General features: G+C 64.8%; 57 protein-coding genes and 1 pseudogene (1 of these 58 only partly in view). 34 read left to right on the top strand and 24 right to left on the bottom strand.

What is annotated here, in order from left to right:
- The 5 genes from V2I30_RS00895 to fsa form a co-directional block, all read right to left on the bottom strand.
- Positions 1-480, bottom strand: the 5' portion of a protein-coding gene (locus tag V2I30_RS00895) for a nitroreductase (RefSeq protein WP_330660177.1). It extends 183 nt beyond the left edge of the window; 480 of the gene's 663 nt are visible here — the first part of the coding sequence; its start codon is at positions 478-480; its stop codon lies beyond the left edge, outside the window.
- Positions 477-776, bottom strand: a complete 300-nt coding sequence (locus V2I30_RS00890) for a type II toxin-antitoxin system RelE/ParE family toxin (protein WP_330660176.1) — start codon at positions 774-776, stop codon at positions 477-479. The genes V2I30_RS00895 and V2I30_RS00890 overlap by 4 nt, the downstream gene beginning before the upstream one ends.
- On the bottom strand, positions 773-1030 hold the full coding sequence (locus V2I30_RS00885) for a ribbon-helix-helix domain-containing protein (protein WP_442896884.1): 258 nt from the start codon (positions 1028-1030) through the stop codon (positions 773-775). The genes V2I30_RS00890 and V2I30_RS00885 overlap by 4 nt, the downstream gene beginning before the upstream one ends.
- Positions 1031-1119: 89 nt before the next feature.
- Positions 1120-2973, bottom strand: a complete 1854-nt coding sequence (cobT, locus tag V2I30_RS00880; RefSeq protein WP_330660175.1) for a cobaltochelatase subunit CobT — start codon at positions 2971-2973, stop codon at positions 1120-1122.
- A gap of 27 nt (positions 2974-3000) precedes the next feature.
- Complete coding sequence (fsa, locus tag V2I30_RS00875; RefSeq protein ID WP_330660174.1) at positions 3001-3654, bottom strand: fructose-6-phosphate aldolase; 654 nt, start codon at positions 3652-3654, stop codon at positions 3001-3003.
- Positions 3655-3704: 50 nt separating this feature from the next.
- Here fsa and V2I30_RS00870 point away from each other — a divergent pair, with 50 nt between their 5' ends.
- Together V2I30_RS00870 and V2I30_RS00865 are read left to right on the top strand one after the other, a co-directional pair.
- Positions 3705-4364: a DUF2490 domain-containing protein gene (locus V2I30_RS00870; protein WP_330660173.1), complete on the top strand. Its 660-nt coding sequence runs from the start codon at positions 3705-3707 to the stop codon at positions 4362-4364.
- A gap of 79 nt (positions 4365-4443) precedes the next feature.
- On the top strand, positions 4444-5109 hold the full coding sequence (locus V2I30_RS00865; protein ID WP_330660172.1) for a DUF2490 domain-containing protein: 666 nt from the start codon (positions 4444-4446) through the stop codon (positions 5107-5109).
- A gap of 43 nt (positions 5110-5152) precedes the next feature.
- Here the strand turns inward: V2I30_RS00865 and V2I30_RS00860 are convergent, their stop codons facing one another.
- Positions 5153-5863 carry a DUF4197 domain-containing protein gene (locus tag V2I30_RS00860; protein WP_330660171.1) on the bottom strand — a complete coding sequence of 237 codons (711 nt, stop codon included), beginning with the start codon at positions 5861-5863 and terminating at the stop codon, positions 5153-5155.
- 60 nt (positions 5864-5923) lie between these two features.
- Here V2I30_RS00860 and V2I30_RS00855 point away from each other — a divergent pair, with 60 nt between their 5' ends.
- The 4 genes from V2I30_RS00855 to V2I30_RS00840 are packed head-to-tail and all read left to right on the top strand — an operon-like array spanning position 5924 to position 11144.
- Positions 5924-8101 (top strand): primosomal protein N', encoded by a 2178-nt coding sequence (locus V2I30_RS00855; protein ID WP_330660170.1) that lies wholly within the window; start codon positions 5924-5926, stop codon positions 8099-8101.
- A gap of 33 nt (positions 8102-8134) precedes the next feature.
- Complete coding sequence (locus tag V2I30_RS00850; protein ID WP_330660169.1) at positions 8135-9700, top strand: cryptochrome/photolyase family protein; 1566 nt, start codon at positions 8135-8137, stop codon at positions 9698-9700.
- Positions 9701-9714: 14 nt separating this feature from the next.
- A complete protein-coding gene (locus V2I30_RS00845; RefSeq protein ID WP_330660168.1) occupies positions 9715-10347 on the top strand; it encodes a glutathione S-transferase family protein in 633 nt (210 codons plus the stop codon).
- A gap of 8 nt (positions 10348-10355) precedes the next feature.
- Entirely contained in the window at positions 10356-11144 is a 789-nt protein-coding gene (locus V2I30_RS00840; protein ID WP_330660167.1) for an SDR family NAD(P)-dependent oxidoreductase, read from the top strand.
- Between the two features lie 263 nt (positions 11145-11407).
- Here V2I30_RS00840 and V2I30_RS00835 read toward each other — a convergent pair whose 3' ends face one another.
- Positions 11408-12484 (bottom strand): bifunctional transcriptional activator/DNA repair enzyme AdaA, encoded by a 1077-nt coding sequence (locus V2I30_RS00835; protein WP_330660166.1) that lies wholly within the window; start codon positions 12482-12484, stop codon positions 11408-11410.
- An 83-nt stretch (positions 12485-12567) separates the two neighbouring features.
- Between V2I30_RS00835 and V2I30_RS00830 the strand changes: the two genes are divergently transcribed.
- A complete protein-coding gene (locus V2I30_RS00830) occupies positions 12568-14187 on the top strand; it encodes a S1 family peptidase (protein WP_330660210.1) in 1620 nt (539 codons plus the stop codon).
- Positions 14188-14218: 31 nt separating this feature from the next.
- Here the strand turns inward: V2I30_RS00830 and V2I30_RS00825 are convergent, their stop codons facing one another.
- Complete coding sequence (locus V2I30_RS00825) at positions 14219-15040, bottom strand: TauD/TfdA dioxygenase family protein (RefSeq protein ID WP_330660165.1); 822 nt, start codon at positions 15038-15040, stop codon at positions 14219-14221.
- A gap of 234 nt (positions 15041-15274) precedes the next feature.
- Between V2I30_RS00825 and V2I30_RS00820 the strand changes: the two genes are divergently transcribed.
- The 10 genes from V2I30_RS00820 to V2I30_RS00775 all read left to right on the top strand — a co-directional run bounded on the left by V2I30_RS00820 (position 15275) and on the right by V2I30_RS00775 (position 25273).
- On the top strand, positions 15275-15829 hold the full coding sequence (locus V2I30_RS00820; RefSeq protein ID WP_330660164.1) for a F0F1 ATP synthase subunit delta: 555 nt from the start codon (positions 15275-15277) through the stop codon (positions 15827-15829).
- A 29-nt stretch (positions 15830-15858) separates the two neighbouring features.
- Positions 15859-17388 (top strand): F0F1 ATP synthase subunit alpha, encoded by a 1530-nt coding sequence (gene atpA / locus V2I30_RS00815; protein ID WP_330660163.1) that lies wholly within the window; start codon positions 15859-15861, stop codon positions 17386-17388.
- A 13-nt stretch (positions 17389-17401) separates the two neighbouring features.
- Positions 17402-18286, top strand: a complete 885-nt coding sequence (locus V2I30_RS00810; RefSeq protein ID WP_330660162.1) for a F0F1 ATP synthase subunit gamma — start codon at positions 17402-17404, stop codon at positions 18284-18286.
- The gene (locus V2I30_RS00805) at positions 18283-18699 is read left to right on the top strand and encodes a hypothetical protein (protein ID WP_330660161.1); all 417 of its coding nucleotides are present in this window, start codon (positions 18283-18285) and stop codon (positions 18697-18699) included. Before V2I30_RS00810 ends, V2I30_RS00805 begins: the two co-directional genes overlap by 4 nt.
- Before the next feature lie 60 nt (positions 18700-18759).
- Positions 18760-20232, top strand: coding sequence for a F0F1 ATP synthase subunit beta (atpD, locus tag V2I30_RS00800; protein WP_330660160.1), 1473 nt, complete (start codon positions 18760-18762; stop codon positions 20230-20232).
- A complete protein-coding gene (locus tag V2I30_RS00795) occupies positions 20232-20513 on the top strand; it encodes a hypothetical protein (protein ID WP_330660159.1) in 282 nt (93 codons plus the stop codon). Before atpD ends, V2I30_RS00795 begins: the two co-directional genes overlap by 1 nt.
- Before the next feature lie 9 nt (positions 20514-20522).
- Positions 20523-20780, top strand: a complete 258-nt coding sequence (locus V2I30_RS00790) for an ATP synthase F1 subunit epsilon (protein ID WP_330660158.1) — start codon at positions 20523-20525, stop codon at positions 20778-20780.
- A gap of 73 nt (positions 20781-20853) precedes the next feature.
- Positions 20854-22542, top strand: a complete 1689-nt coding sequence (locus V2I30_RS00785) for a mechanosensitive ion channel family protein (RefSeq protein ID WP_330660157.1) — start codon at positions 20854-20856, stop codon at positions 22540-22542.
- Between the two features lie 90 nt (positions 22543-22632).
- Positions 22633-24768: a prolyl oligopeptidase family serine peptidase gene (locus V2I30_RS00780; protein ID WP_330660156.1), complete on the top strand. Its 2136-nt coding sequence runs from the start codon at positions 22633-22635 to the stop codon at positions 24766-24768.
- A gap of 226 nt (positions 24769-24994) precedes the next feature.
- Positions 24995-25273, top strand: coding sequence for a DUF1153 domain-containing protein (locus V2I30_RS00775; protein WP_330660155.1), 279 nt, complete (start codon positions 24995-24997; stop codon positions 25271-25273).
- A 96-nt stretch (positions 25274-25369) separates the two neighbouring features.
- Here the strand turns inward: V2I30_RS00775 and V2I30_RS00770 are convergent, their stop codons facing one another.
- From V2I30_RS00770 to glmU, 3 genes are all read right to left on the bottom strand, one after another.
- Positions 25370-26023, bottom strand: coding sequence for an SOUL family heme-binding protein (locus tag V2I30_RS00770; protein ID WP_330660154.1), 654 nt, complete (start codon positions 26021-26023; stop codon positions 25370-25372).
- A gap of 91 nt (positions 26024-26114) precedes the next feature.
- Entirely contained in the window at positions 26115-26411 is a 297-nt protein-coding gene (locus V2I30_RS00765; RefSeq protein ID WP_330660153.1) for an HNH endonuclease, read from the bottom strand.
- Positions 26408-27769, bottom strand: a complete 1362-nt coding sequence (gene glmU, locus V2I30_RS00760; RefSeq protein ID WP_330660152.1) for a bifunctional UDP-N-acetylglucosamine diphosphorylase/glucosamine-1-phosphate N-acetyltransferase GlmU — start codon at positions 27767-27769, stop codon at positions 26408-26410. Before glmU ends, V2I30_RS00765 begins: the two co-directional genes overlap by 4 nt.
- Positions 27770-27885: 116 nt before the next feature.
- On the opposite strand from glmU, the gene V2I30_RS00755 reads away from it, so the two are divergent.
- Positions 27886-28569 (top strand): HAD-IA family hydrolase, encoded by a 684-nt coding sequence (locus V2I30_RS00755; protein WP_330660151.1) that lies wholly within the window; start codon positions 27886-27888, stop codon positions 28567-28569.
- On the opposite strand, the gene V2I30_RS00750 is transcribed toward V2I30_RS00755, so the two are convergent.
- Complete coding sequence (locus V2I30_RS00750) at positions 28527-29006, bottom strand: VOC family protein (protein WP_330660150.1); 480 nt, start codon at positions 29004-29006, stop codon at positions 28527-28529. The two genes, V2I30_RS00755 and V2I30_RS00750, sit on opposite strands and share 43 nt — an antisense overlap.
- 205 nt (positions 29007-29211) lie before the next feature.
- Here V2I30_RS00750 and V2I30_RS00745 point away from each other — a divergent pair, with 205 nt between their 5' ends.
- Positions 29212-30141 carry an SDR family NAD(P)-dependent oxidoreductase gene (locus V2I30_RS00745; protein WP_330660149.1) on the top strand — a complete coding sequence of 310 codons (930 nt, stop codon included), beginning with the start codon at positions 29212-29214 and terminating at the stop codon, positions 30139-30141.
- A 43-nt stretch (positions 30142-30184) separates the two neighbouring features.
- On the opposite strand, the gene V2I30_RS00740 is transcribed toward V2I30_RS00745, so the two are convergent.
- The 4 genes from V2I30_RS00740 to V2I30_RS00725 form a co-directional block, all read right to left on the bottom strand.
- Positions 30185-30550 (bottom strand): DUF2794 domain-containing protein, encoded by a 366-nt coding sequence (locus V2I30_RS00740; RefSeq protein WP_330660148.1) that lies wholly within the window; start codon positions 30548-30550, stop codon positions 30185-30187.
- Positions 30547-31275, bottom strand: a complete 729-nt coding sequence (epsC, locus tag V2I30_RS00735) for a serine O-acetyltransferase EpsC (protein ID WP_330660147.1) — start codon at positions 31273-31275, stop codon at positions 30547-30549. Before epsC ends, V2I30_RS00740 begins: the two co-directional genes overlap by 4 nt.
- A 62-nt stretch (positions 31276-31337) precedes the next feature.
- The gene (locus tag V2I30_RS00730) at positions 31338-31979 is read right to left on the bottom strand and encodes an HdaA/DnaA family protein (protein ID WP_330660146.1); all 642 of its coding nucleotides are present in this window, start codon (positions 31977-31979) and stop codon (positions 31338-31340) included.
- A 23-nt stretch (positions 31980-32002) separates the two neighbouring features.
- On the bottom strand, positions 32003-33253 hold the full coding sequence (locus V2I30_RS00725; RefSeq protein ID WP_330660145.1) for a heavy-metal-associated domain-containing protein: 1251 nt from the start codon (positions 33251-33253) through the stop codon (positions 32003-32005).
- 121 nt (positions 33254-33374) lie between these two features.
- Between V2I30_RS00725 and purM the strand changes: the two genes are divergently transcribed.
- From purM to V2I30_RS00710, 3 genes are read left to right on the top strand one after another with little or no spacing between them, the layout of a single operon-like run.
- The gene (gene purM, locus V2I30_RS00720; RefSeq protein WP_330660144.1) at positions 33375-34472 is read left to right on the top strand and encodes a phosphoribosylformylglycinamidine cyclo-ligase; all 1098 of its coding nucleotides are present in this window, start codon (positions 33375-33377) and stop codon (positions 34470-34472) included.
- Positions 34465-35448 (top strand): phosphoribosylglycinamide formyltransferase, encoded by a 984-nt coding sequence (gene purN, locus V2I30_RS00715; RefSeq protein WP_330660143.1) that lies wholly within the window; start codon positions 34465-34467, stop codon positions 35446-35448. The genes purM and purN overlap by 8 nt, the downstream gene beginning before the upstream one ends.
- On the top strand, positions 35448-36656 hold the full coding sequence (locus tag V2I30_RS00710; RefSeq protein ID WP_330660142.1) for a sulfotransferase: 1209 nt from the start codon (positions 35448-35450) through the stop codon (positions 36654-36656). Before purN ends, V2I30_RS00710 begins: the two co-directional genes overlap by 1 nt.
- 58 nt (positions 36657-36714) lie before the next feature.
- Here the strand turns inward: V2I30_RS00710 and ndk are convergent, their stop codons facing one another.
- The 5 genes from ndk to V2I30_RS00685 all read right to left on the bottom strand — a co-directional run bounded on the left by ndk (position 36715) and on the right by V2I30_RS00685 (position 39937).
- Positions 36715-37137, bottom strand: a complete 423-nt coding sequence (ndk, locus tag V2I30_RS00705; protein WP_330660141.1) for a nucleoside-diphosphate kinase — start codon at positions 37135-37137, stop codon at positions 36715-36717.
- Between the two features lie 137 nt (positions 37138-37274).
- Positions 37275-37784: a hypothetical protein gene (locus tag V2I30_RS00700; protein ID WP_330660140.1), complete on the bottom strand. Its 510-nt coding sequence runs from the start codon at positions 37782-37784 to the stop codon at positions 37275-37277.
- Positions 37785-37855: 71 nt separating this feature from the next.
- Entirely contained in the window at positions 37856-38290 is a 435-nt protein-coding gene (locus V2I30_RS00695; protein ID WP_330660139.1) for a DNA polymerase III subunit chi, read from the bottom strand.
- A gap of 22 nt (positions 38291-38312) precedes the next feature.
- Positions 38313-38456: a DUF2256 domain-containing protein gene (locus tag V2I30_RS00690; protein ID WP_330660138.1), complete on the bottom strand. Its 144-nt coding sequence runs from the start codon at positions 38454-38456 to the stop codon at positions 38313-38315.
- A 17-nt stretch (positions 38457-38473) separates the two neighbouring features.
- Positions 38474-39937 (bottom strand): leucyl aminopeptidase, encoded by a 1464-nt coding sequence (locus V2I30_RS00685; protein WP_330660137.1) that lies wholly within the window; start codon positions 39935-39937, stop codon positions 38474-38476.
- 143 nt (positions 39938-40080) lie between these two features.
- On the opposite strand from V2I30_RS00685, the gene V2I30_RS00680 reads away from it, so the two are divergent.
- The 8 genes and pseudogenes from V2I30_RS00680 to V2I30_RS00645 all read left to right on the top strand — a co-directional run bounded on the left by V2I30_RS00680 (position 40081) and on the right by V2I30_RS00645 (position 47676).
- Entirely contained in the window at positions 40081-42423 is a 2343-nt protein-coding gene (locus V2I30_RS00680) for an LPS-assembly protein LptD (RefSeq protein WP_330660136.1), read from the top strand.
- A gap of 214 nt (positions 42424-42637) precedes the next feature.
- On the top strand, positions 42638-44038 hold the full coding sequence (locus V2I30_RS00675) for a peptidylprolyl isomerase (protein WP_330660135.1): 1401 nt from the start codon (positions 42638-42640) through the stop codon (positions 44036-44038).
- Entirely contained in the window at positions 44035-45051 is a 1017-nt protein-coding gene (pdxA, locus tag V2I30_RS00670) for a 4-hydroxythreonine-4-phosphate dehydrogenase PdxA (RefSeq protein ID WP_330660134.1), read from the top strand. Before V2I30_RS00675 ends, pdxA begins: the two co-directional genes overlap by 4 nt.
- Positions 45044-45871 (top strand): 16S rRNA (adenine(1518)-N(6)/adenine(1519)-N(6))-dimethyltransferase RsmA, encoded by an 828-nt coding sequence (gene rsmA, locus V2I30_RS00665; protein ID WP_330660133.1) that lies wholly within the window; start codon positions 45044-45046, stop codon positions 45869-45871. The genes pdxA and rsmA overlap by 8 nt, the downstream gene beginning before the upstream one ends.
- A 142-nt stretch (positions 45872-46013) precedes the next feature.
- Positions 46014-46547, top strand: coding sequence for a hypothetical protein (locus V2I30_RS00660; protein WP_330660132.1), 534 nt, complete (start codon positions 46014-46016; stop codon positions 46545-46547).
- A gap of 26 nt (positions 46548-46573) precedes the next feature.
- Positions 46574-46894, top strand: coding sequence for a PRC-barrel domain-containing protein (locus V2I30_RS00655; RefSeq protein ID WP_330660131.1), 321 nt, complete (start codon positions 46574-46576; stop codon positions 46892-46894).
- 95 nt (positions 46895-46989) lie between these two features.
- Positions 46990-47181: pseudogene (locus V2I30_RS00650) on the top strand (16S rRNA (adenine(1518)-N(6)/adenine(1519)-N(6))-dimethyltransferase); the annotation flags it as partial.
- 108 nt (positions 47182-47289) lie between these two features.
- A complete protein-coding gene (locus tag V2I30_RS00645; RefSeq protein ID WP_330660130.1) occupies positions 47290-47676 on the top strand; it encodes a PilZ domain-containing protein in 387 nt (128 codons plus the stop codon).
- 8 nt (positions 47677-47684) lie between these two features.
- On the opposite strand, the gene V2I30_RS00640 is transcribed toward V2I30_RS00645, so the two are convergent.
- The gene (locus tag V2I30_RS00640; protein WP_330660129.1) at positions 47685-49781 is read right to left on the bottom strand and encodes a malate synthase G; all 2097 of its coding nucleotides are present in this window, start codon (positions 49779-49781) and stop codon (positions 47685-47687) included.
- Between the two features lie 151 nt (positions 49782-49932).
- Between V2I30_RS00640 and V2I30_RS00635 the strand changes: the two genes are divergently transcribed.
- From V2I30_RS00635 to V2I30_RS00620, 4 genes are all read left to right on the top strand, one after another.
- A complete protein-coding gene (locus V2I30_RS00635) occupies positions 49933-51162 on the top strand; it encodes a hydrolase (RefSeq protein WP_330660128.1) in 1230 nt (409 codons plus the stop codon).
- On the top strand, positions 51159-52175 hold the full coding sequence (locus V2I30_RS00630; RefSeq protein ID WP_330660127.1) for an arginine N-succinyltransferase: 1017 nt from the start codon (positions 51159-51161) through the stop codon (positions 52173-52175). Before V2I30_RS00635 ends, V2I30_RS00630 begins: the two co-directional genes overlap by 4 nt.
- 136 nt (positions 52176-52311) lie before the next feature.
- On the top strand, positions 52312-53562 hold the full coding sequence (locus V2I30_RS00625) for an N-succinylarginine dihydrolase (protein ID WP_330660126.1): 1251 nt from the start codon (positions 52312-52314) through the stop codon (positions 53560-53562).
- A gap of 128 nt (positions 53563-53690) precedes the next feature.
- Positions 53691-53972 carry a hypothetical protein gene (locus tag V2I30_RS00620; RefSeq protein ID WP_330660125.1) on the top strand — a complete coding sequence of 94 codons (282 nt, stop codon included), beginning with the start codon at positions 53691-53693 and terminating at the stop codon, positions 53970-53972.
- A gap of 66 nt (positions 53973-54038) precedes the next feature.
- Here the strand turns inward: V2I30_RS00620 and V2I30_RS00615 are convergent, their stop codons facing one another.
- Positions 54039-54317, bottom strand: a complete 279-nt coding sequence (locus V2I30_RS00615; protein WP_330660124.1) for a hypothetical protein — start codon at positions 54315-54317, stop codon at positions 54039-54041.
- A gap of 144 nt (positions 54318-54461) precedes the next feature.
- Positions 54462-55172, bottom strand: a complete 711-nt coding sequence (locus V2I30_RS00610) for a hypothetical protein (RefSeq protein WP_330660123.1) — start codon at positions 55170-55172, stop codon at positions 54462-54464.
- Positions 55173-55446 lie beyond the last annotated feature (274 nt).

The raw sequence follows: 55446 nt of genomic DNA, 5'->3' as shown, positions 1-55446 counted from the left end.
ACAGCTGTCGAGCCCCTCCTCGCGCAATAACAGCGCGACAGTCTGCAGCCACATGCCCGTGTCCGACCATTGCGGCTCGAGCATGAATTTGGGGAAATAGCACAGCAGCAGCGCGGGCGCATCGAAACTGGTCTTGTTGCGCAGCATCGCCTGCGTGCGCCCCGGCCCATCGTCGCGTTCGATCCCGAGCGCGCCGAACATGCCTTTCGAAACGCCGTGCAAGCGCTCCTTGTAGTGCTCGTGCTCGCCCGGCGCCTCCCAGCTATATTCGAGCTGCTGCATCGGCTTGTCCGAGATTTGCGCCTGAAAATCGGCGAGCGGTTTGCCGGTGAGGATCGTCGCTTCCCACGGCTGGTAATTGCATCCCGAAGGCGCCCAGCGCGCGGTGTCCATGACGCGCCGCAGGGTTTCGAGTTCGACCGGCTTGTCGAGAAATTCGCGCACGGAGCGGCGGGTTTTGACGGCTTCGGTTACGTTCATTCTTTGGATTCCGATAACAGTGCGATCATGTTTCTACGGCCACTTGCGACGCGCAGTATGAGTATATTCACATCATCGTGTTCGAAAATAATAAGATAATTACGGAAATTCGCTGCTCGAACATTCCTACCCCACTCGCTTCGCAACCGGAACCTTCGCGGGTTCTCCGCGATCCCTTCAATGAATTCCCTCAGACGATCAACGAATAGTCGCGCCTGCTCGGTATCATCCTCAGCGATATAAGCGCCGATCTCACCTATGTCGGCAAGGGCATCTTGCGTGTAATCGATGTTCAAGCGGCTTGCCCACGCGCCTTCCGTTTCACGCTATTGTCGATACGACGATGGGCTTCGGCAAATACCTCGTCGGCGGAGTAGTGCCTGCCCGATCGCGCTTTATCCAGAATGGCGCGCATGCGGGCGTTTTCGGCCTGGCGCCGTTCCTCTTCCCCGCTCCAGTCGCGCAAGGCTTCGCGTACGACTTCGCTGGTGGTGGCGTAATCTCCGCGATCGACCGCGGCGCGCAGCTTGGCCGCCATTTCGGCGGGCATCGTGACAGTAACACGCTCAAGTTTTGCCATGCCGGGCAATTATCACACAAAGTATGATCTGAGCAACGTGCAGTCGGCAGAGCGTTGCATCAGCGCCGCCGCGCGCCCTTCTCGTCCTCGAACAACTCCGCAAGCTGCTCCATGATCGTGCCGCCCAATTGCTCGACGTCCATGATCGTCACCGCTCGCCTGTAGTACCGCGTCACGTCGTGCCCGATGCCGATGGCGACCAGCTGTACCGGCGAGACATTCTCGATCCAATCGATCACGCCGCGTAGGTGCGCTTCAAGATAGCCTGCCGAATTCACGCTGAGCGTCGAATCGTCCACCGGCGCGCCGTCGGAGATCACCATCAGGATGCGCCGTTCTTCGGGGCGGTAGACCAGGCGCGAATGCGCCCAAAGAAGCGCTTCGCCGTCGATGTTCTCCTTGAGCAGGCCCTCGCGCATCATCAGGCCGAGATTGCGGCGCGCGCGGCGCCAGGGTTCGTCGGCCTGCTTGTAGATGATGTGCCTGAGATCGTTAAGGCGGCCGGGGCCGCCCCCTTGCGGCCCTTGCGGCTTGCCGTCGGCGAGCCAGGCCTCGCGGCTCTGACCGCCCTTCCAGGCGCGGGTGGTGAAACCGAGTATTTCGGTCTTGACCCCGCAGCGCTCGAGCGTGCGCGCAAGAATGTCGGCGCTGATCGCGGCGATCGAGATCGGTCGCCCGCGCATCGAGCCTGAATTGTCGATCAGCAGGGTGACGATCGTGTCCTTGAAGTCGATGTCGCGCTCGACCTTGTAGCTGAGCGCGGTGCCCGGCGAGACGATGACGCGGCTGAGACGCGCTGCGTCGAGCACGCCCTCTTCCTGATCGAAATCCCAGCTGCGGTTCTGCTGCGCCATCAGGCGGCGCTGCAGCCGGTTGGCGAGGCGTGTGACCACGCCCTGAAGGCCGGTCAGCTGGCTGTCGAGATAGGCGCGCAGGCGGTCTAGCTCTTCGGCGTCGCACAATTCGCCCGCCTCGATCTCCTCGTCGAAGCGGGTGGTGAAGGCGGTGTAGTCGAGGCCGTCGGGAATGTCGGCCTGCGGGCGATTGGGGCGCACGGGCGCATCGGTCGCCTCGCCCTCCTCGCCCGGCTCGCCTTCCTCCATGGCGTCGTCCGCCGACATGTCGCTGTCGGAATCGCCCTCGGCATCGCCTTCAGCCATCTCGCCGGCAAGTTCGGCGCTTTGCGGGTCCGCATCGCCCTCGTCCTGGTCGTCGCCGCTCTGATCGTCTTCGGCCTCGTCCTCGTCCTCACCGTCCTCCTCGTCGGTGTCCTCGGGCGCCTCTTCGGGCCGGGTGAGGTCGAGATCGCGCAGCATGTCGAGGGCGAGCTTCTGGAACGCTTCCTGGTCGCCCAAAAGGTCGCTGAGCTCACCGATTGAGCCGCCGACCGCCTCCTCGATCGACTGGCGCACCATGCTGACGCCGGCGGCAGCGCGCTCGGGCACCGCCTCGCCGGTCAGCGCCTCGCGCAGCATCAGCGCGAGCGCGGTTTCGAGCGGGACTTCGTCCGCCTTTTGCGCGCGCGCGATCGGATCGGAGGCGGTGCGCATTTCGGTCGCGCCAGAGAGGTTCGCGCGGATGCCGCCGAAGCGGTTGGCCCCGAGCGCCTCGTAGCGGACCTGCTCGATCGCGTCGTAGCAGGCGCGCGCGACCGGTTCGGGCGGCGCGCCGCTGGCATGGAGGCCGGCGTCGTGATGGCGCAGCTTCAGCGCGAAACTGTCGGCAAAACCGCGCGCTTCGGCGACCTGTTCGCCGGGCAAATCGCGGCCCGGCAGCGGCACGCGGAAGCGATTTCCGGATGCGCCCGGAACGTCCGCGCTCCACGCGACCTCGACCTCACCGTCGCGCGCAAGGGCGCGGGCAGCGCCGGTCAGCGCCTGCTTGAAGATGTCGAGAGGAGATTGGTCGGCCATTTATGTCCCGATTGCGCGCTCGCCCCGTCAGATAATGCTTTGCCCGGTCGCTTCCCAGTCCTTCAGGAAGCCTTCGATCCCCGCATCCGTCAGGACGTGCTTGAACAGGCCGTGGATCACCTTGGGCGGCGCGGTCATCACGTCGGCGCCGATCCGCGCAGCTTCGAGCACATGGGTGGTATGACGCACGCTCGCCACCAGGATTTCGGTCTCGAAGGCGTAATTGTCGTAGATCAAGCGGATATCGGTGATGAGGTCCATGCCGTCGAAACCGTTGTCGTCATGCCGACCGACGAAGGGCGAGACGAAGGTCGCACCCGCCTTTGCCGCGAGCAACGCCTGATTGGCGGAGAAACACAGCGTCACGTTGACCATCGTCCCGTCGCCCGTCAGCGCCTTGCAGGTCTTGAGACCGTCCACCGTCAATGGCACCTTGATGCAGACATTGTCGGCGATACGGCGCAGCTTTTCCGCCTCCTTCATCATCGTCTCGTGATCGAGCGCCACCACCTCCGCCGACACCGGACCATCGACGATGCCGCAGATTTCCTTCGTCACCTCCACGAAGTCGCGGCCCGACTTGTGGATCAGCGACGGATTGGTGGTCACCCCGTCGAGCAGCCCGGTCGCGGCGAGGTCGCGGATCGGCTCGATCTCGGCGGTGTCGACAAAGAATTTCATGCTGTCGGCCTTTCGGTGATAGACGCGCGCGCCATGGCGGAACGAAGCTCATGAAAGCGCTGGCGATGCGATTGGCCGGTGTGATTGCCTGTGTCGGCGCAGCTTGGCAACCATGCGCAGGCCATGCGGCGGAGGAAGATACGCAATTGTGGGTCTATGCGATCGCGCAGACGGATGTGAGCGAGGATTGGCGGCTGACGGCCGATGCCTCGCAGCGCTGGCGCGAGAATGCGCGCGGCGGCGATCAATACACCTTGCGCGCAACGCTCGACACCGAGGCGGCGGAGGGCGTGCGGGTTGGCGGCGGGCTTGGCATATTCGAGACCGAGTTCGGCGAGACCGAGTTACGGCCCCATCAGCAGGCGGAGTTCAATACCGGTCGCTGGTCCGCGCGGACCCGGATCGAGCAACGCTTCTTCGATGGTGCGGACCGGATGGAGCTGCGCCTGCGCCAACGCATCCGCTTCACACAGCCGCTCGGGCCACGATGGCAGGCGAGCGCGGATGGCGAATATTTCCACCTCGCACAGCGGCGGGATCGCGGATCGCAAGCCGCGCGCGACCAGTGGCGCGGCCGCGTCATGCTGGCCCGCGACTTTGACGCAGGCTGGAGCGCCAGCGCCGCCTATCTCGTCATCTACAATCCGCACCCCGTCCGGCGCGACAGCGTCAATCACGTCCCGCAGGTGATCGTCACCCGCAGTTTCTGAGGGAACCCGAAACGCGCTTCCCGGTTGAGACATCCACAACGCGGTGACATTATATCATCGCGCTCGGAGAGATTTCGCTATGCGCCGCTTTTCCATTCTTCTCGCCGCGATGGGCGCCGGCCTAGCCGCGCCCGCCTCGGCGACGGAAGACGATTTCAATATCTGGCTCGGCCAGTTCGTCACGATCGATGCGACCGACGAGGTCATCATCCGGCTCGAAGCGCAGGAGCGCTTCACCAACGACGCCGATCGGCTCGGACAGTTGCTGCTGCGGCCCTTCGTCGGCTTTCGTCTCAGCGAAGACGTCAATATCGGCGGTGGCTATGCCTATATTTTGACGGACCCGGTCGGCCCTGTCGAAACCAACGAACACCGTTTCTATCAGGAATTGAACGTCCGCATGATCGACCGCGATGGCGTCACGCTCGATTCGCGCACGCGGCTGGAGCAGCGGACCTTCGAAGAGGACGACGAGCTCGGCTGGCGCTTTCGCAACTTCGTCCAGCTGCGCGTGCCCGTGAGTGAGAGCAACAGGATCGTCGCCTATACCGAACCTTTTATCGAGCTGAACAAGACGCCGCTCCAGCGTGGCGGGCTTTCGGTGTGGCGTAACTTTATCGGGGTGTCGGTCCCGATCCTGCCGGGCGTGGAAATGGTGCCGGGCTATCTCAACCAGCACGTCTTCCGCGATGGCGAGGATCGATCGGACCACATCGCCAAAGTGAACGTCTTTATGAATTTCTAGGTGCGCGGGCTTCGCCTCACGCGCCGACCACTCACGCGCCCAATCACGCGCCGCCCCAGCGTCCGAACGCCTCGACCAGAACGGGATCGTTCGTCGCATCGGGATTGGCGCGAATGATCGCCTCTTCGCGGCCGATCTCGTCCCAGATCGTCTCGTCGATATTGCCGGCAAGCGATTGCGCGATGCGACCGACATCGGTGCCCGTCGCCGCGTTCAGCAAGTCCGCGATCAGTGGATCCGAGGCGATTCGGATCGCATCGCCCAGCTCTGGCACCATCGCATCGATCAACCGTCCACCGATCTCGCCGCGCAGGGCCGTTGTCGCCGCGCGCGGGCCGCCGCGCACCAGGTCCACCGCGTTGGCGAAACCGATCACGTCCACCGCATCGGCGACGATCGGGGCAGCGCGGAAGGAGGCATCGATCGCGAAATCGGCGAAGGTGTCTTCCAGCCGGTCCTTCACCAGGGTCGAGGTGAGGATGCGCGAGAGCACGTCGCCGCGCGTGCCGATCATGTCGCCAAGACCGAGCTGCGCGACCTGTTCGTCCCAGAAGCCGTTCGGCTCGGTCAAACGCGCAAAGGCATTCTCGCTCGAGATCAGCAGCAGCCGGCGGATTGCTTCGAGATAGCTGAAACCGCCATAGCTGGCGCAGGCGGGCAGCGCGAGCATCGCGCCCGAGGCAAGCCCCGCGCCGATGAACCGGCGGCGGTCGAGGGCGGTGGCTGCACGGCGCGAGAGATCAGGGCTGTTCATGATTTTACGCTCTCCTGTGGGTGGCATAACGGCCATGCGCACCATATTGATCCAGCGCAGATGAACCGCGTCCGTATCCTCGTCCTCAATGCAGCGCTCGGGCCGCTCGACTATCGGCTCGCCGAGGGGATGAGCGTGGTGCCGGGCCAGGTCGTGATAGCCCCGCTCGGCCCGCGCACGGTGACCGGCATCGTGTGGGACGAGGGTCGCCTGCCCGGCAACGAAGTGCCCGAGAGCAAGCTCAGACCCTTGCGCGAGATCGTCCCCGTCCCGCCGCTCGCCGGCCCGCTTCGGCGACTGATCGAATGGACCGCGGACTATTATTGTGCCCCGCTCGCCAGCGTCGCGCGCATGGTGCTGTCGAGCGGCGGGGCGCTGGGCGGGCCGACAACGATCACCGAATATCGCCTGTCGGGGGGCACGCCCGAACGCATGACGCCGCAGCGTGCGACGGCGATCGAGGCGCTGGAGGGCGAGCAGGGCACGATCCGCGACCTTTCTGGGATTGCGGGCGTTTCCGAAGGGGTGTTGCGCGGGCTGGTGAACCAGGGGGTGATCGAACCCATCAGCGTCGCGATCGACCGCCCCTACCCCCGCGCCGATGCGGACTACAACCAGCCCGACCTCTCGCCCGATCAGGCGCTGGTGGCGGGGCGCCTGGTCGACGCGGTGAAGGCACGCGAATTCGCGCCTTTCCTGATCGATGGGGTCACCGGCTCGGGCAAGACCGAGACCTATTTCGAGCCGGTCGCCGAAGCCATCCGGATGGGGCGTCAAGTGCTCGTCCTGCTTCCCGAAATCGCGCTCACCGAAAACTTCCTTACCCGGTTCGAGCAGCGGTTCGGCGCCGCGCCCGTGCAATGGCATTCCTCGCTCAAATCGACCGAACGCCGCAGGGCCTGGCGCGCCATCGCAGCCGGCCCGGCTAAAAGCGACGCGCAAGTCATCGTCGGCGCGCGTTCGGCGCTGTTCCTGCCCTATGCCGATCTCGGCCTCATCGTCGTCGACGAAGCACACGAGATCAGCTTCAAGCAGGATGACGGCGTACGCTACAACGCCCGCGACGTCTCGGTGATGCGCGCGCGCTTCGAGGACATCCCGGTGGTCCTCGCCAGCGCCACCCCGGCGCTCGAAAGCCTGCACATGGCCAATAGCGGCGTCTATACGAAGCTGGAGCTGTCGAGCCGTTTCGGCGGGGCGCAATTGCCCGAAGTCCGCCTCGTCGACCTGACGATCGAGAAGCCGGCGAGCGGGCGCTGGCTGGCCGCGCCGCTGATCGCGCAGTTGGAGGCGCGGCTGGAGGCGGGCGAGCAATCGCTGCTGTTCCTCAACCGCCGCGGCTATGCGCCGCTCACCTTGTGCCGCAATTGCGGGCACCGCTTCAAATGCCCCAATTGCAGCGCCTGGCTGGTCGAACACCGCCTTTCCGCGCGGCTCGCCTGCCATCATTGCGGCCTCGAGACCGCGCCGCCCGAGGCCTGCCCAGAATGCGGCGAGACCGATTGCCTGGTCGCCTGCGGTCCGGGGGTCGAGCGGATCGCGGACGAGGTCGCGGCGCTGTTCCCCGAGGCGCGCGTCGCGGTCGCGACCTCGGACACGCTCGGCACGCCCGCCCGCGCGGCGGAATTTCTCGCGCAGGTCCAGGCGGGCGCGATCGACGTTATCGTCGGCACCCAGCTCGTCACCAAGGGCTTCCACTTTCCCGAACTGACACTGGTCGGCGTGGTCGATGCCGATCTTGGCCTCGAAGGCGGCGACCTGCGCGCGGCCGAGCGCACCTACAGCCAGATCGCGCAGGTCGCCGGGCGCGCGGGCCGCGGCGCGAAGCCGGGCGAAGTCCTGATCCAGACGCGCCACCCCGAGGCCGATGTCATCGCCGCGCTCGCCAATGGCGACCGTGACGCCTTCTACGCCGCCGAGACCGAGGCGCGGCGCGATGCCGGCGCGCCGCCCTTCGGGCGCTGGGCGGCGATCATCCTTTCGAGCGAAGACGAACGCGAAGCGCGCGAGGCGGCGGCGCGGCTAGGCGATACCCGCCCGCGCGCCGAGGACATCTACATCCTCGGCCCAGCCCCCGCCCCGCTTGCCCTACTGCGCGGCCGCTATCGCTATCGCTTCCTCGTCAACGCGCGCCGCAGCGCAAATTTGCAGGGCACCTTGCGGGGCTGGCTGGACGCGCACGACTTCGCGCCCGGCGTGCGCGTGGGCGTCGACATCGACCCCTATTCCTTCGTCTGAGGCACCCATAAGCGGATCGCGCGTTGGGGCCCCATGACCACTGGCAAAATCCTCGTACCCATCCTCGGAGATCAGCTCACCCGCACCCTTGCAAGCCTGCGCGGGCGGACCAAGAACGATACCGTCATCCTGATGATGGAGGTTTGGGACGAGGCCACTTATGTAAAACATCACAAGCAGAAGATCGCGCTCATCTTCTCCGCCATGCGCCATTTCGCCGCCGAGCTCGAGGATGCCGGCTGGGAGGTCGATTACGTCAAGCTTGACGATCCAGACAATGCGGGGAGCTTCACCGGCGAAGTCGCGCGCGCCGTCGAACGCCACGATCCGCGCGAGCTGCATATCGTCGAGGCGGGTGAATGGCGCGTGCAGCAGGCCATCGAGGAATGGCCCGACAAGTTCGCCTGCGAGGTCAATATCCTGCCCGACGACCGCTTCCTGTGCTCGCACAGCGAATTCCGCGACTGGGCCGAGGACCGCGACCATCTGACGATGGAGCATTTCTACCGCAAGATGCGCCGCAAGACCGGCCTGCTGATGAAGGATAACGGCAAGCCCGAAGGCGGCGACTGGAATTACGATCAGGACAATCGCAAGCCGCCCAAAGAGGACATGGACCCGCCCCCCGTGCCCGAATTCGAGCCCGACGAAACCACCAGCGAAGTCATCGCGCTGGTCGAGGAAAAGTTCGGCGACCATTTCGGCAGTCTCGACAAGTTCGCCTGGCCCGTCACCAGCGACGAAGCACAGGAAGCCGCCGACGCTTTTTTCAAGGGCCGCATCGAGAAGTTCGGACCCTATCAGGACGCGATGGTTCATGGGCAGGACGATCTGTATCACTCGATGCTCTCGACCAGCATCAATCTCGGTCTGCTCGATCCGCTGGAGCTGTGCGAGCGCGCCGCAAAAGCCTACGAAGACGGCGACGCGCCGATCAATTCGGTCGAAGGGTTCATCCGCCAGATCATCGGCTGGCGCGAATATATCCGCGGCTTCTACTGGCTGCACATGCCCGATCTCCAGAGCCGCAATGCGCTGAACGCCCAGCGCGGGCTGCCCGAATTCTTCTGGACCGGCGAGACCGATATGCGCTGCCTTGCCGATTGCATCCGCTCGACGCGCGACAACGCCCATGCACATCACATTCAGCGCCTGATGGTGCTGGGCAATTTCTGCCTGATCGCCGGGATCAATCCGCGCGAGGTGCAGGACTGGTATCTCGTCGTCTACGCCGACGCCTATGAATGGGTCGAACTGCCCAATGTCAGCGCAATGATCCTCTACGCCGATGGCGGCAAGCTCGCGACCAAGCCCTATGCCGCGAGCGGCAATTACATCAACAAGATGAGCGATTACTGCAAGGAATGCTCATATTCGGTGAGCAAGAAGACGGGCGAAGGCGCCTGCCCGTTCAACCCGCTCTACTGGCATTTCATGGACCGCCACCGCGACCGGCTGGAGAGCAATCACCGCATCGGCCGCATCTATTCGACCTGGGACCGGATGGGCGGGGAAAAGCAGTCCGAATATCTCGAAAGCGCGCAGGATTTCCTCGACAGCCTGACCCCAGCCGGCAAAGAATGGGCACGCAACGAATAGAGAGGGCCGAACCCATGCTGACCGTCCATCATCTGCGCATCTCGCAGTCCGAACGCATCGTCTGGCTGTGCGAGGAGCTCGGCCTCGATTACGAGCTGAAGCTCTACGACCGCGACCCCGAAACCCGGCTCGCCCCGCCCGAGCTCAAAGCGCTGCACCCGATGGAAATCGCACCGATCATCGAGGACGGAGATACGAAGCTGGGCGAAAGCGGCGCGATCGTCGAATATATCGTCGGCAAATATGCCCCCGATACGAAACTGGTCCCCGGCCCCGACCACCGCGACTTCGCAGAGCACCTCTACTGGTTCCACTTTGCGGGCGCGACCTTCATGACCAACGGCATGATGCAGATCGCGGTGAATGCGGTCGGCGGGCAAATGCCGCCGCCGCTGGCGAAGCGCGTGACCAACGCCTGGACGCAGATCGAGCGGCGGCTGGGCGAGGCCGATTATTTCGGCGGTTCGCAGTTGACCACCGCGGACATCATGATGGTGTTCCAGCTGACCACCAGCCGCGCCTTCAACAACATGAGCATCGACGACAAGCCGAACCTCAAAGCCTACCTCCAGCGCATCGGCGCACGCGACGCCTACCGCCGCGCAATGGAAAAGTGCGAACCGGGCTTCCCACCCAAGCTCGATTGAGCGCGCGAATGTCCGACACGTACACCCGCCTCAGCCGCTCAATCGCCGGACACCGCGCGCTTGTCACGGGCGCTGCGAGCGGGATGGGGCGGGCTACTGCGCATCTGTTTGCTGCGGAAGGCGCGAAGGTTGCGCTGACCGATCTCGACCAGGGGGCCTGCGAGCAAGTGGCCGCCGAAATTGCGGACGCGGGCCATTCGGGCAAGGCCCTGCCCCGCGCGCTCGATGTGACAGACGGCGACGCCATCGCGCGCACCGTCCCGCAAATGGCCGAGGAACTGGGTGGGCTGGATATTCTCGTCAACAATGCGGGCTTCAGCCTTCCCGCGCAGCTCGATGACGACGCCTATCCAGACGCCTGGGACGCGAGCATCGCCGGCATGCTGACCGCGCACAGTCGCACGATCCGCGCCGCCCTGCCCTTCCTGCGCCAGAGCGAGCATCCGCGCATCGTCAATATCGCGTCGACCGAGGGGCTCGGCGCAAGCCCAAGCAATTCGCCCTATGTCGCCGCGAAGCATGGCGTCATCGGGCTGACCCGCGGGCTCGCGGTCGATCTCGGGCGCGAGGGGATCACGGTCAACTGCATCTGCCCCGGCCCGATCCACACCGGCATCACCGCGGGCATTTCCGACGAGCACAAGGAAATCTTCGCCAAACGCCGCGTGCCGCTGCGCCGCTACGGCCACCCCGAGGAAGTCGCGCATATGACGCTCTCGCTGGTGCTGCCGGCCGCCAACTACATTACCGGCACGGCAATTCCGGTCGATGGCGGGCTGACGATCAAGAATGCGTAAGGGTGCGTGGGGGCTTGTCGCTTTCCTACAGGGGGCGGAGCGGGCATAGAAGGCGCGGCTCTTTCAAAGCGTTGCATTCGCCCGCCTTCCGTGGGCTTTGGGGAAAGCGGAGATTCCCTCCCTGGACTGTGTTCCATGTGTTCCATCCTGTTGGATTTCGCCCCAGTGCGGGCCTCCCTAAAGTTAGGACGTCCTCACCGGCCGAGCGCCAAACCGCCAGAGGCCCCCGCCTTCGCGGGGGCTCGTACGGGTTGCGCTAGCGTTCAACTCTCACGTTCCCGCCGCAGCAATTCGCGCTTGATCTCCTGTCCGTAGGCATAGCCGCCCAGCGAACCGTCGGCCTGGACGACGCGGTGGCAGGGGATCAGGACCGCGATCTGGTTCGCGCCGTTGGCGCTGCCGACCGCGCGGGCGGCTCCCGGTTTGCCGAGCATCGCCGCCTGTTCGCCATAGCTGCGGGTTTCGCCCGGCGGGATGGTGCGCAGCGCCTCCCAGCAACGCTGCTGGAACGCGGTGCCCCGGACGTCGAGCGGGATATGTCCGCTGCCGAGGCCGGGCCGCTCGACAATGGCGACGACCTGGTCGAACAACGCGCCGAACGCTTCGCCGGCAGCTACCAGTTGCGCGTTGGGAAAGCGGGCGCGCAGCTCCTCCTCGGCCCTCTCGTCGCCGATGCCGAAGGACAGGCAGCACACGCCCTTGTCGCTCGCCGCGACCAGCATTTGCCCGAGCGAAGTGGAGATCACCCGCCAGTGGATGACCCGCCCCTCGTCGGTTTTGCGCTGATTGCTCGGTGCCATGGCCCCCTTCCCCTTCATTGCGTCGTAATAGCGCGACGGCGAGGAATAGCCCGCATCGTACAGCGCCTCGGTGACGCCGGCCCCGTCCGCCAGCGCGTCGCGCACGCGTTCTTCGCGTAGAGCCCGCGCGAAGGCGGCGGGCGACAAGCCGACGCTGCGCTTGAACAGGCGCTGGAAATGGGTGGGCGAGTAGCCGGTGAGTTCGGCGAGTTCGTCCAGCGTCTTGGCGCCGTCGGCACGGATTGCGGCGATGGCGGCGAGCACGCAGGCTTCCTCGGCGCTCTGCGTGTTGGGCGAGCAGCGCTTGCAGGCGCGCAGCCCTGCCGCCTCGGCATCGGCGGGCTTCGCGTAAAAGCGCACGTTCTTGCGCAGCGGCGCGCGCGCCGGGCAGGAGGGGCGGCAATAGATGCCGGTCGAATGCACGCCGGTGACGAAGGTGCCGTCGAAGGCGCGATCCTTGGCGAGCGCGATTTGCCAGCGCTGATCGTCGGTCAACGCGCCTGTAAGCGCGTCGGCTGACGGAAGGTTCGTTGTGGTCATGGCCGCATCATCGCTCCATCCGCGAATTTGCGCACCCCGGAGCTTGCGGTCAATGTCGCAGGCCGCGTATTGCCGTGTCTGAAATGTATGTCCTTCTGCCGGCCCGCCTGCGGGCCTTTCTCATCCTGCTGATCGGCGCGCTCGCCGCGATGCTCCCCGCCCCGGCCTCGGCCGATGCCGGCGATATCGACGCCGCGGCGCGCGGTGTGGTGCGCGTGGTGCTGATCGACAGCAGTGGTGAGGAAGTGCGCCCGCTCACCCATGGCAGCGGGTTTGCTGTCACCCCGACCCGCGTCGTCACCAACGCGCATGTCATCCGCGAGGCATTGCTCGACGACACGCTGCGGATCGGCATCGTGCCGAGCGAAGGGCCGACCGAGGCGGGCGGCACCTTTGCGACCCCCGTGGCGGTGAGTCCACGCAACGACCTGGCGCTGCTCGAGATTGCCGACGGGGCGCTGCGCCTGCCGCCCTTGGCGCTGGCAGGCAGTGCCGGCGGCGACATGGGCGAGGTTTCGGCGGTCGGCTATCCGATGAATGTCGACCTCGCGCAGGGCCTGGAGATGCGCGACATCTTCCGCGCCCAGCCGCCGGTTAAGAGCCGCGGCTTCCTGTCGGGACAGCGACCAAGCCGCCAGTTCGACACGATCCTGCACACCGCGCCCATCGCGCGCGGCAATTCGGGTGGGCCGCTGCTCGACGGCTGCGGGCGGGTGGTCGGCGTCAACAGTTTCGGGGCCGATTCGGACGGGTCCGATGCCGAATTCTACTTCGCGGTCAGCTTGCGCGAATTGCTGCCCTTCCTGCGCGAGAACGGGGTGGAGCCGGCGGTGAACACGCTACCCTGCCGCTCGATCGAGGAATTGAACGCTGCCGAGCGCGCTCTGTTCGACGCGCAGCGAGCCGAAGCGCAGGCGCGGCTCGACGCGCGCGCGGCCGAGCAGCGCGAGCAACTGGCGGAGGCGCGGATGCGCGCACAGCTCGAAGTGATCGAACGGCGCGAGAATGCGATGGCGCTGGCGCTGCTCCTGCTGCTCGCCGCGATCGGCGCAGGGCTGGTCGCCTGGCAGCTGCGCGAGAAGCAGGCGGAGCGGCCCGACAAACGCCGGCGCGCGATCATGGCCGCCGCCGCGGCAGGCGTTGCGCTGGTCGGCGCAGCGCTGATCTGGATCCTGCGGCCCGGCTTCGCCGATATCGAGGATCGGGTGGCGGAGCTGATGGCCGAGGAGGACGGCCAAGCCGCGGGGGGCACGGTCGATCCGCCACGAGCCATCGCCGACAGCGCGCTCATCTGCACCCTCATCCCCGAGCGCAGCCGCATCACCGGCGCGCGCACCGACGATGTCGCCTTCGGATGGGAGGCGGATGGCTGCGTCAACGAGCGCACGCAATACGGTCTGGTTGGCGGCGACTGGACCCGCGTGCTGGTGCCTGGCGACGAGGAATCGGTCTCGGTCAACACCTACGATCCGGAGAGCCGGACCTATCGCTCCGAACGCTACTTCCTCGGGCGCAGCGCGATGAACGCGGCGCGCGAGGCGCGGAGGCAATACGATCCGCCAGCTTGCGGCACCGAAGACGCCGCGCGGCTGCTGGGCGAACAGCAATCCGCGCTGCTCGCGCTGTTGCCGGAGCGGCCGAACGAGCGGCTGGTGTACAGCTGCGAACCGCGGAGCGAGGCGGGAGCGGAGGGGGAGACGTGATAGCGTCGAAGACCCGCCCTCGCGCGAATGGCTAAGCCGCCAGCGCTTCGCCGCTCAGCGTAATGCGGTGCATCTCGCGATAATGGCCCTGATAATCGTTCATCGCATTGTGCCAGGTCGTGCGATTGTCCCAGATCGCCACTGTTCCGGGCTTCCATTGCAGGCGGCATTGATTGTCGCTCGTCAGCGCGGCGGCGAATAGCTTTTGCAGAAGCGGCAGGCTCTCCTCGCGGGTCTGGCCGACGAAATGGATGGTGAAGGCACTGTTCACGTAGAGCAGCTTGCGCCCGGTATGCGGATGACGAATGACGACCGGGTGCACCGCGCCGGTCTTCATGTCCTGACCGCGCAGGGACTTGCCCATGTCGGTCTGCGCGTAGAGGCCGCCTTCCTTGTAGACGTGATCGGCGGTGTGGAACGCCTCCAGACCCTCGCACGCCTGCTTCAGCTCGTCGGGCAGCGCGTCGTAGGCAGCGCCCATATGCGCCCACATCGTATCACCGCCGCGCGGGGGAAGGTGGCGCGCGACCAGGACCGAACCCATCGCCGGTATCTGATCGTAGGAATGATCCGTATGCCAGGCCCCGCCGATATTGGTCTGCTGATCGGGATCCTTCTTGACCACCGCGATCTCGTCGTAATCCTCGGTCAGCGGGAAGTAGTTGTTGACGTCGATCCCGCCCCAGCGCTTGCCGAAGGTGATGTGGGACTCGGGGCTGAAATCCTGCCCGCGAAAGATGGCGACCCCATGTTCGTAGATCGCCTGCTTGATCGCATCCATCTCCTCGTCGCTGCATTTGGCAAGCGACACTCCGAAAATTTCGACGCCGCATTTGGGCGCCATCGGCGTCATGTCCATTACTCTCTCCCACGGCTTCTTCGGCCTTCCACCTTGAAAGGATGACTCAAGGGACGGGCGGTGTCCAGAAAATGTGGGCCAAGGGCTGCTTGCGCTGTCGGGATTCAATTGCTAGGCGCGCGCCAGCTTCGGCAAGAGGCACTTGCGACGCTCCCTTCGGTGGGGCGACCGGTCTCGGCCGTTCAAGCGGCACGGTTTTTCTTCATTCCTCAAAGAGGGTTCAAGCGCGTGGATATTTCCGCCGGGATTCAGGCCAGCCTTGCAGGACGCTATGCTTCGGCGCTGTTCGACCTCGCCTCGGAAGCGGGCAATGTCAGCGCGGTCGAGAACGATCTGGCAGCGCTCGATCAGGCGCTCGATCAATCGCCCGAGCTACGCAGCGTCACCGCCAGTCCGCAGCTCTCGCGCAAGCAGCAGGGTGACGCGATCTCCGCGATTGCGCACCACCTTTCGCTGACTGAGCTGACCATCAATTTCCTCGGCGTGCTCGCCGGCAATCGCCGCCTGTCCAAGCTACCCGCAATGATCGCCGCCTTTCGGGCGATCGCGGCGGCGCAGCGCGGCGAGGTTTCGGCCAAGGTGACGAGCGCGCATCCGCTTAGCGAGGAACAGCTCGCCGCTCTCAAGACCAAACTGACCGCGCGGCAGGGCCGCACCGTCATGCTTTCCCACGATGTCGATCCCGATCTTCTCGGCGGCCTCGTCGTCACCATCGGATCGGAGCGTATCGACGCCTCGATCCGCACCCGTTTGAAATCTCTCTCCCAGGCCATGAAGGCCTAAAGGCGGAAAAGCCTCAAAGGACTGAAAACATGGAAATTCGCGCCGCAGAAATCTCCAAGGTCATCAAGGACCAGATCGCCAATTTCGGCACCGAAGCGCAGGTCAGCGAAGTCGGCACTGTGCTCAGCGTCGGCGACGGGATCGCCCGCATCCACGGGCTCGACAAGGTGCAGGCCGGCGAGATGGTCGAGTTCGCGAACGGCGTTCAGGGCATGGCGCTCAACCTCGAGGCGGACAATGTGGGCGTCGTGATCTTCGGCTCGGACGCCGAGATCAAGGAAGGCGACACCGTCAAGCGCACCGAGACGATCGTCGACGTGCCGGTCGGCAAGGGACTCCTCGGCCGCGTGGTCGATGCACTTGGCAACCCGATCGACGGCAAGGGCCCGATCGAGGCGGCCGAACGTCGCCGCGTCGAAGTGAAGGCGCCGGGCATCATCCCGCGCGAATCGGTCAGTGAGCCGGTGCAGTCGGGCCTCAAGGCGATCGACGCGCTTGTCCCCGTGGGCCGCGGTCAGCGCGAGCTCATCATCGGCGACCGCCAGACCGGCAAGTCCGCTGTCGCGATCGACACCTTCATCAACCAGAAGGATGTCAACGCGTCGGACGACGAGGCAAAAAAGCTCTACTGCATCTATGTCGCGGTCGGCCAGAAGCGCTCGACGGTCGCGCAGATCGTCAAAAGCCTCGAAGAAAACGGCGCGATGGAATATTCGATCGTCGTCGCCGCGACCGCTTCGGAGCCCGCCCCGCTGCAATATCTCGCGCCGTATACCGGCTGCACCATGGGCGAGTTTTTCCGCGACAACGGCATGCACGCCGTGATCGTCTATGACGACCTTTCGAAACAGGCGGTCGCCTATCGTCAGATGTCGCTGCTGCTGCGCCGCCCGCCGGGCCGCGAAGCCTATCCGGGCGACGTGTTCTACCTGCACAGCCGTCTGCTCGAGCGCGCGGCGAAGATGAACCCCGACAATGGTGGCGGCTCGCTCACCGCACTACCGATCATCGAAACGCAGGCGGGCGACGTCTCGGCCTATATTCCGACCAACGTGATCTCGATCACTGACGGTCAGATCTTCCTTGAAACCGACCTGTTCTTCCAGGGTATTCGGCCCGCGATCAACGTCGGCCTGTCGGTCAGCCGCGTCGGCGGCGCCGCCCAGACCAAGGCGATGAAGAAGGTCTCGGGCTCGATGAAACTGGACCTTGCGCAATATCGCGAAATGGCGGCCTTCGCTCAGTTCGGCTCGGACCTCGACGCCGCGACGCAAAAGCTGCTCAATCGCGGCGCGCGCCTGACCGAGCTGTTGAAGCAGAAGCAATTCTCGCCGATGCCGGTCGAAGAGCAGGTGATCTCGATTTTCGCCGGCACCAACGGCTTCATCGACGATGTCGCCGTCGACCGCGTGACCGAGTACGAAGAGCAGATGCTCGCCTATTTCCGCAGCGAACATTCCGACGTGCTGAAGACCATCAGCGACACCGGCAAGTTCGAGGACGATACCAAGGCGGCGGTCGTCGCCGGCCTTGAAAACTTTTCGAAGCAGTTTGCTTAAGAGGTAACGTTAGGTGCCCTCACTCAAGGAACTCAAAGGTCGGATCAACTCGGTCAAGTCGACCCAGAAGATCACCAAGGCCAAGCAGATGGTCGCCGCGGCCAAGCTGCGCCGCGCGCAGGCGGCGGCCGAGGCCGCGCGTCCCTATCAGGAACGGCTGACCTCCGTGATGGCGAGCCTTGCGGGCAAGGTGTCGGGCGACAGCGCGCCCAAGCTGCTTGCCGGGACCGGCAGCGATCAGCGTCACCTGCTGGTCGTCGTCAACACCGACAAGGGCCTGTGCGGCGGTCTCAACTCGAACATTGTCAAGGCGGCCAAGTCCAAGGCGCAGGAGCTTCTGGGCCAGGGCAAGACCGTCGAGTTCTATCTCGTGGGTAAGAAGGGCCGCGCGCCGATCAAGCGCGACCATGCCGAGCGCATCGGCAGGCATTTCGACACGTCGAATGTGAAGACTCCCGGCTTCGAGGAAGCGGACGCCATCGCCAGCGAGCTTATCGAGATGTACGAGGACGGCAAATACGACATCGCGCATCTGATCTTCCCCGTCTTCAAGACCGCGCTCTCGCAGGATCCGACCGTCAACCAGCTGATCCCGGTCCCCTCCCCCGAGGCGGGCGAGACGGATGGCAAAGCGGACGCGGGTGCGATGGTCGAATACGAACCGGGCGAAGAGGAAATCCTCGAAGAGCTGCTGCCGCGCTACGTCAAGACGCAGCTGTTCGGCGCATTGCTGGAGCGCGAAGCGTCGGAACAGGGCGCCTCGATGACCGCCATGGATAATGCGACGCGCAATGCCGGCGACCTCATCAACAAGCTGACCATTCAATACAATCGCAGCCGCCAGGCCGCGATCACCACCGAACTCATCGAAATCATCGCAGGAGCCGAAGCGCTATGAAAAAGCTCGTCGCACTCAGCCTCATCGCCAGCCTTGCCGCTTGTTCGGAACCAGACGGATCGGACACCGCCGACCTCGCGCCTGATCAGCTCGAAGCCGACGTCACCGCGGAAGGCGTCATCGGCGACAGCTCCGAAGCGCCCGACATGGCGACGGTTCAGCTGGCGCTCGACGAAGCCTGCCCAACCCTGCGTTCCCAGCTGCGCAGCTCGATGTGCGAAGCGGTCGATCTGGGCGCCAGCTTCACCTGCGAATTCGCTTTCGAAGGCGATCCGGAAGGAACCGAGCGCAGCCTCTCCATCTCCCAGGTGGGTGACGGCTGGACGGTCGCCGACGATCCCCGCTTCTGCGATTCGCTGGCCCGCGCCGATGCGATGGCCGCCGAAGCCGCCGACGCGCCCATCGAAGATTAATTGATAGACACGCCGAAGCGCGCACGGCGCGCCGAGGCAGCACGACAGGAAATTGCAATCATGGCCACCGCCCCCGCGCTCAATCAGACCAAGCCGAACCTTTCCGGAAACGGCACCATCAGCCAGGTCATCGGCGCCGTCGTCGACGTTCAGTTCGAAGGCGAGCTGCCCGCGATTCTGACCGCGCTCGAAACAAAGAATGACGGCAAGACGCTCGTCCTCGAAGTCGCGCAGCACCTTGGCGAGAGCACCGTTCGCACGATCGCGATGGATGGCACCGACGGGCTCGTACGCGGACAGGAAGTCACCAATACCGGCGCCCAGATTAGCGTTCCCGTCGGCCCCAAGACGCTGGGCCGCATCATGAACGTCGTCGGCGAAGCGATCGACGAGCGCGGCCCGATCGGCGCGGAAATGAGCGCTCCGATCCACGCCGAGGCTCCCGAATTCGTCGACCAGTCGACCGAAGCCGACATTCTCGTCACCGGCATCAAGGTGATCGACCTGCTCGCCCCTTACGCGAAAGGCGGCAAGATCGGCCTGTTCGGCGGCGCGGGGGTAGGCAAGACCGTGCTGATCCAGGAACTCATCAACAACATCGCCAAGGGCCACGGCGGCGTTTCGGTCTTTGCGGGCGTGGGTGAGCGTACCCGTGAGGGCAACGACCTCTACCACGAATTCCTCGACGCCGGCGTCATCGCGAAGGACGAAGACGGCAATGCCATCTCCGAGGGTTCGAAAGTGGCTCTCGTCTTCGGTCAAATGAACGAGCCGCCGGGCGCACGTGCCCGCGTCGCCCTTTCCGGCCTGACCATGGCCGAATATTTCCGCGACGAGGAAGGCCAGGACGTCCTGTTCTTCGTCGACAACATCTTCCGCTTCACGCAGGCGGGTTCGGAAGTGTCGGCGCTGCTCGGCCGCATCCCTTCGGCGGTGGGCTATCAGCCGACCCTGTCGACCGACATGGGGAACCTGCAGGAGCGCATCACCTCGACCAATAAGGGGTCGATCACCTCTGTGCAGGCGATCTACGTGCCCGCGGATGACTTGACCGATCCGGCACCTGCGACCTCGTTCGCGCACCTTGACGCAACTACCACACTGTCGCGCGCGATCTCCGAGCTCGGCATCTATCCGGCGGTCGACCCACTCGACTCCACGTCGCGTGTGCTCGAGCCGCGCGTCGTGGGTCAGGAGCATTACGACACCGCCCGCCGCGTTCAGGAAACGCTGCAGAAGTACAAGTCGCTCCAGGACATCATCGCCATTCTTGGCATGGATGAGCTCTCCGAAGAGGACAAACTGACCGTCAGCCGCGCGCGCAAAATCCAGAAGTTCCTCAGCCAGCCCTTCCACGTCGCCGAGGTCTTCACCAACATCCCCGGCCTGTTCGTGCAGCTCGAAGACACGGTGAAGAGCTTCAAGGCGGTGGTCGACGGCGAATACGATCACCTGCCCGAAGCGGCCTTCTACATGGTCGGCGGCATCGATATGGCGGTCGAGAAGGCTCAGAAGCTCGCCGAGGACGCGTGATGAACCGTGCGTTCGGAACCGTTGTTGCGATGGGCATCGCGCTTGCAGGCTGCGCCGGCGGCTCGGATGTCGACCAGCGCTTCGCCGAAGCCTGCGAGAACACCCCGATGCTCGCCAACAGCGAACCGTGCCGAAATCCCGACAGCATCAGCGATGAACGCAAGGAACAGATGATCGCGCGGATGGGCGAGCTCGAACAGGGCTTGTCCGAAATGCAGTCGAGCCTTGATGCTGCCGTCGAAGAAGCGCGCCGCGAGGCCGAAGCAGCACAATCGCAATAGGATATTTCCGTGGCACTCCACTTTGAACTCGTAACCCCTGCCAAGCTGGTCCGCAGCGAAGACGTCCACATGGTCGTCGTACCAGGCACCGAAGGCGAATTCGGCGTCCTCGAGGGGCATGCGCCCTTCATGAGCACGATCCGCGATGGCGCAGTTCAGGTTTACAAGACTGAAGGCGCCACGCCCGAGACGATCGAGGTCCGCGGCGGCTTCGCGGAGGTTGGCGAAAACGGTCTCACCGTGCTCGCGGAAAAGGTCGAAGGCTGAACTCCGACCGTCGGAACCTCGCGGCTTGCCCGCCGTTGGCGGGGGAGAGGGAACGGAGGCGCCCATCATCCGCTTGATCATCGCATGGCTTGTCCTTTTGCTGGCAGCTCCATCGCTCGCACAGACGAGCGAGGACGTGCCCGCTGCGCCCGAGCCGCATGTCTACGAGGTCGACCCGATCAATACCGGGCTTCCCGCCGCCGATCCGCCGCTCGATCTCGAAACCCCGCAATCCGTCCTCGAAAGCTTTCTCGACGCCGGTTTCGAAGAGGACTGGACGCGGGCGGCGCATGCGCTCGATCTGGCCGAATTGCCCGAAGGGGAACAGGCGCGCCTCGGTCCGCAGCTTGCCCGGCAGACCTTCGAAATCGTCCGCCGCTCGGTGGTGGTCGACTGGCGCTCCATCCCCGATCGGCCCGACGCCGTCGATGTCAATTCCACCGCCGACGCACCGCTGTCGGGCGAACCGCGCCGCAATCTCGCTCTGTGGTATCTGCGCGCGGAGGGCCGCGACTATTCGATCCGCCTCGAGCGGCTTCAGGCGCCTGGCGAAGACCCGATGTGGATGTTCAGCCGCCAGACCGTCGAGAATATCCCCGCGCTTTATCAACGCTACGGCCCAACCCGGTTCGAGCGTTCGCTCCCCACGTTCCTGCGTGCTCAGGCGTTCTGGACGCTCGCCTGGTGGGAGGTGCTCGCACTGCCTATCGTGTTTCTGCTCGCACTCGGCGCGGCGGCGCTGACTTATAAGGGGATCTCGCGGCTCCGTTCTTCTCAGAGCGACGAGGGCCTTATCGATGGGGTGTTGCGGGCAATCCAGATCCCTGCCGCTCTGGCGGTCCTCGCCGGCACCTTCGCCCTCTTGCGCGCGGGCGTGTTCAACTTTTCGGGCACGGTCGCCGCGGTGCTCGATCCGCTGCAGATCACCCTGTTCGTCGCTGCGGTGGTAGCGATCGCGCTCTCGGCGATCGACACGGCGGTGCAATTCGCCTCGCGCAGGCGGACCGACGAACTCGAAGACCCCGACAACGAGGATGCGCGCGACTATTTCACCAAACTGTCGGCCGGGCGCCGGCTCATCACCGTGTTCGTCGTTCTGGTCGCCGGCGCGGTGGTGCTGTTGCAGACCGATATCACGAACACGCTGGGTTTCAGCCTGCTCGCCTCGGCCGGGTTTCTCGGCCTGATCCTAGTTTTCGCAGCGCGCCAGGCGCTAGGCGACCTGATGGCGAGCATCCAGATCGCCTTCGCCAAGACGGCACGCATCGGCGATGCGGTCCATTGGCAGGGGCAGTGGTGCTATGTCGAGCGGATCGGCTTCACCCATCTGCGCCTGCGGACATGGGACGAACGGCGGATGATGGCGCCGGTCTCCTCCTTCGTGAACACCAGTTTCGAGAACTGGACCAAGACCGATCCCAACCAAATGATGCATGTCGAGCTGAAGCTCGATCACCGCGCGGATGTCGACGCCTTGCGTAAGGAATTTGCGCGCTTCGTCGAGGATGCCGACGATATCATCGAAAAGGACGAGGCGAAGGTCGCGGTCATCGATCACGACGCCAAGGCGATGACGGTGCGGTTCATGGCGCGGGCAAAGGACCCCAAAATCGGCTGGGCCATGCATTGCCGTTTGCGCGAAGAGATGATCGCCGCCGCCGCCCGGCTCGATGCCGGAACCGATGGCGAGCCGGCCCCCGCCTTCTTCTCGCGCGAACGCGAGGTGCAGATCGACGAGCGGCACCGGCTCGCCGCCGAATAGCTGCGCGTCATGGCCCCGCGGCTTTTGCTCTTCACAATCAGCGCGGTGCGCGGCACAACCTCCCCGACGATTTCCCCAAGGAGAGGATCTTTGAAACTTGTTTCCACACTTGCCCTGGCAGCAATCATGACGATCGGCGCAGCCACCTCCGCCGCAGCCGAAGCGCACATGGACGATAGCGGCGTGCCCGGCCCGGACGAAGACCCCTATATCTATCTTGAAGAAGCCCGCAGCGACGAAGCGCTCGAATGGGTCGAGGCGGAGAATGAGCGCACGCTCGCAGTGCTCGAAGCCGATCCGCGCTTCGAAACGCTCAAGGCCGAGGCGCTGGCGATCTACGACAGCGAGGATCGCATTCCCTTCGTGAGCTTTCGCCCCGACGGTCTCTACAATTTCTGGCAGGATAAAGAGAACCCCAAGGGTGTGCTGCGCCGCACCACGCTCGAAAGCTATCAGACCGAAGAGCCCGAATGGGAGACCATTCTCGACATCGACGCGCTTGCCGCGGCCGAGGGCAAGGAATGGGTCTACAAGGGCTCGACGTGTTTGCCGCCCGCCCTCAACAAATGCATGATTGCGCTTTCGGATGGCGGCGAAGATGCGACCATCATGCGCGAATTCGACACCGCCACGAAGAGTTTCGTCGAGGACGGATTCGTGCTTGATCAAAAGAGCCAGGGCGGCATCCAGTGGATCGATGAAGACACGCTGCTCGTCGGGCGTAATTTCTCCGATGAGCTCCAGACCGAAAGCGAATATCCCTACACCAGCCGCATCTGGAAGCGCGGGACGAGCATTGAGGATGCGCAGGAAATCTTTCGCGGCGAGAAAAGCGACGTTTGGGCCGGGGCCAGCCTGCTGCGCGATGCGAACTCGGTGATCCATGCGCGCACCGCCTTCAGGGGCGTGAGCTTCCACGAGACGCTCTATTACGTCGAGAAGGACGGCGAATGGCTCCCGCTCGACATCCCGAAAAAAGCCTCACCCTACGGCATCGTCGATGGGCAGCTGCTCTATTCGACCGATGTGGAATGGGAAGTGGACGGCCAGACTTTCCCCGCCGACAGCCTGATCGCGGTCGATCTTGAGGAATGGAAGGCGGACCCCAATGGCGCGGCCAAGACGCTCGTCTGGGCGCCCGCAGAACGCCAGACCAAGCGTGGCGGGGCGATCACGGCCAATTCGCTTTACGTCACCATGCTTGACAATGTGGTGGGCAAGATCCTCAAATTCGATTTCGAGGATGGCGACTGGGTCAGCAGCGAAGTCGAATTGCCCGACAATGCGACGCTCGGCATTGCGGCGTCGTCCAACGAAACCGATCAGGTGATGTACACCGTAACCGGCTTCCTGGAGCCGACGACGCTTTACTACACCGATGGCAGCGCCGCGCCGCAGGTGGTCAAGACCTCGCCCGCCTATTTCGCGCCCGATGGCATGGAAGTCGAACAGCACGAGGCGACGAGTGCGGACGGCACCAAGATCCCCTATTTTATCGTCAAGCCCGAAGGCATGGCGATGGACGGCGACACCGCTGTCCTGATGACCGGCTATGGCGGCTTCCAGATCCCGCGGCTCCCCGCCTATCTCGGCTCGACGGGCAAGCTGTGGATGGAGCGTGGCGGCGCCTATGTGCTCGCAAACCTACGCGGCGGCGGCGAATTCGGACCCGGCTGGCATCAGACCGCGATCCGCGAGAACAAGCAGCGCACCTGGGACGATTTCATCGCGGTGGGTCAGGATCTGGTGGACCGCGGCTTCACCAGTCCCGAACATCTCGGCATTCAGGGCGGCTCGCAAGGGGGCCTGCTGGTTGGCACGGCCTTCACCCAGCGGCCCGACCTGTTCGGCGCAGCGATCGTGCAGATCCCGCTCTTCGACATGCTGCGCTATCACCTGATCGGACGCGGCGCCTCTTGGATCGGCGAATATGGCGATCCGCGCATTCCCGAACAGCGCGCCTGGATCGAGGCCTATTCGCCCTACCAGATGATCGAGGAAGGCGAGGACTACCCCACGCCATTCCTTTGGGCTTCGACTGCCGATGACCGCACGCATCCCGCACATGCCCGCAAGGGCGCTGCACGTTTGAAAGAGCAGGGACACGATTACTACTACTTCGAGGATACGGTCGGCGGCCATTCGGGCGGGGTCGACAACGAACAGCGCGCGAAGATCCAGGCGCTGCAATATGTCTATCTCATGCAGCAGCTGATGGACGACTAGGCGGGCGCGACTCGTCGCATGCCAAGGGGCGGTTTTCCTAGCGGAGAGCCGCCCTTTTCGTTGGCTAAACGGTTAGCTGTAAAACCGCTCGACACTTCGTCCTCCATTCGTCGCAAGTGGGAAACGGGGAGCGTCGTCAACGCGCAATTAACCATCTTTGGCAGGCCCTCGTTAAGTGCGAAAATCAATCTTCGCCTTCGACGTGGAGCACGAAGGAGTGAATGAGATGGCTTACCCCCGCGATATTTCCATCGCCGATGCGATCAAGCGCTATGGCCTGCCGAAGAACCACCGGGTGCACTGGTCGCCCACCCGCAAGGCCGATGTCGTGCGCGCCGTGCATGAACGCGCCATCAGTTTTCACGAAGCGCGCGAACGCTATCTCCTGAGCCGCAGTGAGTTCGAGGAGTGGGAACGCGACTTTGCCGACGCCAATCCGGCGGCCGCTGCAAGAGATAAGGCTCCTGCTCCGCAGATGCAGCGACCCGAGCTGGCCGAAGCGTAAACAGATAAGGAACGGGGCCACAGTCTCCGGGCCACGGTTCCATGGTTACCCGGATGGGTGGCGGCTACGCCGATCGCGGTCGCCACCCCTCGCCCGTTATTCGACTTCGATCAGGACTTCGTTCCGGCGCAACGGCCCGGGCACCATCGGCGCATCGTAAAACGCGTATCCGACCCCGCCCTTGCGCGTGAACCCCTGCGTTTCGATCCAATCCTCGAGCCGCGTTTCCATTACGATCAGGTCCGCCTCGCTCGGATTTCCGGAGAAGCGCAGGGCCGCCACCCGTCGCCGCGGCACTTCGGCAAGCGTGATGTCGGCGGGCGGTGTCGGCAGCTCGGCCATCGAATACTCCGAGGGCATGACGAAGCGCGTGCGCCATTCGTCGCCGCCCTTGCTGTCCTGAAGAACGGGCGAGGTCATGGCGATCTTCTCGTCCTCGCCCACCCGATCCTGCATCACCGGCGCGGTCATCTCGATGCTTTCATCCGCATTGGCGCCCGAACCCGGGCGATCCTCGGCGAAGATATAGGCGGCGAGCCGACGAAAGCCTGCGCTGCTGGCGCGATCGCGTGAGCCGGTATGGGTCACCTCGGCGACGATCATCGGGGCATATTGCCTGAGCTCGAAATCGCCATCCGTCATCAGGACGTCGTGATCGGGCGTTTCAATATTGCGATATTGCGCATAGGCGACCGCGCCGCCGATGGCGGCAAGGCCGACGCCCGCGGCGAGCCAGCGTCCAATTCCCATGTCTCGTGCTCCTTGCTCAAATGGGGTCTCGCCAGATCAGCCATCGCCGCCGCCTTTGGTTCCCGGCGCGCGGGCGCTGCGCCCTATGCCTCTATCGCCGCGTCGGCGCGTGGAAGTCGGGCGGCTTGTTGCTGACCCAGCGCACGAATTTTCCGATTGTGGGGTGTTCGCGCAGTGCGGCGGGATCATCGCCGATCCGCGCCAGTTCGGCATTGGTGAAATGGATATGGATGGTCTTGTGACAGATCGGATGGACGGGCACCGTTGCGCGGCCCTTCTTCGACTTGGGCACGGGGTGATGCCACTGAATACGCGTCTCGAAGGGACGCCCGCATAGCCAGCAAGTCGGCTCGGACTCGGGATCGGGCGCGGATTCGTTTTGGCTCACGTGTCCTTCTTCGCCGCCGCCTTCTTCTTTTTCATGGTGTCGTGGAACCGATCGGCCCAGCCCTGCTTCACCAGCTGTTCGCCGCGCACCATGCGCAGTTCGCCCGCGCCCACATCGCGGGTCACCGCGCTGCCCGCGGCGACGATCGCGTCCGCTCCGATCGTGACCGGGGCGATCAGCGCGCTGTTCGAGCCGATAAAGGCGCGCTCGCCGATGACGGTCTGATACTTGAAATAGCCGTCGTAATTGCAGGTGATCGTGCCCGCGCCGATATTGGCATTCGCCCCGACGCTCGCATCGCCTATATAGGACAGGTGGCTTGCCTTGGCGCCCTTGCCCAGGGTCGCCTTTTTCATCTCGACGAAATTGCCAACGAAGCTGCCCTCTTCCATCACCGCGCCGGGCCGCAGCCGCGCGAACGGGCCGACCTCGGCGCCGCTGGCGATGCGCGCGCCTTCGATATGGCAGAACGCCTTGATGTGAACATCGTCGGCCACCTCGACGCCGGGTCCGAAGACGACATTGGGCTCGATCACGACGTCCTGGCCGAGCTCGGTGTCCCAGCTGAAGAACACCGTCTCGGGCGCACGCAGGGTCGCCCCGCCCGCCATCGCCTCCTCGCGTTTCAGCTCCTGCCACTGCGCTTCGGCGACGGCGAGTTCCGCGCGGCTGTTGATGCCCGTCACCTCGCGCGGGTCCTCGGCGCTGATGACGGCGCAGGTATCACCATCCTCATTCGCGACATTGACCACGTCGACGAGGTAATATTCGCCCTGCGCATTGTCGTTTCCGACCCGATCGAGCAGCGCGAACAAATCGGCGGCGCGCGCGGCCATCAGGCCGGAATTGCACAGGGTGCAGGCGCGCTCTTCCTCGCTCGCGTCTTTATATTCCACCATCTTCGCGATCCGCCCGTCCGCATTGGCGATGACGCGCCCGTAATGGCTCGGATCATCGGGTTCGAAGCCGAGCACCACAACCTTGGGCGCATCCTCGGCATGCAGACGATCGAGCATCGCCTGCATGGTCTCGCCCCGCACGAATGGCACATCGCCGTAAAGGACCAGCACGTCACCGCCATGGTCGCCCAGCGCCTCGCGCGCCTGCTGCACCGCATGTCCGGTGCCAAGTTGCGGCTCCTGCAGGCAGGTTTCGGCACCTTCGCTCAGCTGCTCTTCCACCTGCTCACGGCCCGCGCCCACGATCACCACCTGCTTGGTCGGCGAGAGCGCAGCGACACTTGCCATCAGGTGATGCAGCATCGGCCTGCCCGCGATCGGATGCAGAACCTTGTGCAACTCGCTCTTCATGCGGGTGCCGCGACCGGCGGCGAGGATGATGGCGGCGAAGTCTGTCATCGAGAGAGGGCCTGTTGCATTAGGGGCGGGGGGACAACCACGCTTTGGGGGCGGGGCCGCGCTTGCCAGCAAACGGTTGCGGTTTGAAGAGGGTTCCGCCACGCCCCTTTCCGCATATGGCAGATTTTCCTTTCGACATCGTCGGCTTCGACCTCGACGGCACGCTGCTCGACACCTTTCGCGATCTCGGCGCGGCGGTGAACTACGCGCTGGCGAAAGGCGGGTTCGAGCCGGTACCGGTGGATTCCTCGAAAGACCTAATCGGCGGCGGCGCGAAGATCATGCTGGCGCGCGCCGTCGAGGCGCAGGGCGGAATGCCCGAGGACGAGCTCCGCGCGCTCTACAAGGCGATGTTGGGCTATTATGCCGAGCACAATGCCGTCCATTCCGCACCCTATCCCCATGCGCGCGAAGTGGTCGCCGAGCTGGCCGCGATGGGTGTGCGCATGGCGGTGGTTACCAACAAGTTCGAGGAGTTTGCCCGCTCGGTCCTGACCCAGCTCGATTTCCTCGCACCGTTCGACACCGTGATCGGCGGAGACAGCATGGGGAAAGGCGAGGACGGCCGCTATCTCTCCAAACCGCATCCCGAACCGGTGGCAGAGGCGCGCAGGCGCTGCGGCGGCGGGCGCTTCGTCTTCGTGGGCGATTCGACCTATGACGTGAAGGCGGCACGCGGGGCAGGCGTCCCGGTCGTCGCCGCGGCTTACGGCTATTGCGACAAGCCGCTCCACGAATTGGGCGCGGATACGGTTATTCAGTCGCTCGCGGAATTGCCCGCAGCACTCGGCAGGCTGTAAAACTCGATCATGTTGCCATCCGGATCGCGCAGCTTGAACAAGGCGATCGGACCTTCGCGCAAGACTTCCTCTGACACCAGGCTCTCGGGCGCGATCTCAAGGACATGGGCGAACATCGCGTCGATGTCGTTCACGCGCATATAAGGCACTGAGTTGTCGCCTTGGCTCGCACCGGGCGCGAATACCGCCTTCGAAGCTATGGCAAATTGACCGCCTGCAACGTCGAAAGAGACGAAAACCGGGGAAGCGAATTCAGGCTCGGTTGCGAAAAGACGGCGGTAGAAGTCTTCCGATATCGCAAGGTCCTCGGCGACCACATATGTGCCCATCCGCTCAATATGGGGCGCGTCGACCCTCGCATCTTCTTCCGATCGATGTTCGGCGGCCGCAGGCAGCGGCAACAGAAAGCTCGCCAGCAATGTCAGCATCATCCGCATTACGTTCTCCTATTGTTCTTACGCCTATGTGATTTTCCGATGCGCTGCAATCGGCCTTTCCTCCATAGTCCCCCGAAGGACGTCACTGCTTCCGCCAATCGGCGACGCGCGGTTGCAACACAGCAGAGAAAGTGCCACGCAGCGCCGGTGAAAGTTTACGCGCGCGTCAAGCGTGCCCCCTGAGCACAATCGAAAAGGAAACCCCATGAGCATCGATTACAAGGATAAGGTCGCCATCGTCACGGGCGCGGGCGGCGGTCTGGGCCGCGAATATGCGCTCGAGCTCGCCCGCCGCGGCGCCAAGGTGGTGGTCAACGATCTGGGCGGATCGCGCGACGGCACCGGCCATTCCGACATGGCGCTCAAAGTGGTCGAGGAGATCGAGGCCGCCGGCGGCGAGGCGATGTCCAATGGCGGCTCGGTCACCGAATACGAGCAGATGGAAAAGATGGTCGCAGACGCCAAGCAGAAATGGGGCGGCGTCCATATCCTCATCAACAATGCGGGCGTGCTGCGCGACAAGACGTTCCACAAGATGAGTCCGGAAGACTTCGAATTCGTCCTCAAGGTCCACCTCACCGGCTCGGCCTTCGTCACCAAGGCGTGCTGGGAAACCTTCCGCGAACAGGCCTATGGCCGCGTGCTGATGACCGCGAGCTCGACCGGGCTGTTCGGCAATTTCGGCCAGGCGAATTACGGCGCGGCGAAGCTGGGTCTGGCGGGGCTGACCAAGACGCTGCAGCTGGAAGGCGCGAAATACAACATCCGCGTCAACACGCTTTCGCCCGTCGCCGGCACGCGGATGACCGAGGACCTGTTCCCGGAGGAAGCCTACAAGCTGTTCGATCCGGTGAATGTCGTGCCCGCCGCGCTGTTCCTGGTCAGCGAGGATGCGCCGACCAACGCGATCGTGGGCGCGGGCGCGGGCGGTTATCACTCATCCTGGACGGTGATGAATGATGCGGTCTGGCTGCCCGAGGGTGAGCGCACCGTCGAAGGCTTCGCCGCCCGCTGGGACGATATCAGCGACTTCTCCAACCTCGTCGCTCCGCAATCGGGCAGCGAGCAATCGGCGAATATCCTCAAGGCAATGCAGAAAGTCACAGGCGAAGGCCCTTCCAGCGCCCGCGGTTAGGCGAGTGCGCCCTCCTCCCTTGCGGCCAAGGGAGCGAGGGCGTTCAGTCGTCCACCGCCTTGACCAGCCGCCGCTCCATCGGGGCGAGCACATTGTTGAGTTCGTGGCCGCGTTTGAGCACCTGGCCGTGTTCGCCGAACAGCGTGTATATGCCCTGCCGTCCGCGCAGCGCCGGGCGCTTTTCAATCCGCGCCTGCGGGCGCTCGGCGGTGCGGCGGAAGGCGGCGAAGGTGGCCGCGTGACGGTCGAAATCCATGGCGTAATCGCGCCATTCCCCCGCCGCGACCATTCGGCCGTAAAGGTCGAGGATCCTCTGCAATTCCTCGCGGTCGAAGCCGACCTGATCGGCATTGCGTTTCGGAAAGGCGACGATCTGGCCGCCCGGGCCGGCCCCTGCTCTGGCGCTCATCCCTTGCCGGTTCCGCTTTTGCGATTAGCGTCGAAGGGCTGTTCGCTGGACTCGCGACGATCCATTCGGCGCTCCGCCTTCAGCGCAGCAATCTCCGCCTTGAGCGCGCCGAGTTCGCTCTCGAGCTTCTCGAAACAGTCGATCCGCTTGCCCTCTGCGTCCTCGCAAGGTGTGCCGTAGGGGATGAAGTCCTTCAGATATTCTTCCGCCGGAACCAGCGTCGAGCGCGCCTTCATCCCGATCATTGTCGCCCCTTCGGGCACATCGTCAGTGACCACCGCATTGGCCCCGATCCGTGCGCGTTCGCCAACCGTGATCGGGCCGATCACCTGCGCGCCCGAACCGATGATGACATTGTCGCGAATCGTCGGATGCCGCTTGCCGCCCTTGCCATTGGTCGGGTTGGTTCCGCCCAGCGTCACGTTCTGGTAGATGGTCACGTCGTCGCCGATCTCGGCAGTTTCGCCGATTACGGTAAAGCCGTGGTCGATGAAGAAATTCGCACCGATCCGCGCGCCCGGATGTATATCGATCGCGGTCAGCAGGCGGCTCAAATGATTGACGAAGCGCGCGAGGAAGAACAACTTCGCATCGAACAGCCAGTGCGCGATCCGGTGCATGCCCAGCGCCAACACGCCGGGATAGAGCAGGATTTCCCAGCGCGAACGCGGCGCGGGATCGCGCGCGCGGACCGAGTCGAGATAGGCCTTCAGCTTGTCGAACATGTCGGACCCGATTCTTCCACCAAAGCGATGCAAAAGCAAATAGTCGCGCCCCGCCCCGCTTGTCAGAGCAATTTTGCTTGGGGCGGCCCATGCAATGCTTCGAGCGCCGCGCGCCAGACCGAAAGCGTGGGCGGGGCCGCGCGTTCCAGGCTGATGCGGTCGATCGCGGCCACCAGCGCCTCGAGCGCAGCGAAGCTGCGGCGGGTTCGCGGGACGAGATAGTCCGCCGCACCAGCGGGCAGCGACAGACCGCGTGCACTCGCGTGAGCCATAATGAGCTGCGCGGCCATCTCATCGTCGGGATCGCCGATCGCCAGCTGCAACGAACCGCCGAGGCGCGAGGCGAGGTCGGGCAGGCGCACCTCCCATGGCACCGCATCGGCGATCAGCAGCAATGACTGACCGGCCTGCGCCCCGCCCTCCTGCACCTTGTTCCAGCGATGAAAGACCTCCGCCTCGTCGATTCGATCCGCACCATCGATCACCTCGATCCCCTGCCCCTCGGCCCAGCGCCCAAGCAGCGTCTTGCCCGAACGCGCCGGACCGGTCAGCACCGCGGTGTGGAACGGCCAGGTCGCAGGCGCCTGCAACGCCTCGGCCGCGGCACGATTGGCGTTGCCCACGACGATACGCTGCGCCTCGCCGTGGTCGCCGGGAAGCAGCGGCAGCGCGATCTGGGTGGGAGGGGTGCGGGCGGGCGGCATCGGGCGAGCGGAGCGCAAAGACTCTAGCGGCTGATGGCGAGCGTGTTCGATCCCTCGCGCACATCGAAACCGCGCCCGCGCAGCGCCGCGGCCAGTTCCTGCACCTCGCCCTCATAGGTCACGTTCATCACCGAGGTGCCGCCCATCGCGGTGCTCGTCACGCCGACGCCGCGCACGTTCGCGAGCTGGCGCACCGCGGCGAGGGTCGCGTCGAAGGCGGCGGCATCGGGAGTGGCGAACTGCACCGCGACCGTGCGGGTGGCGGCGGGCTGCACCGCGGGGGCTTCCCCGCTCCCCTCATCGTCATCGCCGGTAGCACTGGCCGCACCGGCGGCGACCGCGGCTTCGGTAGCGCGCCGGTTCGCCTGAGCGCGGCGTCCGATTTCGATCAGCCGTGCGATCGCAGGGTCCACCTGCCCCGAGCCTCCGACGCGCAAGGTCGGGTCGGGCTGTAATTTGCCCTCGGCGAGCGCCTGTTCGTAGAGACGATCGATCCGCAAAACCGCTTCGCCGAGCATCTCGGGCAGCGCCTCGGGGCTTGCCGCCTCGAGCGAGAAGGTGTTCAGCAGCAGACTGTCGGGGCCGTAGCGCGCGGTGAAGGTGCCGCGGATCGGCCCCCCGGGAAACTGATGATCGAGCCGCGCAATCGGGACGAGCACATCGGCGGCGCCATACTGATCGAGCGACGAGCTCCACCAGGCGCGGCTGCGACGTCCGGTCTGGCCATAGGTGAGCAGCAGCGAATCGCCGCCCGCGCCGCTCGGCCGGACGTAATCGATGCGGCTCGTCCCCGGATTGAACTCGGCCCAGGCGCGCTGCCAGTCATTGCGCTGTTCGTACACCGTGTAGCTGCCCGCAGTGGCCATCACCGGCACCACGAGCATCGGCGCCGAGGATCGCTCGCTGCGCGCCCCGCCCAGGAACCGCCCGGCGCGCTGGCGATCGAAGGTGACGCCGAGTGTCGCGATATAGCGTTTGGGGCCAAGCCGTTCGCGCTGGATGACGATGGCGGAGACCATGCTGGCGAGCTGCCCATCGGAAATCGCCGGACCGCCTACCCGCTCCCAGGCATCCCGCTGCGCCTGGCGCCAGGCCTCCTGCCGCGCTTCCTCGGCGCTGTCGGCGCGGACATCGACCTCGATCCCGCGCACCTCGATATCGGCGCTAGAGGCGGTCGGTGCGATGCCGCGATTGCCCGAAACCTGAGCGAGGACGAGCGCATAGCCGCCCGCCAGCAGGAGCAGCGCCAAAAGCGCCGCGCTGGTTCGGGACAAGCGTCCGCGAGCACTTGTGGGCGGGCTGGAAAGGATGGGGTGCGCCGTCATCGGGGAAATCTGATGCGTCTTTGCCCAAACGCACATGGAATTCCAAGCCTGAAAGGCTAGGGTGCGCGCGATGGATGGGAAGAATTCGCCTTACACCTATGAAGATGCCGGGGTTTCGATCGCGGCGGGCAATGCGCTGGTCAAGGCGATCGCCCCGCTGGCCCGGGCGACGGCGCGCCCCGGTGCGACCAGCGAACTTGGCGGCTTCGGCGGCTTCTTTGACCCGAAGGCTGCGGGATACGAAGACCCACTGCTGGTCGCCGCCAACGACGGGGTCGGCACCAAGCTCAAGCTCGCGATCGAGCACGACCGGCACAACACCGTCGGGATCGACCTCGTCGCCATGTGCGTCAACGACCTGATCGTGCAGGGCGCGGAGCCGCTGTTTTTCTTAGACTATTTCGCCACCGGCAAGCTGGAAAACGGCGTTGCCGAGCGCGTGGTGGCCGGGATCGCGGAAGGGTGCAAGGTAGCCGGCTGCGCGCTGATAGGGGGTGAAACGGCGGAGATGCCGGGTATGTATGCGCCTGGCGATTACGATCTGGCCGGCTTTTGCGTCGGCGCGGTGGAGCGCGGCGAGCAGCTGACCGGCGCGGATGTCGCACCGGGCGATGTGCTTCTCGGCCTCGGGAGCAGCGGGATTCATTCCAACGGCTATTCGCTGGTGCGGAGGCTCGCGGCGGACAAGGACTGGAAACTCGATCGCCCGGCGCTGTTCGATCCCGATCGCCTGCTGATTGATGCGTTGATCGAGCCGACACGTATCTATGTGAAGAGCCTGCTTCCACTGATCCACGGCGCGCTGGTTCACGGTCTCGCCCATATCACCGGCGGCGGCCTGCTGGAGAATATCCCGCGCATCCTGCCCGAAGGCGCGCATGCCGTCGTGGATGCGGATCTGTGGCAGCAGCCGCGGTTGATGGCCTTCCTCCAGGCGCAGGGGGCGATCGAACCCGAGGAGATGGCGCGGACTTTCAATTGTGGCGTCGGTATGGTGCTGGCGGTCGCTGAAGGCGATGTCGAAGCGGTCACGGAGAAACTCCAAGACGCGGGCGAAACCGTCGTGACTGTCGGCTCGATCCGCGAGGGCAAACGCGGCTGCACCGTGCGCGGCCGTCGCGGCACCTGGTCGGCGCTGGCGGATTGGGAAGCGGTGCACGATGGTTGAACCCCGCCCGCCTTGCCCGAAAGCCAAGGTCGCCGTCTTCATCTCGGGCACCGGCACCAATATGGCCGCGCTGCTTTACGCCAGCCGGCTGTCCGATGCGCCGTTCGAGATCGTCCTGGTCGCCAGCAACAAGCAAGAGGCGGCAGGTTTGGCGCTCGCCCGGCTCGAGGGGATCGAGACTTTCAGCCATGCGCATCAGGGGCACTCCCGCGAGGATCACGATGCCGCGATGGAAGCGGCCGCCAAACAGGCCGGAGCGCAGTTCATCTTGCTTGCAGGTTACATGCGCATCCTGTCCGAGGACTTCGTGCGCCGCTGGGAGGGCCGCATTCTCAATATCCATCCCTCGCTCCTGCCCAAATATAAGGGCCTCGACACCTTCGCCCGCGCGATCGAGGCGGGCGAAAGCTACGCGGGCACAAGCGCGCATCTCGTGACGCAAGAGCTCGATGCCGGCGAAGTGCTGGCGCAGGTGCGCGTGGCGATCGCGCCTGGCGACACGCCCGAGACGCTCGCCGCCCGCGTCAAGCTCGCCGAGCATCAACTCTATCCGCGCGCCGTGGCGGATTACGTCTCGCGCGGGTCCGATCCGAAGCACCTGCTCGCCCGGCTGCGCGAACTCGCCCTCGCTCTTCCCGAAACATACGAGCGCGAAAGCCACGGCTCGCCCGGCTTTCGCGTCGGCACGGAAAAAACGGGCAAGTTCTTCGCCCATTTTCATGACGGCCATCACGGCAGCGATCGCGTCGCGGTGCTGGTGAAAACGGGCAGTATGGACGAACTGCTGCACCTCGTCGAAACCCAGCCAGAGAGCTATCTCAAACCCGCCTATTACGGCGCGAGCGGCTGGATCGGCGTGGTCCTCGATCGTCCGGATCTGGACTGGGACCATGTCGAGGACTGGCTTGCGCAAAGCTGGCAACGATGCGCACCCGCCCGCCTTACCAAACTGCACGACGTAGCCGAGATGTTCTGATGCCCGCCCCGCTTCGCGATCACCCCCTGGCCCGCGGGCGGCTGGCCGAGCGCGCCAATGACTGGCTTGGCACGGCCTGGGAGAAAGGCTGGCTGAAGCGTCCGGTGCTCGAAGCCGACACGCTCTGGTCGATCGCGGCAAGACCGTTCGGCGCGCGCGCACAGGACGCGGAGATCGGCGGACGAAGGCCCGAAGACGTGGCCGATTTTCGCGAACGCCTGGAGCGGCTTTGCGTAGCGATCGAGACGGAAGCCAACCTCAACGCGCTGGGGCGTGCGATGGCGCATGGGCAATTGGTCCGCGTGATCCGCAATCGGCTGGCATTGGGCGCGCTGTGGACCGACCGCCCGCAGCTTCTCGCCACCCCGCTCGCCCGCCCGATCATCGTCATCGGCCATATGCGTTCGGGCACGACGCGCATTCACAAGCTGCTCGCCGCCGATCCGGCGCACACATTCACGCGCTATTGCGATGCCTATCACCCGGTTCCGCAAAGTTTCGGGGCGAACCGCGCGAAGAGCGCGATCGATCTCGCCATGCTCGGCGCGCTCAATCCGTGGCTGCAGACCATCCATCCGATGGCGGCGGGCGACGTGGAGGAAGAGCTCGCCTGGATTTCGGCGGCGTTGCACCATTCGATCTACGAATCGCAATGGCACATCCCGAGCTATTCCGCCTTCAGCGAAGCGCGCTGTGCGCAGGCGATCTACCGCGAATATGCGCGCCTCTTGCGAACCGACGCGGCGCATCGCGGCAATGGCGACCGGCCGCGGGTGATGAAGGTGCCCGCCTTTTCCGAAGACCTCAGCACGCTGCTGGGTCAGTTCCCCGATACGCGGGTGGTGATCTCCGAACGGTGCCGCGAGGCTGTCCTGCGCAGCGCGGTCTCACTGGTGGCGAACCAGATGGGCATGCAGTCCGACACGAGCGATCTTGACCGGATAACCGCACAGTGGAGGCACAAGCTGGACCTTCGCGAGGCGCGGATCGAGCAGGCGCTGGCGACCTGGGACGGCCCGGTCGCGCGTCTCCAATTCGACGCGCTTAACGCCGATTGGGAGCGCGAAATCCGCCGCATTTACGGAGAGTTCGGGCTAAGGCTGAGCGATCAAGCTCTCACGGCCATGCGCGCACTGATGGCGACAAGCGAAAGCGGCCAGCACCACGCGCATTCCGAGCAATTAAAACGCTTTGCGGCGCAGGGTTGATACGAGAAAGGGCCGCCCCGGCGGACGGCCCCCTCCACGATACCCGTACGGTAACTGCTTAGCCGACAATCTCGTCTTCGTCGAAGAAGAACGCGATCTCGGTCTTGGCGTTTTCCTCGCTGTCCGAGCCGTGGACGGTGTTTTCGCCGATCGAAAGCGCGTGTTCCTTGCGGATCGTGCCGGGCTCGGCTTCGGCAGGGTTGGTCGCGCCCATCACGTCGCGGTTGCGCTTCACCGCGTCTTCGCCTTCTAGCACCTGGACGACGACCGGTTCGCTCATCATGAATTCGACGAGTTCGCCGAAGAAGGGGCGTTCCTTGTGGACGGCGTAGAAGCCTTCGGCCTGTTCGCGGCTCATATGGATGCGCTTGGAGGCGACGACGCGAAGGCCGGCATCCTCCAGCATCTTGGTGACGGCGCCGGTGAGGTTGCGCTTGGTCGCGTCGGGCTTGATGATCGAAAAGGTGCGGGTGACCGCCATGGCATGAATTCCTGTGTGGGAAGGGCGCCGCGCGGTTGGGGCGTTCGGCGCTAGGTTGATTTCCGCCGCGCCTCTAGCGATGCGGCCTTCCGCCTGCAAGTCCCAACCGGTCGGCGGAGCGGCTTGCTTGCGAGCGCTCAGCCCGGCTCCTCGCCGGCCGTCAGCTGCGCGGTGGTGCCATCATCGCCCGCATAGGCGCTGATCGAGAAGGTCGAGCCGGTTGCAGGATGTTCCCCGCCGACGAGGAGCACGCCGTTCATTTCGCTCTCGATCTCGATCGCCATGCCTGCAGCCAGGCCCTGGGCGCGGTAATATTGCACGATTTCCTGCGGGCTCTGATCGCTGGCGAACGTCACCAGCGCGCCTTTGGTATCGCCCTGATCGATGACCGTGTTGCTGACCACCCGCGCGCCTTCGATCAGGGTGAAGCCGGCGGGCAGATCGACCGGCACACGCACCCCGCTGCGCAGCGAAACCTCGCCGTCCTCGGTCATGACGGTCATGCTGGTCTCGCCGGTTTCCTCGTCGATCGTATATTCGCTCGGAGGAAGTTCTTCTGGCGTCCGCGCCGGCTCTTCCTCCTGTGACGAACATGCCGCAATTAGCGTACTCGCGCCGAGTGCTGCGAGTGTCCATGCCCGGTTCATGCTGTTACCCCCGTCATTTGATTGCCCGCCCGCTTCCTACATGATCGCACTCATACGCGCGAGTGGCGACCTCAGCCCACTTTGACCCATTTTCCTTCGTCCTGCCGGAAGAAGGCGCGTTCGACATCGCTCTCGCCGTCCAGCCCGCGCCAGGCTGCGCGCGCGGCGTCGAGCGTCGGCTCGCCGAACAGCAGGAAGGCGCGTTCGAACCCTGTCGGCTGGCGCCATATCCCGTCGGCGAGAATCACGTGGCTTGCCCCATTGGCATCCCCCATCCCCGCTCCGATCAGGATCGGCTGACGCTCGGCGCCGGGCGCGTCCGCCATGCCGTTGGCGAGGAAACTTTCAGGGCCTGCATCCCACAATTGCGCCGCGATCTGCGCGCGCTGCTGCTCATCTTCGCTGACGACGAGCAGCCGCTCGCCCGCGGCGATCACGCGCCCGGCGATCAGGGCGACCACCTGCTCGGCCCGGTCACGCGATAGTTGCCAGAAATCGACCTTCATCCCGGCTGAATAGCCGACGCGATCACGCTTTGGAACGGCGGCAGCGCTCGGAACAATATTTGACGCTGTCCCAGTCGCGCTCCCACTTCTTGCGCCAGGCGAAAGGCAGGCCGCACCGCGCGCACATCTTCGTTGGAAGATCGCCCTTTCGCCGCATTTTGGCCATAACGGCGCCGCGAGAGCCTATTCGACGCTGTTCGCGACGTAGCGGTCGATCAGACGCACGCCGTAGCCGGTTGCGCCCTTATCGTGCGCGTGGCCGGGCTTGTCCGACCAGACCACGCCCGCGACGTCGCAATGCGCCCAGGGAGTGCCCTTCTTGATGAACCGGTGCAGGAACTGCGCCGCGGTGATCGAGCCTGCGCCGCGCCCGCCGATATTCTTCATGTCGGCAATCGGGGAATCGATCAGCTTGTCATAGGCCGGCCCGATCGGGAGGCGCCACAGCTTGTCGCCGCTGACCCGGCTCGCCTCGAGCAGATTGTCGGCGAGGGTGTCGTCATTGGCGAAGATGCCGGCATGTTCGTTGCCCAGCGCGATGATCATGGCGCCGGTCAGGGTCGCGAAATCGACGATCGCGGCGGGGTCGTATTGCTCCTGCGCCCAGTGCAGCGCGTCGCACAGCACCAGGCGCCCTTCGGCATCGGTGTTGAGCACTTCGATGGTCTGCCCACTCATGCTGGTGAGCACGTCGCCGGGGCGGATCGCATTGCCGTCGGGCATGTTCTCGACCAGGCCCACGACACCCACGACATTGGCCTTCGCCCGGCGCCCGACCAGCGCGAGCATGCCGCCCGCGACCGCGCCGGCGCCGCCCATGTCCCACTTCATGTCTTCCATGCCAGGCCCCGGCTTGATCGAGATGCCGCCGGTGTCGAAGGTCACGCCTTTGCCGACGAAGACGGTCGGCTTGGCGCCCTCCTCGCCCCCGTTCCAGCGGATCGCCAGCAACCGCGAGGCGCGTGCCGAGCCCTGCCCGACGCCGAGCAGCGCGCCCATGCCGAGCTCCTCCATTTCGGCCTCGTCCAGCACCGTTATTTCCGCGCCGGTCCCCTCGAAGGCTTCGCGGCACAGGGTGACGAAGCTTTCGGGGTAAAGGACGTTGCCCGGCTCGGTGATCAGCCGTTTGGTGAATTCGACCCCGCGCGCGATCGCCGCCTCGCTTTCCCAGTTCGCGTTCGTTCCTTCGGGCGCGCCGACAACATGGACCTTCTTGAGCGTCACCTTCTTGTCGGCGGCGAGCTTGGTGCGATATTTGTCGTGCGACCAACTGCGCAGACGCACGCCGAGCAGCGCAGCGGCAGCCTCTTCGGCGGTCAGATCGGCCTGCCCCAGATCGAGCACCATCTCGGTTTCGCCCGAACGCAGATATTTGCCCGCCAGCGCCGCTCCGGCGCGCTCGACATTGAGACGGCGCTTGTCCGCGTCCTTTTCACCGGCACCTGCCACAGCGACGCGTTTCACCGCTTCGCCCTCGACCATGTATGTCTCGAACACCTGCCCCGCACTGCCCTTGAACCGCGCCGCCTTGGCCCCGCCGATGAGCGCTGCGCCATAGTCGGACAGGTCGTCCCCCTGATTGACGATGCTCGCATGAAGGCTGACGGAAACGGCGTCGGGGGCGGTGTCGGCGAAGATTATCTGCATGAAAGCTCCAAGCTGCATCGAGGGGTCGGGCGAGAGGGCGGGGGCGAGGCTCGCGCCGCCGGCAATAGCCCACTTCCGGGCGGGGAAGGCCGCCCGTTTGAAACGCGATTGCGATTAGGCGTGAGCGGTGCAATAGGCAAGCCATGTCGGGAGCTTGCAAGGTCGGCGATAGAAGGCGTCTGCGCCATCGGTCGGCGGCCCCGCCCAGCTTCGGCGCGTGGACCTTCGCGGCTCTGGTTGCAGCTGTTTGCCTGCCCTCCGCCGCCCTCGCCCAGGTGATCGACGATGCCACGGCGAACGAGCCCGAGCCGGACAGCATGCCCGCCTCCGAGCAGCCGGAGCCCGACGCCCCGCCCGCTCTGGACGTAGCGCTGATCGAAGAAGGCGAGCGGATCGACTTCGAGGCGAACGAGGTCGCCTTCGACAGCGAGGCGGACATCCTGATCGCCAGCGGCAATGTCATCCTGCGCGGGCGACGCGCCTCGGTGCGCGCCGATGCCGTCACCTGGAACCGGGCGAGCGGAGAAATCCTCGCAAGCGGCGCGGTGCGCTTCGTCGACGATGCCGGCAATCAGCTGTTTACCGAGACCATCACTCTCAATGACGCCTTCGAAGCGGGCGCGATGGACGAGCTTCTGCTGGCCTTGCGCGCCGGGGGGCGGCTTGCCGCGCGTTCCGCGGAGCGCAGGGAGGATGGCAGCATCACGCTGGAGACCGCGGCATATACCGCCTGCCCGGTGCTGGACGAGGCCGGCTGCGATCTCGAACCGAGCTGGCGCATCACCGCCGACAGGGTGATCTACGATCCCGACAGGGCGCGGGTCGAGTTCGACGGCGCGCGGCTGGAACTGTTCGGCGTGCGGCTGATTCCATTGCCCGGCCTCGCATTCAGCACCGACGGGCGCGCCGAAAGCGGGTTCCTGGTCCCCACCTTGCGGTTCGACCAAGTGAACGGCCTCGAACTCGGCGGCGAATATTACTGGCGGCTCGCCGACAACCGCGACCTGACACTGGGCACGCGCGTTTTCACCGGGGCCCCGCCCATGGCGACCGGGCAATGGCGTCACCTGACGCAGCGCGGCGCCTACCAGATCACCGGCTTCGCCACCGCCAGCCGACGGGTCGCGAATTTCGGCCTGTCGCCGACCACGACGAACGATCCGCGCGGCTATCTGTTCGCCAATGGTCGGTTCAATCTTTCGCCCGAATGGAGCGCCACCGGGTCGGTGCGCGTCGCCTCGGACCGCACGTTTCTGCGCCGTTACGATATCAGCCGCGACGACCGGCTGCGCTCGATGGTCAATGTCGAACGGATCGACAATGCCTCCTACCTCTCGATCGCCGGATGGGCGACGCAGACGCTGAGGATCGCTGCGGATCAGGGGCAGATCCCGATCGCCATTCCCGCCATCGACTATCGCCGCGATTTCGACGAGCCGGTGCTGGGCGGCACCGTTCAGATGCAGGCAAATACGCTGGCGCTGGTGCGCACCGAGGGGCAGGACACCCAGCGCGCCTTTGCCGGCGCGCAGTGGGATCGGCGGCTGCTGACGGGGCTAGGCCAGATGGTGACCTTCACCGGTCTTGTGCGCGGCGATGTCTACCACACGAACGATACGCTTCTCACCCCCACCCTCTCCTATCGCGGCGAAGAGGGCTGGACGACGCGCGGCATCGCGACGGCGGCGGTGGACGTCGAATGGCCGTTCGTCGGCGAGGCCTTTGGCGGCACGCAGGTCCTAAAACCGCGCGTGCAATTCGTCGCCAGCCCGCCGATCCGCAACCTCGCCGTTCCTAACGAGGATGCGCGCGCGATCGATCTGGAGGATTCGAACCTCTTCGCGCTCAACCGCTTCCCCGGCTACGACCGGGTCGAAGACGGCGCGCGGGTGACCTACGGCGTCGACTGGGAACTGTCGAAGCCCGGCTGGCGGGTGCTCAGCAATATCGGCCAGTCCTATCGCTTCTCCAACGAGGAGGAGATTTTCCCTGACGGCACGGGCCTGTCCGATCGCTTTTCCGATTTCGTCGGGCGGACCGAAGTGCGCTACCGCGACTTTCTGAGCTTTCGCCATCGCTTCAGGCTCGACAAGGACAATTTCGCGGTGCGTCGCAACGAAATCGACGCCGTCATCGGATCACAGCGCAATTACGTCGAGCTGGGCTATCTGCGGCTCAATCGCGACATTCAAACTGTCGAGGATTTGCAGGACCGCGAGGAATTGCGCGCCGCGGGCCGCTTCACCATCGGGCGCAACTGGTCGGTGTTCGGCTCGGGTGTGTTCAACCTGACGAGCGCGGCCGAGGATCCGGTCTTCGCGCCCGACGGGTTCGAGCCGATCCGCACGCGCCTCGGCATCGCCTATCGCGACGATTGCATAGAGCTTGGCGCGACCTGGCGGCGTGACTTCATCACCTTCGGCGATGCCGAGGAAGGCAGCAGTTTCCAGCTGTTCTTCGCGCTGCGCAATCTCGGTTTCCGCTAGGCGCCTCCCACGTGCATTTGGCAGGCCCGCGAAAAGGGGTTAAGGCGCGCGGGCGCAGGCAGGTGCACTCAGCCTGCGTTAAGCAGTGTGGGGGCAATCGGGATGCTGGCACGGGCGCGATACATGCGCTCTTGAAGCCAGGTCAGCGGACGCAACGAACGCCGACCGGCGCGCCCTTTTGGACAATTCGAAGAATACGCAGGATCAGACAATCGTGACGACGACGCCATTCTCAAGCATCCGCGCTCTTGCTGCCGGCCTCGGCACGACGGGGCTTGCCCTTGCCTCCGCCGCACTTCTAGCAGGGCTACCGGTCGCGGCGCAAAACGCGACCCCTAACGCTGCGACGCCCGGCGCCGTCCAGTCGGCGGACAATCCGCTCGGCATTCCGAGCGACTTCAACGTCTATGGCGATGACACGCCCGGTTCGCGCAGCGCGACCGCGGTGGTCAACGGCTATGTCATCACCGGCACCGACATCGATCAGCGCGTCGCGCTCGTCACCAACGCCTCCGAGGCGGAGGTTTCGGAGGAGGAATTGCAGCGCCTGCGCGTCCAGGTGCTGCGCAATCTGATCGACGAAACGCTCAAGATCCAGGCCGCCCGCGCGCAGGAGATGGGGGTCGAACCCGCCGAGGTCGAACAGACCTATCAGCAGCTCGCCGCGCAGAATTTCGGACAGGAAGCCTCGCGCATGGACGACTATCTCGCCTCGATCGCTTCCTCGCCCGCCGCGCTGAAGCGACAGATCGAAGGGGAACTCGCCTGGGAAAACCTGATCCGCCGCAATATCAGCCCGTTCATCAACGTGTCCGCCGAGGAAGTGACTGACACGCTCGAGCGGCTGGAGCAGTCGCGCGGCACCGAGGAATACAGGCTCGGCGAAATTTACATGGGCGCGACTGCGGAAACCCGTGATGCCGTGATCCAGAACATGCAGCGCGTGATGCAGCAGCTCGAACAGGGCGGCAGTTTCGTGGCCTATGCCCGCCAGTTTTCCGAGGCGACCACGGCGGTGGTCGGCGGCGACACCGGCTATCTGCGCCTTGGCACCTTGCCCCAGGCGATGGCCGATCAGGTGCGCCAGATGCAACCCGGCCAGCTTGCCGGCCCCGTCGCCATTCCCGGCGGCTTCACCATCGTCTACCTGATCGACAAGCGCCAGGTACTGACCGCCGATCCGCGCGACGCGCTGCTCAATCTCAAGCAAATCTCGATCGAGCTTCCCGAAGGGATCGGCGAACAGGAGGCGCAGGCCCGGATCGACGCATTCGGCACCTTCGTCGGCACGCTGCGCAGCTGTTCGGAAGCCGACAATGCGGCTGCGTCCTTTGGCGCGAGCGTCGTCACCAACGACCAGATCCAGGCGCGCCAGCTGCCTGAACAGCTGCAGGCGATCCTCCTCGATCTTCAGGTCGGGCAGACCACTCCGCCCTTCGGCACCGCGCAGGACGGGGTGCGCGTGTTGATGCTGTGCGGACGCGACGATCCGGAAGATGCGGGCGCGCCGACCTTCCAGTCGGTGATGAATTCGCTCGAACAGGAGCGCATCGACAAGCGCGCCCAGCGTTATCTGCGCGATCTGCGCAACGACGCCTATATCGAATACAATTGAGCCGCTGCGCGCCGAATAGTCCGCCGCTTGCGCTGTCGCTCGGCGATCCGGCGGGGATCGGCCCGGAGATCATCCTGCGCAGCTACGAAGCACTGAAGGATGACGGACGGCCCTTTGCGGTGGTCGGAGGCGCCGATGTGCTGCGCACGGCCGCGCGGGCGACCGGCCTCGACGTGGCGATCCAGCCGATCGAGCAGATTTCCGAAGCCGAGGCGAGTTTCGCCCAGGCACTGCCAGTCATCGTCGGGGCGGATGCCGCCTGGACGCCCGGCGAACCAACTGAGGAAGGCGCCGCGCTCGCACTCCATTCGCTCGCCGAAGCGGCGCGTTTCGCCCTGCTCGGCGAAGCGGGCGCGGTGGTGACGGCTCCGGTCAGCAAGGCGCAGCTGGCGAAGGTCGGCTTCGAATATCCCGGACAGACCGAATTGTTCGCCCATATTTGTGGCCTCGCCCCCGAAGACGCGGTGATGATGCTGGCCGGACCGACCCTCAGGACCGTGCCGCTCACGGTCCATGTCGCACTCGCCGAAGTCCCCGCGCTTCTGTCGAGCGAGCTGATCGTCCATCGCGGCGCGATCGTCGCCGCAGCACTGCGCCGCGATTTCGGTATCGCCGCGCCGAAACTGGCGGTTGCGGCGCTCAACCCCCATGCAGGCGAAGACGGCCGGTTCGGCGATGAGGAAGCGTGCATCATCCAGCCCGCCATCGCCGCCTTGCGCGGACAGGGTCACGACGTGGTCGGCCCGGTGCCCGGCGATGCGCTGTTCACGCCCGTCATACGCGGCGGCTACGACGCGGCCCTATGCATGTATCACGATCAGGCGCTGATCCCTTTGAAAGCGCTCGAATTCGATGAGGGGGTGAACGTCACGCTCGGACTACCGATCATCCGCACCTCGCCCGATCACGGCACCGCCTTCGACATCGCCGGGACGGGACGCGCGGAGGCGGGCGCGATGATCGCCGCGATCCGGCTGGCCGGCGAATGCGCTCGGCAGCGCGCGCATGCCTGACCTGCCGCCGATCCGCGAGGTCATCAAGCGGCACAGCCTGTCGGCCTCGAAGGCGCTGGGCCAGAATTTCCTGCTCGACGAACAGTTACTCGATCGCATCGCCGCCATTCCGGGCGATCTCGCTGGCCAGGCGGTGCTCGAAGTCGGCCCCGGGCCCGGCGGGCTCACCCGCGCCTTGTTGAGGGCCGGTGCGCGAGTCACCGCGATCGAGATGGACTCGCGCTGCCTCCCCGCTCTCGCCGAACTGGGCGAGGCCTTTCCCGGACAGCTTATGGTAATCGAAGGCGATGCGATGAAGATCGATCACGGCGCGCTATTCGCAGGCGAGCCGTTTCACGTCCTTTCCAACCTCCCTTACAATGTCGGGACCGCGCTGCTGGTGCGCTGGCTCGGCGGCGAGGTATGGCCGCCTGCCTGGCAATCGCTCACGCTGATGTTCCAGCGTGAGGTCGCCGAGCGGATCGTCGCGCGGGCCTGCACCTCCGCCTATGGCCGCCTCGCGGTGCTGGCGCAGTGGCGCAGCGATGCGGCGTTGGCGATGAAAGTCCACCGCAGCGCCTTCACCCCGCCGCCCAAGGTGATGAGCGCGGTCGTCCACCTCACCCCTGTAAGCGCCCCGCCGGGCGTGCGCGCGGACGTGCTCGAACGACTGACCGCCGCCGCCTTCGGCCAGCGGCGCAAGATGCTGCGTCAGAGCCTCAAATCCGTGCCCGGCGCGCTGGAGGCGCTCGATGAGATCGGGATCGATCCGACCCGCCGCGCCGAGACCATCGGCGTTGCCGAATTTGCCGCCTTGGCTCGGGCTTTGGTCGGCGACTGATCCCGTTCCGGTCTTGAGGCTCGCAAAGACCCATCGTGCCAAATAAACATTTGATAAGTAATCGATTGAATTCAGCTTTCGCGGAACTTTATACGCGCCCAACCGCTTGAGTTGCGTCTGTTGCAATTGAGGAGTGGTGATAATGGCAGAGATACCCGTTGAGAAGAAATCGAGCTTGGGCTGGCTGTGGCTGCTCCTTGCGCTGCTGGTGCTTGCCCTGCTCGCCTGGTGGCTGCTGAGCGGCGACGAAGATGTTGCCATGGTCGAAGACGAAGCTGTAATGGTACAAGACGCCGATAGTCAAAGCGTCGTCGGAAATGCGGATGAAATGACGCTCGCTGCGATTCTCGCTAATCCGAGCGCCTACATCGGCCGCGAGGATTTCAACGGCGAAGTCGCGACCGCCGGCCCGCTGACCGATCGCGGGTTCTGGATCGAGAAGGACGGATCGCGCATGTTCGCGATATTGAACGATGCACCCAGCGAACGTCCGCTCGACATCAATCCGGGCCAAATGCTGCAGATCAATGGCGGCCGGATCGTGGATGCGTCCACCATCACGGCCGATGGGATCGATGGCGATCCGCTCGATCAGGATACGATGAACGTGCTGTCCGATCAGGAAGCCGTGATGATCATCGACGAATCCTCGATCGACATCATTGAATCGGCCTAAGCGCCACACGGCAATCGGAGCAGAACATGTCCAAAGATTATGAACATCTGAAAGAGCTGAGCGACTACCAGCTCGTCAACGACGACCAGGACCTGCGTGGACGTCCCCTCTACACCACCGACGGCACGCGGCTGGGGGTCGTCGAGCGCATGATGGTCGATCCCGACCGCGACCATGTCGCCGCGCTGGTGCTCGAGGATGGCCGTCTGGTCCCGGTTTCGGAGATCGAGATCAGGAACGGGCGCGGCTATATCGACCCGGTCGATGCCAAGGGCTTCAACAACGCCCCCGCCGGCCTCTATCGTGACGTGAAACGCAGCCCAGTCACCGTACGGTCCCGCCACTGAACACGGGTCGCTTTACGCGAAGATGAAGGCCCCGGCCTCCCGCACGGCGACGTGTGGGGAGGCGGGGGCTTTTCGCTGTAAGGACAACGGGATCGGGCGTGCGCGCCGGTATGCTGGAACGACTGACCGGCGCCGCCTTTGGCCAGCGCCGCAAGATGCTGCGCCAGAGCCTCAAATCCCTGCCCGGTGCGCTCGATGCCTTGGATGCGGTCGGCATCGACCCGACCCGGCGGGCCGAAACGCTCAGCGTCGACAACTTCGTATCGCTTGCGCAAGCGCTTGGTTAATTTCGGGTAAGCGTGTTCGGGAACGTCTTGGTGAAACCGCGTCGCTTATCCCGATTGCAAGGACCGATACCGGACCAACCATCCGGGCAAAGATAAGCGAGAGCCAATATGAGCTTTCTTGCCGCGCGCAATAACGGCGTGTGTTCCGACCGCCGTCGGTCGGAACGATTTGAGGTCGCACTCCCTGTCATCTTTCGCACAACGAGCGGAGATCGAAGATGCCATTTGGCTAACATCTCCGATCACGGCGCAAAGCTGGAGACCGATGATCCGCCTGCAAAAGGCGTTTCGGGGATGCTAATCCTCGATCATGGGGAGTTCTATTGCACCGTGAGCTGGTCCAACGGAATTGCCTGCGGGATCGAGTTCGAGCGCAGCATCGGCGAGGCGAAATTGACCGATCTCGTCGGCGAAAAAGCGCGCCAAGGCGGGCCAGCTGCGAATTGCAGCAACATCCAGATGGGCCGAAAACGCGGATCGCTCGTGAGCGGCTAAGGCGTTCGTCAGCTCCCCTTCGCCCACTGCCGCCATTGGTGGAGCAACGGCTCGGTATAGCCCGAAGGCTGCTCGGTACCCTTGAAGATCAGGTCCTTCGCGGCGCTGAAGGCCGGGCCGTCCTCGTTGCCGATCAGCGGGGTGTAGAACGGGTCGCCAGCGTTCTGTTCGTCGACCTTGGCCGCCATGCGCGTGAGGCTCGCCATGACCTCCTCCTCGCTCACCACCCCGTGCGCCAGCCAGTTGGCGATGTGCTGCGAGGAAATGCGCAAGGTCGCGCGGTCTTCCATCAGGCCTACATCGTTGATGTCGGGCACCTTGGAACAGCCCACTCCCGCATCGACCCAGCGCACGACATAGCCGAGCAGACCTTGGCAATTGTTGTCGAGCTCTTCGCGGAGCTCCTCCTCCGGCCAGTTCGTATCGCGCGCAAGCGGGATCGTAAGCAGCGCATCGAGCCCCGGCGCTTCCGGAAGCGATTTCTGGATCTCGAACACGTCTTCGCGGTGATAATGCAGCGCGTGCAGTGTCGCCGCCGTGGGCGACGGCACCCATGCGGTGTTGGCGCCGGCGCGCAGATGGCCGATCTTTTCCTCCATCATCGCGCCCATCCTATCGGGCGCGGCCCACATCCCCTTGCCAATCTGCGCCTTGCCCGACAGGCCGTGTTCGAGGCCGATCGCGACATTGCGCGCCTCGTAGGCCTCCAGCCATTCGGCATTCTTCATCGCGGCTTTGCGCATCATCGGCCCGGCCCGCATCGAGGTGTGGATTTCATCGCCGGTGCGATCGAGAAAGCCGGTGTTGATGAAGACGATCCGGTCCTTCACCGTGTGGATGCAGGCGGCGAGGTTGGCCGAAGTCCGGCGTTCCTCGTCCATCACGCCGACCTTGATCGTGTGGCGATCGAGGCCCAGCAAATCCTCCACCGCATCGAACAGGTCGTTGGTGAAGGCGCATTCCTCCGGCCCGTGCATCTTGGGCTTGACGATATAGATGCTGCCGGCGCGGCTGTTGCCGTATTTGGCGTGCCCTTCGACATCGAGCGCGCTGATGGCGCTGGTGAACACCGCGTCCATAATGCCTTCGGGAATTTCATCGCCCGATGGCAAACGGATCGCCGGGTTGGTCATCAGATGCCCGACATTGCGCACGAACATCAGGCTGCGCCCCGGCAGGCTGTGTTCCGCGCCCGCACCATCGGTGTAGTCCGTGTCGCGCGCCAGTTTGCGGGTGAGCGTGCGCCCGCCCTTCTCGAAACTCTCCTCCAAATCGCCGCGAATGATGCCGAACCAGTTGCGATAGGCCAGCAGCTTGTCCTCGGCATCGACCGCCGCCACCGAATCCTCGCAATCGGCAATCGTGGTCAGCGCGGATTCGAGTACGATGTCGGCGATCCCGGCCCTGTCGGTCTTGCCCACGGGATGATCGCGGTCGAACACGACTTCGATGTGAAGGCCGTTATTGCGGAAAAGGAGGCCCTTTGCGGTGCTCCCGACGCGCTGGCCCTCATCCGCCAAGCGCGCATCGTCCGGCGCGCTCAAATCGCTCCAACTGCCCTCTGCCAATGGCAGCGTTTCATCGAGAAACTGCCGCCCGCGCGCAATTACGGCGGCGCCGCGCTCCTCGTCATAGCCGCCGGGACGTGCCCGCGGCGCATCGAGCACGTCGGTGCCGTAAAACGCATCGTAAAGGCTCCCCCAGCGCGCATTGGCGGCGTTCAGCAGGAAGCGCGCATTGAGGATCGGCACCACCAATTGCGGGCCGGCCATCTTCGCGATCTCGGGATCGACATTTTGCGTGCCGATGGTGAACTTGCCGGGCTCGGGCACGAGATAACCGATCTCTTCCAGGAAGGCACGGTAGGCGCGGTGATCGTGCGGCTGACCGGCGCGCTCGTCATGCCAGGCGTCGATCTTTTCCTGGAGCCGCTCGCGGACCTCCAGCAGCTCCCGGTTGCGCGGCACGAAGCGGGCGCACAACTCGGCGAACCCTTCCCAGAACGCGCTTGGATCGCGGCCAAGCCTCGCCAGCACATCCTTTTCCATAAAGGCAGCCAACCGGGCATCGACCGACAGGCCGGCGCGGGAGATCATATCGGTCATAATGGTCCTCGAGACGCGAATGGAGATGCCGTGTCCGGGGGAGGAGAACGCGGGGCGCGCTATGGCGGGGCAGAGCGAGGAATGCAACGGCTTGGACAGAACGCCGGGCGCTCGCTAGAGAGGCGCGCCTGGACACAAGGGGACCGCTCACGTGAATTCGCTGCCCGCAATCGATGCCGACCGCATGCTCGAGCAGGTTCAAAGCTGGTGCGCGATCAATACCGGCACGGCCAATATCGACGGGCTGACCCAGCAGGCCGAGGTGCTGGCCGAGGCATTCGGCGCTCTGCCGGGCGATGTCGAGCTGGTCGAGCCCGCTCCGGTGACCGCGATCGCCGGCGATGGCAGCGAATACGAAAAGCCACATGGCCGCCACCTCGTCCTGCGCGTGCGCCCGCGCGCGAACCGCCGCATCCTGCTGACCGGGCATATGGACACGGTTTTTCCGGCCGATCATTCGTTTCAGGACCAGACCTGGCTCGAAGACGGCGTGCTGAACGGGCCTGGCGTTGCCGATATGAAGGGCGGGATCGCGGTCATGCTCCATGCCCTGATGGCGTTCGAAGCGAGCGCGGGGGGCGGCGCCGCTTCGCTCGGCTACGACGTGATGCTCAATTCCGACGAGGAAACCGGATCGTTGGCGAGCGCGGACCTGATTGCGCAGCTCGCCGCCGGAAAGCTCGCCGCGCTGACCTACGAACCCGCCGCGCTGCCCGACGGCACGCTGGCCCATGCGCGCGGGGGGACGGGGAATTACTCGATCACCTTCACCGGCAAATCCGCCCATGCCGGGCGCAATCCCGAAGAAGGGCGCAACGCGCTGGTCGCCGCCGCCGATCTGATTGTGCAGCTGAAGGCGCTCGAACGCGAGGACATTACCGTCAATCCGGCCAAGCTCGAAGGCGGGGGTCCGAACAATGTCGTGCCCGACCATGCCTTGCTGCGCTTCAATATCCGCCCCAAATCGACCGAAGCGATGGAAGGCTTCGACGGCGAGCTCGACCGGCTTTTGAGCGCGATTGAGACCGAGCATGGCGTCGGCACGCATCGCCATGGCGGCGTCACCCGTCCGCCCAAGCCGGTCGATGACCGGGCACAGGCATTGTTCGATCTCGTGCGCGAATGCGGGGCGGAACTGGGCGAGGACATTCACTGGAAATCGACCGGCGGCGTGTGCGACGGCAACAATATCGCGGCCTGCGGCGTCCCGGTGGTCGATACGATGGGCGTGCGCGGGGGCGCGATTCATTCGCCGGACGAGTTTCTCATCACCGCCAGCCTTGCCGAACGCGCCCGCCTTTCCGCGCGCGTCATTCAGCGGATCGCCGACGGGGCCCTGTCAGGAGCCATGTCAGGAGCCATGTCAGGAGCCACGTCGTGACCTTTCGCCTGCGCGCCGCGCGTCCGACCGATCTCGAACATCTGTATGAAATGGCGAAGCTCACGGGCGGCGGCTTCACCAATCTGCCGCCCGATCGCAAGGCGCTGTCCGGCAAGCTCGAACGCGCCGCGGAAGCCTTTGGCAATCCGGGCGAGGAGCTGGTCGACGAGCAATTCGTGCTGGTTCTCGAAAACCTCCAGACGAAAAAAATTGCGGGCACCTGCCAGCTCATGACCATGGTCGGTCAGCAATGGCCGTTCTATTCCTACCGCCTCAACACGCTGACCCAGTACAGCGCCGAGCTCGACCGGACGGTGCGCGCCGAACTGCTCAGCCTGGTGACGGACCTTGAAGGGTCGAGCGAGGTCGGCGGGCTCTTCCTCCACCCGAATGAGCGCGCCGGCGGGCTTGGCCTGCTGCTGGCGCGCAGCCGCTATCTGTTCATCGCGATGCACCGCAAACGCTTTGCCGACCGGGTACTTGCCGAACTGCGCGGCATCATCGACGAGCGCGGCGGCTCGCCCTTCTGGGACGGGGTTGCGGGGCGCTTCTTCGGTATGGGTTTCCAGGAGGCGGACTATTTCAACGCCATCAACGGCAACCAGTTCATCGCCGACCTGATGCCCAAGCACCCGGTCTATGTCTCGATGCTGTCCGAAGCTGCGCGCAGTGTCATCGGCGTGCCCCACCCCACCGGCCGCGCGGCGATGCGCATGCTCGAAAACGAGGGCTTCCACTACGAAGGCTATGTCGACATTTTCGACGGCGGCCCGACCGTCATCGCGCGCACTGACGAGGTTACGAGCGTGAAGAATTCGGTCGCCTCCGAGTTGAGGCGCGTCGATCTGGACGAAGGTGAGCGCGCGATCCTGGCCACCGGGCGGCTGGAGACCTTCCGCGCCTGTTATGGCGCACGGGCGCTGGACGGTGACGGCGGCATCGCGATCGACGCCGCCGCGGCCGATGCGCTGGATGTGAGCGAAGGCCACACTGTGTGGAGCGTCGCGCGGTGATGCGGTCTCGGCTTCGCTCGATTCTATCTCTCGACTTCGCTCGAGACGAACGGCAGTCATGTTTGTCCTTCCCCGCTCCGTTCGTCCTGAGCCTGTCGAAGGACCCGTTCGAGCGCAGCCGAGAACGCAAGCAGCCATGACCCTTACCGAAATCAATTTCGACGGCATCGTCGGCCCCTCCCACAATTACGCCGGCCTCAGCCTCGGCAACATCGCGAGCGCCAGCCACAAGGGCGATCCCTCCTACCCCCGCGACGCCGCGCTTCAGGGCGTGGCCAAGATGCGCGGCAATCTGGAGCGGCTGGGCGTGCAGGGCTTCCTGCTGCCCTTGCCCCGGCCCAACCACGCACTGGCGGAGCGCCTTGCCTATGACGGCACCGAGGCGCCCGCTTTGCGCGCGGCGCCTTGGTCGGCGTCCAGCATGTGGACGGCCAATGCCGCGACCGTCAGCCCCGCGCCCGATACCAAGGACGGCAAATGCCATCTGACCGTCGCCAATCTCGTCACCATGCTCCACCGCGCGCAGGAATGGCCCGACACGCTTCGCCAACTCGAACTGGCTTTCTCTGACGCGGCCCATTTCGCGGTGCATGGCCCCGTCCCCGTGACCTTCGGTGACGAGGGAGCGGCCAACCACATGCGGCTGTGCGAAGGGCATGGTAGCGAGGGCGTCGAAGTGTTCGTCTATGGCAGGCCCGGCGGGCGCTTCCCTGCGCGCCAGCACGAACAGGCGAGCCGTCTTATCGCGCGCGCGCACGGGCTCGATCCAGACAAGTGTGTCTTCATCGAGCAGAACCCTGCCGCGATCGAAGCGGGCGCGTTTCACAATGATGTTGTCTCGGTCGCGAATGAGCGCGTGCTGTTCACCCATGAAGAGGCCTTCGCGGACCGCGAGGGTGCCTACGATGCGATCCGCGCCGCCTTCCCGGCGCTCGAAGTGGTCGAAGTGCCGTCGAGCGCGGTAAGCCTGGGCGAAGCGATCCGCACCTATCTCTTCAACGCGCAACTGCTCACCCTGCCTTCGGGCGAGATGGTGCTGATCGTGCCCACCGAATGCCGGGAGAGCGAAAGCGTCTGGGGCTGGTGCGAGCAGATGATGGCATCGAATGGCCCGATCCGCGAGGTGATCCCGGTCGATGTTCGCCAGTCCATGGCCAATGGAGGCGGCCCGGCCTGCCTGCGCCTGCGCGTCGTATGCGACCCCGCGACAGTCGACCCGCGCTTCCTTCTGGACGAGGCGAAAGCGGACACGCTCGAAAGCTTCATCGGCGATACCTGGCCCGAACAGATCGACCCCGGGGATCTGTGGTCCGAAACCTTAACCAAGAGCGTGGTCGCCGCACGTGAAGCACTGCTCGGCGCACTCGACCTGAGGGATTTGATCTGAAGAAGGTTAATGCGTTTGCGCGGTTTCGTCGGATGCGCTTACACTTGCTTCGCCGTTAACCACCGGCCTTCGGGACTTTTCTGCCTTGGCACGGCCATTGCACTGAAATTCCTAACAAAGGAGTAAGCATGCTGCGCAAGATCGGGCGACTTTTCGTGATCAAGAACAGGTTCGAAGCCTATGTGATCATCTATGCCCTTGCGCTTGGTGCGACAGCCCGTGGTTCGGCCTATCTCGATCAGTATCCCGGAGTGATGGGACAAATTCTGTTCCTTGCCGCGACTGGAGCGGTGTTCCTCGCGGGCGCGGCCATTCTCGACGGGCTGAAGGCGAAGCGCGAATTGGCCGAACGCCGCGCTGCCGATGCCGCATCCGCCGGTCCGCGCGACCGGGCGCACCCAATTCCCTGATCCGACTCAAAAGGCCCCGCCATATTGGGCGAGGCCTCTCATCGTTTCCGACTTTTGCCGGAACGCTTATTCCATTTCGTCGGCAACCTCGTTGATGCGGTCTGCCGCATCGTCGCCGACATCGTCGATTTCTTCGGCGCGCGCGTTCAGCGCATCCTCGCGCGCATCGGTGGCGGCTTCGTCAGCACGCTCTTCGAGCATTTCGGCACGTTCGTCGCCGACATCCTCGACCGCATCGGCACGCTCTTCGAGAGCGTCACCCGTTTCCTCGACGGCCGAATCGGGCCCGCAGGCCGCAAGCAAAGCGAAAGCCGGCAAACTCACCAGCGTGATCATCGATTTCATGGATCCTCCTCGGGTTTTCGCGGCGAGGTTTCTGTGCCGCGATGCCGGCGAACGTAGCGAAGATGCCTCGTTGCCTCCACCGCTGTTTGCGATTCTTCGCAATCGTTCGATCGCCAAGCGTGCATTTCGCGCACGAACGGCAGACTATTCGGCCTGCGGATCGACAATCGCGGCATTGCCGTCTTCGTCATATTCGGGGAGCAGCGCGATGCGATCCGCGCTTTCCAATACGAGCGTTACCTGCTTGCGCCGTCGGTCGATCCGCCCGCCGACCCAAGTCGCGGTGAGCCGCGGCTGACCACGCACGACCACACGGCGACCCCGAAAATAGGAGCGCAACTTAGGCACCGAGGGTTCGAGAAGTTCAACCTCGCGTTCGCCATCGACCACGATCGCCTCTTCTCCCTCTTCGCGAGCCTCCCGTTCGCTGTCGCCGCGATCCGTCATCAGGCGCTTGGTATTGAGAATGTCGGACAGGGTGTCCCGGTCGATCTCGATCACCACGACCGAAGGATGGCGACCCGTCACACGGTCGCGCGACAACCCGCCTACGCCCGAGCCGAAGGAGGTGTCGATGCCCGCCGATCCCAGCAATGCCTGCTCGATCAGCGGCGAGGCATCGATCCGGATGTTGTGAAGCTCGTATCTGTTGCCTGCCTGGCGAACCTCGGCCACGTCCATGATGATCGCCATGTCGCCCTCCTCGCTCGGCGAACGCTTGCGTGCGGCGCGCTGGAGTTGCTTTGGCTCGAGGCATTCGGCAGCGCAGATGTCGCGCAGGCGTTCGAGATATTGCTGGTAGGTTTCGGCGCTGGCAGGGCTGGGCATCGCGAACAGGAGCGCGATCGCTGACATAAAGGCTGTTTTGAGAACGCCCGTCATGTCGAATCCAGGCCTCGAGGAGGAACGGGGGAAGGTGGGGAGATCCCGTTGTTAACCTCTCCGCTTTTGTCTGCGATCCGGGGGAGGATCGTCGCGCTTGGAGAGATGTCGTTCATATTCGCAATCGGTTGAGGTGGGGGTTTCTGTTGCTAGCTACCCCCGGAGCCCCGGAATCCGCTTCTGTTGCCCGGTGGGTCCAACCGCGCATTGGCTTTGTAAGATCAGGCCGTTAGGCCGTCAGGTTACG

Origin of the sequence: Erythrobacter sp. (genome assembly GCF_036351135.1) — a bacterium.
In the GTDB taxonomy this organism is placed as follows: Bacteria; Pseudomonadota; Alphaproteobacteria; order Sphingomonadales; family Sphingomonadaceae; genus Erythrobacter.
Note: the sequence above shows the minus strand (reverse complement) of the source record. Positions and strands in the feature narration are given on the sequence as shown.

Coding starts and splice junctions, on each gene's coding strand:
- V2I30_RS00700 (WP_330660140.1), bottom strand. CDS start 37,784: ATGAACCGGGCATGGACACTCGCAGCACTCGGCGCGAGTACGCTAATT.
- epsC (WP_330660147.1), bottom strand. CDS start 31,275: ATGTTCGACAAGCTGAAGGCCTATCTCGACTCGGTCCGCGCGCGCGAT.
- V2I30_RS00855 (WP_330660170.1), top strand. CDS start 5,924: ATGAACCGCGTCCGTATCCTCGTCCTCAATGCAGCGCTCGGGCCGCTC.
- V2I30_RS00845 (WP_330660168.1), top strand. CDS start 9,715: ATGCTGACCGTCCATCATCTGCGCATCTCGCAGTCCGAACGCATCGTC.
- atpD (WP_330660160.1), top strand. CDS start 18,760: ATGGCCACCGCCCCCGCGCTCAATCAGACCAAGCCGAACCTTTCCGGA.
- purN (WP_330660143.1), top strand. CDS start 34,465: ATGGTTGAACCCCGCCCGCCTTGCCCGAAAGCCAAGGTCGCCGTCTTC.
- V2I30_RS00865 (WP_330660172.1), top strand. CDS start 4,444: ATGCGCCGCTTTTCCATTCTTCTCGCCGCGATGGGCGCCGGCCTAGCC.
- V2I30_RS00805 (WP_330660161.1), top strand. CDS start 18,283: ATGAAAAAGCTCGTCGCACTCAGCCTCATCGCCAGCCTTGCCGCTTGT.
- V2I30_RS00660 (WP_330660132.1), top strand. CDS start 46,014: ATGGCAGAGATACCCGTTGAGAAGAAATCGAGCTTGGGCTGGCTGTGG.
- V2I30_RS00870 (WP_330660173.1), top strand. CDS start 3,705: ATGAAAGCGCTGGCGATGCGATTGGCCGGTGTGATTGCCTGTGTCGGC.
- V2I30_RS00750 (WP_330660150.1), bottom strand. CDS start 29,006: ATGCGGATGATGCTGACATTGCTGGCGAGCTTTCTGTTGCCGCTGCCT.
- V2I30_RS00690 (WP_330660138.1), bottom strand. CDS start 38,456: ATGGCCAAAATGCGGCGAAAGGGCGATCTTCCAACGAAGATGTGCGCG.
- V2I30_RS00755 (WP_330660151.1), top strand. CDS start 27,886: ATGGCAGATTTTCCTTTCGACATCGTCGGCTTCGACCTCGACGGCACG.
- purM (WP_330660144.1), top strand. CDS start 33,375: ATGGATGGGAAGAATTCGCCTTACACCTATGAAGATGCCGGGGTTTCG.
- V2I30_RS00640 (WP_330660129.1), bottom strand. CDS start 49,781: ATGACCGATATGATCTCCCGCGCCGGCCTGTCGGTCGATGCCCGGTTG.
- glmU (WP_330660152.1), bottom strand. CDS start 27,769: ATGACAGACTTCGCCGCCATCATCCTCGCCGCCGGTCGCGGCACCCGC.
- V2I30_RS00655 (WP_330660131.1), top strand. CDS start 46,574: ATGTCCAAAGATTATGAACATCTGAAAGAGCTGAGCGACTACCAGCTC.
- V2I30_RS00770 (WP_330660154.1), bottom strand. CDS start 26,023: ATGGGAATTGGACGCTGGCTCGCCGCGGGCGTCGGCCTTGCCGCCATC.
- ndk (WP_330660141.1), bottom strand. CDS start 37,137: ATGGCGGTCACCCGCACCTTTTCGATCATCAAGCCCGACGCGACCAAG.
- V2I30_RS00610 (WP_330660123.1), bottom strand. CDS start 55,172: ATGTCAGCGATCGCGCTCCTGTTCGCGATGCCCAGCCCTGCCAGCGCC.
- fsa (WP_330660174.1), bottom strand. CDS start 3,654: ATGAAATTCTTTGTCGACACCGCCGAGATCGAGCCGATCCGCGACCTC.
- V2I30_RS00775 (WP_330660155.1), top strand. CDS start 24,995: ATGGCTTACCCCCGCGATATTTCCATCGCCGATGCGATCAAGCGCTAT.
- atpA (WP_330660163.1), top strand. CDS start 15,859: ATGGAAATTCGCGCCGCAGAAATCTCCAAGGTCATCAAGGACCAGATC.
- V2I30_RS00685 (WP_330660137.1), bottom strand. CDS start 39,937: ATGCAGATAATCTTCGCCGACACCGCCCCCGACGCCGTTTCCGTCAGC.
- V2I30_RS00730 (WP_330660146.1), bottom strand. CDS start 31,979: ATGCCGCCCGCCCGCACCCCTCCCACCCAGATCGCGCTGCCGCTGCTT.
- V2I30_RS00860 (WP_330660171.1), bottom strand. CDS start 5,863: ATGAACAGCCCTGATCTCTCGCGCCGTGCAGCCACCGCCCTCGACCGC.
- V2I30_RS00795 (WP_330660159.1), top strand. CDS start 20,232: ATGAACCGTGCGTTCGGAACCGTTGTTGCGATGGGCATCGCGCTTGCA.
- V2I30_RS00835 (WP_330660166.1), bottom strand. CDS start 12,484: ATGACCACAACGAACCTTCCGTCAGCCGACGCGCTTACAGGCGCGTTG.
- V2I30_RS00885 (WP_442896884.1), bottom strand. CDS start 1,030: ATGCCCGCCGAAATGGCGGCCAAGCTGCGCGCCGCGGTCGATCGCGGA.
- V2I30_RS00830 (WP_330660210.1), top strand. CDS start 12,568: ATGTATGTCCTTCTGCCGGCCCGCCTGCGGGCCTTTCTCATCCTGCTG.
- V2I30_RS00710 (WP_330660142.1), top strand. CDS start 35,448: ATGCCCGCCCCGCTTCGCGATCACCCCCTGGCCCGCGGGCGGCTGGCC.
- V2I30_RS00825 (WP_330660165.1), bottom strand. CDS start 15,040: ATGACGCCGATGGCGCCCAAATGCGGCGTCGAAATTTTCGGAGTGTCG.
- V2I30_RS00645 (WP_330660130.1), top strand. CDS start 47,290: ATGAGCTTTCTTGCCGCGCGCAATAACGGCGTGTGTTCCGACCGCCGT.
- V2I30_RS00625 (WP_330660126.1), top strand. CDS start 52,312: ATGACCCTTACCGAAATCAATTTCGACGGCATCGTCGGCCCCTCCCAC.
- rsmA (WP_330660133.1), top strand. CDS start 45,044: ATGCCTGACCTGCCGCCGATCCGCGAGGTCATCAAGCGGCACAGCCTG.
- V2I30_RS00695 (WP_330660139.1), bottom strand. CDS start 38,290: ATGAAGGTCGATTTCTGGCAACTATCGCGTGACCGGGCCGAGCAGGTG.
- V2I30_RS00615 (WP_330660124.1), bottom strand. CDS start 54,317: ATGAAATCGATGATCACGCTGGTGAGTTTGCCGGCTTTCGCTTTGCTT.
- V2I30_RS00840 (WP_330660167.1), top strand. CDS start 10,356: ATGTCCGACACGTACACCCGCCTCAGCCGCTCAATCGCCGGACACCGC.
- cobT (WP_330660175.1), bottom strand. CDS start 2,973: ATGGCCGACCAATCTCCTCTCGACATCTTCAAGCAGGCGCTGACCGGC.
- V2I30_RS00680 (WP_330660136.1), top strand. CDS start 40,081: ATGTCGGGAGCTTGCAAGGTCGGCGATAGAAGGCGTCTGCGCCATCGG.
- V2I30_RS00745 (WP_330660149.1), top strand. CDS start 29,212: ATGAGCATCGATTACAAGGATAAGGTCGCCATCGTCACGGGCGCGGGC.
- V2I30_RS00850 (WP_330660169.1), top strand. CDS start 8,135: ATGACCACTGGCAAAATCCTCGTACCCATCCTCGGAGATCAGCTCACC.
- V2I30_RS00620 (WP_330660125.1), top strand. CDS start 53,691: ATGCTGCGCAAGATCGGGCGACTTTTCGTGATCAAGAACAGGTTCGAA.
- V2I30_RS00740 (WP_330660148.1), bottom strand. CDS start 30,550: ATGAGCGCCAGAGCAGGGGCCGGCCCGGGCGGCCAGATCGTCGCCTTT.